Below are 56,957 nucleotides of genomic sequence, written 5' to 3'. Positions count from 1 at the left end.
ACGCGCGAGCACTCCTGGCTGCCCAAAGCCTCGTGCGATGCCAGTTGCGTACCTGCCGGCGGGGCGGACGCCGGACGCCGGCTGGTGGTCTGGGTCCGTACCACGGTGCGGGTGGTCATGGCGGTACTCCTGGCGCCCGGAGTGCCGCTGCTGGCGGTGCCGATACCGGGCCGCTCACACGTACAGCGGTTCTACTGCCGGTTGATGCTCCGTTGCTTCGGAGTGCGGATCGCCTTGTCGGGCGGACCGATTCGCAATTTGCAAGGCGTTCTCGTGGTCAGCGGCCATGTGTCCTGGCTGGATATCTTCACGGTCGGCGCGGTCCTGCCCGGATCGTTCGTGGCCCGTGCCGACCTGGTCGAGTGGCCCGCGGTGGGGCGGTTGGCCCGGGTGATGAAGGTCATCCCGATCGACCGGGGCAGCCTGCGCCGGCTGCCCGCGGTGGTGCACACCGTGGCCGAGCGCCTGCGCACCGGACACACGGTGGTGGCCTTCCCGGAGGGCACCACGTGGTGCGGGCTGGCCTACGGAGAATTCCGGCCGGCGATGTTCCAGGCTGCGATCGACGCGGCCAGGCCGGTTCAGCCGTTACGGCTGGTCTACCGCCACCGCGACGGACGGCCGTCGACGATTCCGGCGTTCGTCGCCGACGACACCCTGCTGCGGTCGGTGCGGAGGGTCATCACCGCACGTCGCACGGTATGCCACGTCCATGTGGGATCTCTGCAGCTGCCCGGCGACGATCGACGGGCACTGGCCCGGCGCTGTGAAGCGGTGGTTCGTTCAGATGGGGCCGCGTACCACGAGCTCCCCGGCGCTCCCGCGCACGTCCTGGTGGCCTGAGGCGGCTGGAAAGCGGGTAGTCGGCCAGCGGCTATCCTAGGAGGGTTATGGCCTCCATCCTGACCTCCTCCTCAGGCGGGCCGGTCTATCTCGATCACGCCGCCACCACCCCGATGCACGCCGCTGCCGTCGAGGCGATGACCGCTGCGCTGGCCACCGTCGGCAATGCGTCGTCGCTGCATGGTTCCGGCCGCATGGCGCGTCGCCGGATGGAAGAGGCCCGCGAGACGCTGGCTCAGCTGCTGGGTTGCCGTCCTTCGGAGGTGATCTTCACCGCGGGGGGCACCGAGAGCGACAACCTCGCCGTCAAGGGCATCTACTGGGCCCGCCGCGACGCCGAGCCGAAGCGGCGTCGGATCATCACCACCGCTGTCGAGCACCACGCCGTTCTCGACGCCGTGCAGTGGCTGGTCGAGCATGAGGATGCCGAGGTGACCTGGCTGCCGGTCGACGCCGAGGGCGCCGTGGCACCCGAGTCGCTGCGCTCGGCCCTGAGGGGTGACGGCGGACCCAACGGTGCCGCTGATGTGGCGCTCATATCGATCATGTGGGCCAACAACGAGGTCGGCACGATCATGCCGATCGCCGAACTGGCCGCCGTCGCGGCCGAGTTCGACGTCCCCATGCACAGCGACGCCATCCAGGCCGTGGGCCAGATCCCTGTCGATTTCGCGGCCACCGGGCTGGCGGCGATGAGCGTCGCCGCGCACAAGTTCGGCGGTCCGATGGGCGTCGGCGCTCTGGTACTGCGCCGTGACACCGCCTGCGTGCCCCTGCTGCACGGCGGAGGACAGGAGCGCGACGTCCGTTCCGGAACCCCCGATGTGGCCGGCGCGGTGGCCATGGCCGCGGCCGCGGAGGTGGCCATCGGCGGGCTCGCCGAGCACAGTGCCCGGGTGCAGGCACTGCGGGACCGGCTGATCGACGGTGTGCTCACCACGATCGAGGACACCTACCTCAACGGGCCGCAGGGCGCCGGCCGGCTTCCGGCCAACACCCACTTCACTTTCCGTGGCTGCGAAGGTGACTCACTTCTGATGCTGCTCGACGCCAAGGGTGTCGAATGCTCCACCGGCTCGGCGTGTACCGCCGGCGTGGCGCAGCCGTCGCACGTTCTGATCGCCATGGGGGCCGATCCGGCCACGGCACGGGGATCCTTGCGCTTCTCGTTGGGGCACACCAGCACGGACGCCGACGTCGACGCGGTGCTGGAGGTGTTGCCCGCGGCTGTCGAGCGGGCCCGGCAGGCAGCGCTGGCCAGTGCGGGGAGGACTTTCTCATGAGAGTCCTTGTCGCGATGAGCGGTGGGGTGGATTCCTCGGTGGCCGCCGCACGGATGGTCGACGCGGGCCACGACGTCGTCGGCGTGCACATGGCGCTGTCATCGGCGCCGGGCACGTTGCGCACCGGTTCGCGGGGGTGCTGCTCCAAGGAGGACGCGGGCGATGCCCGCCGGGTGGCCGACATTCTCGACATCCCGTTCTATGTGTGGGATTTCGCCGATCGGTTCAAGGACGACGTGATCGACGACTTCGTCGAGTCGTACGCCCGCGGCGAGACTCCGAACCCCTGTGTGCGGTGCAACGAGCGCATCAAGTTCTCCGCTCTGGCGGCGCGGGCTCTTGCGCTCGGGTTCGACGCGGTCGCCACCGGTCACTATGCGCGGCTGGCCGACGGGCGGCTGCGCCGCGCCGTCGACGCCGACAAGGACCAGTCGTATGTGCTGGGTGTGCTGACCGCCGAACAGCTGGCGCACGCGCTCTTCCCGATCGGCGACACACCCAAATCGCAGATCCGCGCCGAGGCCGCCGAGCGCGGCCTGGCCGTGGCGAAAAAGCCTGACAGCCATGACATCTGCTTCATCCCCTCCGGGGACACCCAGGCGTTCCTGGGCGCCCGTATCGGGGTTCGGCGCGGTGCGGTGATCGACAACGAAGGCACGGTGCTCGCCGAACACGAAGGCGTGCATGCCTTCACGATCGGTCAGCGCAAGGGTCTGGGTATCGCCGGACCGGGTGCAGACGGCCGGCCGCGGTATGTGACCGCGATCGATGCCGAGACGGGCACGGTGCGGGTCGGATCGGTCGAGGACCTCGAGATCGGGGAGCTGGTCGGCGACAAGCCTGTGTTCACCAGCAGCGTTGCCCTGCAGGGTCCGGTGGAGTGCCAGATTCAGGTGCGTGCCCACGGCGGGATCACCGACGCGGTGGCCGAGCTCCGCGACGGCAGGCTCGTGGTGTCCTTGCGGGCACCGTTGCGCGGCGTGGCACCCGGCCAGACCATGGTGCTGTACCGGCCCGACGCCGAGGGCGACGAGGTCATCGCCAGCGCGACCATCGCACGCGCGTGAGTGTTTTCGCGTGAGTGTTTTCGCGACGGCGACCGGGATCGGATCCTGGCCCGGCACAGAGCCACGCGCGGCAACAGAGGTCGTCGTCGGTGAATTGCACAACCTGTCGCACCTCGTGGAGCTGCCGGCGCGGGGGATCGGCGCCGATCTGATCGGGCGGGCCGGGGCGTTGCTGGTCGACATCGGCATCGACACCGTGCCGCGCGGCTACCGGATCGCCGGCGGTCGCAGCACTGCTCTGCGGCGGGCGGTGAGTCTGCTCGGCGAGGACATCGACGCGCTGGAAGAGGCCTGGGAGCGCGCCGGGCTGCGGGGCAGTGGCCGTGCGGTCAAGGTGCAGGCGCCCGGCCCGATCACCCTGGCCGCCCAGCTCGAACTGCCCAACGGACACCGGGCCATCACCGATCGCGGAGCGCTGCGCGATCTTTCGGCCTCGCTCGCCGAGGGGCTGGCGATCCATCGTGCCGAGGTGGCCCGGCGGCTGGAGACCCCGGTGGTGATCCAGCTCGACGAACCGTCGCTGCCCGCCGCGCTCGCCGGCCGGCTTTCCGGGATCACGAGCTTCACTCCGGTGCATCCGGTGGACGAGCCGTTGGCGATGAATCTGCTGGACGCGTGCGTGAAAGCGGCCGGCACAGATGTCGCGCTACACAGCTGCGCGCCTGAACTGCCATGGAAGGCGTTGTTGCGCAGTGCTGTTCACGCGGTTTCGGTCGATGTATCGACGCTGACACCGGCCGACTTGGACGGTATCGGCGAGTTCGTCGACTCGGGGCGTACCGTGCTGCTCGGTGTCGTTCCCTCGACAGAGCCCCAGGAGAGGCCTTCGTTCGAAGAGGTCGCCAAGTCAGCAGTGACCCTCACCGACCGGCTCGGGTTCAATCGGGCAGTCCTGCTGGACCGCATCGGCATCACACCGTCGTGCGGGCTGGCCGGCGCTACGGCGCAATGGGCGCGCACCGCGGTGGAACTGGTGCAGAAGGCCGCCGACGCCTTCGCCGAAGATCCGGACGCCATCAAGTAATAGCAACCAAAAGGTTGCGCTTGAGCCCTGGCGAGTTCTAGGCTGATGGGCAACTGAAAGGTTGCGTATGAGTACAGATCGAATCGAAAAGGAAGTCCTGCTCAAGGCGTCGCTGGAGCGGGTGTGGCGGGCCATCAGTGATTCCGAGGAATTCGGCCGCTGGTTCGGGGCCCGGTTCGACGGGCCGTTCGTCGCCGGGAAAACGGTCAACGGAATGATCACGCCGACCGAGGTCGATGAAGAGGTCGCGGCCATGCAGGAGCCCTACGCCGGTGAAGCCGACGCCTGGCACGTCGTGGCGGTCGACCCGCCGCACCGGTTGGCCTTCCGCTGGCACCCGTACGCCGTCGAACCCGGCGACCGCGAACCGGAGGCACCCACCACGTTGGTGGAGTTCACCCTGGCCGAGACCGACGGCGGGGTGCTGCTCCGGATCGTCGAATCCGGATTCGACGCGATTCCCGCGGAGCGGCGGAAGTCGGCCTTCGACGCCAACAGCGAGGGCTGGGCACACCAGGCCGAGATGGTCCGCAAGTACCTCGCGCTCGGCGAGCCGGTGTGACGGCCGCCGTCGCCCAGCGCGCCTCGCTGTTCGACGCGCTCGGCGATCCCAACCGGTTGCGCATCGTCACCCGCCTCTGTGAGGGCGGTCCGTGTTCGACAGTGCAACTGACGCAGGTGATTCCGGTGACGCGTCAAGCCGCGACCAAGCACCTGCTGCTACTGGAGGCCGTGGGGTTGGTGACCAGTGATCGCAAGGGCCGGGAACGCATCTGGCGGATCGAGCCCGAGCCGCTGGTACAGGCAGGCGACTACCTGACGGCACTGTCGCGCCGCTGGGACGGTGCGATTGACCGCTTGCGGGCCTACGTCGAAGACTGAACGGGCGGCTATCTGCCGCGCAGTTCGCGGCGCAGGATCTTGCCGGCCGATGATTTGGGAATCGCGTCGATGAACTCGACCTGGCGCACCTTTTTGTAGGGCGCCACCTGGCCTGCGACGAACGCCATCACCTCGTCGGCGCTCAACTCCGACGAAGGTTGTTTGACCACAAAGGCTTTCGGCACTTCCTCGCCGGATTCGCCGTCCTGCACCCCGATCACCGCGGCATCGGCGACGCCTGGGTGGCCCAGCAGCACGGCCTCCAGTTCGGCGGGCGGCACCTGGTAGCCCTTGTACTTGATGAGTTCCTTGAGCCGGTCGACGACGTAGACGCAGCCGTGGGAATCGACCTGGGCCAGATCTCCGGTGTGCAGGAACCCGTCGGCATCGATGGTCTCCCGGGTTGCCGCCTCGTTGCCGAGGTAGCCGGCCATCACGTTGGGGCCCTTGAACCACAGTTCACCGGTCTCACTCAAACCTTCTGCCGGGATCCCGATTTCGTTCCCGGTGTCAGGATCGACCAGCTTGCTGGCACTGTTGGGCACGGTCCAGCCGCAGGAGTTCAGCGGCGCCACCGTGCCGACCGAAGCCAGTCCGCGGTCGTGCGGCGTGATGTGGCTGACCGGGCTCAGCTCGCTCATGCCGTAACCCTGAGAAACCGTGCAACCCAACCGATCTGCCACGGCGCGGCCCAGGTCGGCATCGAGCGCCGCCGCGCCGGACAGGACGGATCGCAATGAGGACAGGTCATAGGAATCGACCAGTGGGTGCTTGGCCAGGGCGACGGCCACCGGCGGGGCGATGTAGACGAAGGTGCACCGGTGGTCGGCGATGTTGCCCAGGAATTCACCGAGATCGAACGACGGCATGATGACCAGCTGGGCGCGGGCGTGCAGGGCGGCATTCAGCAGCACCGTCATGCCGTAGATGTGGAAGAAGGGCAGCACGGCCAACAAACGGTCATCGGCGGTCAGGCCCTGCAGCGGCCGGATCTGTGCGACATTGGCCGTCAGGTTGGCGTGGGTGAGCATGACGCCCTTGGGATTCGCCGTGGTTCCCGAGCTGTAGGGGAGTGCGGCCAGATGAGTGGCCGGATCGAAGCTCACCTCCGGTGCGGGGCCCTCGGCGCCGAGGCCGTCACCGTCGAGCACCACCACCTGATCCTCGGCGAGGCCTGCGGCTGCCGCCCCCTCGCGCGCCTGGGGCAGCAGCACGCTGACCGTGACCAGCAGTCGGGCCTTCGAATCCTTGAGCTGCTTGGCGATGTCGCGGGCGGTGAACAACGCATTGACGGTGGTGGCGGTGGCTCCCGCGCGCAGGATGCCGTGAAATGCGATCGCGAAACCCGAACTGTTGGGCGACAGCAGCGCCACCACATCACCCACACCGATTCCGCGGGCGGCCAGGCCGCCGGCGAACGCGTCGATCCGGCGCACCAGGTCGCCATAGCTGGTCTCGGTACCGGATTTGGCGTCCACCATGGCGATCCGGCCTGCATCGTTGGCAGACATGTCTGCGAACAGGTAGTCGTAGACGCTGACGGTGGGCAGCTCGACGTCGGGGAATGGGCTGGCGAAACTCATGGCTGCTTCCGTTCAGTTCTCGTCGAGTTGTTTGATGAGCCGGCGCGACGCAACCAGACGGAACGAGGCGTCGATGAGTTCGCGGACCTCGGGCCAATCTACCTTCGCCGCAGTGAAGTCCAGACCCAGCCAGCCGAACGGGCCCATGTAGGCCGGGAAGAAGAAGCGGCTGTCCTGTTCGAGCGCCCGGCGGTCGCTCTCGTCGACCTTGATCAGCAGCGAATGCGGATAGGGCACCATCTCGCCGCGGCCCTCGGGTTTGACGTTGCCGCCGTACATCGCGAACATCTTCGGCGCGCAGAACACAGGCCGGCCCCACGAGATCTTTTCGAAAGCCCCGGGAAATCCCAGGGCCACCGTGCGGAGTTCGGCCAGTCCCAGGTCGTCGTCGCTGAACATGATCGGGTGCGGCATGCCGTCAGATTAGTGGAGCGGTCGGTGCCCGACGGCCGATACAGCCGGCCGGTGGATTGCCCATCGCCACAACGACTACGACTCCCGACGGCGGCATCGCGATGTTCTCGGGCCGCGTCGGCCGAGCCCGGTGGCTGAGCCCCTTGTCATGGCCCTGGACTAACCTGCGGGGGTGACCTCGAACGACACTAACGACGCTGACCTGCGACGACGTTGGCAGGAACTCGCAGAAGAGGTGCGGGGCCATCAGTTCCGGTACTACGTCAAAGATGCGCCGATCATCTCCGACGCCGATTTCGACGTGCTGCTGCGGCAGTTGCAGGCACTCGAGGAGGAGCATCCGGAGCTACGGACGCCGGATTCCCCGACCCAGCTCGTCGGCGGAGCCGGGTTCTCGACCGAATTCGCCCCGGCCGAGCACCTGGAACGGATGTTGTCCCTGGACAACGTGTTCGATTCCGATGAGCTGTCGGCCTGGGCGGCCCGGATCAGCGGGGAGACGGGCAATGCCGCGCACTTTCTGTGCGAGCTGAAGATCGACGGCGTGGCGTTGGCGCTCGTCTACCGCAAAGGCCGGCTGGTGCGGGCGGCGACCCGCGGCGATGGCCGCAGCGGCGAGGACGTGACGCTCAACGCCCGCACCATCTCCGACATCCCCGAGCGGCTCACGCCCTCCGACGAGTTTCCGGTGCCCGACGTGCTGGAGGTGCGCGGCGAGGTGTTCTTCCGGGTCGCGGACTTCGAGGAACTCAACGCCGGATTGGTCGCCGAGGGCAAACCTCCGTTCGCCAACCCCCGCAACAGTGCGGCCGGTTCGCTGCGGCAGAAGAATCCGGCGATCACCGCGCGCCGTCGGTTGCGGATGATCTGCCACGGTCTCGGACACATAGAAACCCCGACGGGGCTCCCGTTCACGTCGTTGCACGACGCCTACCGGGCACTGGGCCAGTGGGGCCTGCCGGTGTCCTCGCACACCGCGAAGGTGTCCGACGTCGCGGCGGTCGCCGAGCGGATCGCCTACTGGGGTGAACACCGCCACGACGTCGACCATGAGATCGACGGCCTGGTGGTCAAGGTGGACGAGGTGGCGCTGCAGCGCCGGCTCGGCGCGACCTCGCGCGCACCGCGCTGGGCCGTGGCCTACAAGTACCCGCCGGAAGAGGCCACCACGAAACTGCTCGACATCCGGGTGAGTGTGGGGCGGACGGGCCGGGTGACCCCGTTCGCCTACATGGAGCCGGTCAAGGTGGCCGGGTCGACCGTGGGCCTGGCGACGCTGCACAACGCGACGGAAGTCCAGCGCAAGGGGGTGCTGATCGGCGACACCGTGGTGATCCGCAAGGCCGGCGATGTCATCCCCGAAGTGCTCGGCCCTGTGGTCGATCTGCGCGACGGGGCCGAGCGTCCGTTCGTGATGCCGACCAACTGCCCCGAATGCGGCACCGTGCTGGCGCCCGCCAAGGAAGGTGACGCCGACATCCGCTGCCCCAACACCCGCAGTTGCCCAGCGCAGTTGCGGGAGAGGGTGTTTCACGTCGCGGGCCGGGGCGCGTTCGACATCGAGGGGCTGGGCTATGAGGCGGCCACCGCGCTGCTGCAGGCCGGGGTGATCGCCGACGAGGGAGACCTGTTCACCCTGACCGCCGAGCAGTTGTTGCGCACCGAACTGTTCACCACCAAGGCCGGCGAGCTGTCGGCCAACGGCAAGCGGTTGCTGGCCAATCTGGACAAGGCCAAGGCCCAGCCGCTGTGGCGGGTGCTGGTGGCGTTGTCGATCCGCCACGTCGGCCCCACCGCCGCGCGTGCGCTGGCCACCGAGTTCGCCAGCCTGGACGCCATCATCGCGGCCGGCGAGGAGCAGCTTGCCGCGGTCGAAGGGGTGGGCCCGACCATCGCCGCGGCGGTCGTCGACTGGTTCAGTGTCGACTGGCACCGCGCCATCGTCGACAAATGGCGCGCCGCCGGAGTCAGGATGGCCGACGAGCGCGACGCCAGCATCGAACGCACCCTGGAGGGCCTGTCGATCGTGGTGACCGGGTCCCTGCCCGGCTTCTCCCGCGACGAGGCCAAGGAGGCCATCATCAGCCGCGGCGGCAAGGCGGCCAGCTCCGTCTCCAAGAAAACCGCGTACGTGGTCGCGGGGGATGCGCCGGGGTCCAAGTACGACAAGGCCGTGGAACTCGGGGTCCCGATCCTCGACGAGGACGGCTTCCGGACCTTGCTGGCAGAGGGACCGCAGACCGCACCGGAAGAGGCCACCACCGACGAGGGGTGACCGCGGTGTCTCAGCGCAGGATGGTGGCGACGATCCCGGCCAGGTAGCCGAGCCGGGCCACTTCCGAAGGCCGGAATCCCGGACCGCCGGGACGGCCGAGCATGACCGCGGTGTGGTGATCGCCCAGTGGCGCGGCGGCCAGGGTGGTGTCCATGTCGCGCCACACCTGCGGCACCCAGTCCTCGGTGGCGTCGAGCGCGGCCGCCCGTTCCAGCGGCAACCACGGCGCCGACGTGGCCTGCGTCTCGGGCGCGCCATGGCTCCCGGCGATGCGTTCCACGCCGGTTTCGGTGGCGCGGACCACGACGCACCAGCTGACACGCAGAACCCGGGGCGCCTCTTCTGCGAGCACGCGCAGCCGATCGGCCTTGGCGCGTGCGGCCGCAACATGGTCGATCAACTCGAGTTCGCGATGCGCTTCCAGCAGGCCGATGTGGGGACGGATGCTGTCGACGTAGACGCCGGAGAGGTTCTCGGCGGCGGTGATCAAGGTGTCCGGCATGGAGCCCTGCGGCAGGTCGACGACCAGATCGTCGATCGCGTAGCCGGTTCCGCGCTCGACCACGTCGAGCGACAGGATGTCGGCACCGACCGAGCCGAGCGCAACGGCGAGTGAGCCGAGGCTGCCTGGTCGGTCCTCTAGCTGGACCCGCAGCAGATACGAAGACACGCGCATCACCTTCGCACAGCGGGCAGGCTGGGGCATGCCGGTGACCCGCCCGCAGTACTGCCGAGGGGAGCCCGGTTTGGTGGCTTGACTAGGCTGCTTTGTCGTGTCGAAGATCTCCCGAGACGAGGTAGCCCATCTGGCGCGTCTGGCGCGCCTGGCGCTGACCGACGACGAACTGGACAGTTACGCCGGCCAGCTGGATGCCATCCTCGGCCACGTCAGCCAGATCCAGTCCGTCGACGTCACCGGTGTGGAGCCCACAGACAACCCCCTGAAGGATGTCAACGTCAGCCGGCCCGACGTCGTCCAGCCGTGCCTGACGCAGGAGGAAGCGCTGGCCGCCGCGCCGCGCGCCGAAGACGGGCGCTTCGCCGTGCCGCGGATTCTCGGAGAGGGTGAATGACGGGCATGAGTGAGCTGACCCGCCGCGACGCGGCGACACTGGGTGCACAGATCGCGGCCAAAGAGGTCTCCTCGACCGAGGTGACCCAGGCCCACCTGGACCAGATCGCGGAGACCGACGACCGTTTCCATGCCTTCCTGCACGTGGCGGCGGATTCGGCGCTCGCCGCGGCGGCCCGTATCGACGCCGCCGTGGCCGCCGGTGAGACGCTGCCCTCGCCGTTGGCGGGGGTGCCGCTCGCGCTCAAGGACGTGTTCACCGCCACCGACATGCCGACGACCGCGGGATCCAAGATCCTCGAGGGTTGGCGTGCGCCGTACGACGCGACGGTGACCACCCGGCTGCGCGCCGCGGGCATCCCGATTCTCGGCAAGACCAACATGGACGAATTCGCCATGGGGTCGTCGACCGAGAATTCGGCCTACGGCCCGACCCATAACCCGTGGAACACCGAGCGGGTCCCCGGAGGTTCGGGCGGCGGTAGCGCTGCGGCGCTCGCCGCCTATCAGGCGCCGCTGGCCATCGGCACGGACACCGGCGGGTCGATCCGTCAGCCCGCCGCGCTCACCGCGACCGTCGGGGTGAAGCCGACATACGGCACGGTGTCGCGCTACGGCCTGATCGCCTGCGCGTCCTCCCTTGATCAGGGTGGTCCGTGCGCCCGCACGGTGCTGGACACCGCGCTGCTGCACCAGGTGATCGCCGGTCATGACTCGCGTGACTCCACCTCCGTCGACGCCCCGGTGCCCGATGTGGTCGGTGCGGCGCGGGCCGGTGCGGCGGGCGATCTCAAGGGCGTCCGGGTCGGTGTCGTCAAGCAGCTGCGCGGAGAGGGATACCAGCCCGGCGTGCTGGAGTCGTTCAATGCCGCCGTCGCTCAGCTCACCGCGCTCGGGGCGGAGGTCACCGAGGTCGACTGTCCGCACTTCGACCATGCGATGGACGCGTACTACCTGATCCTGCCGTCCGAGGTGTCGAGCAACCTGGCGCGCTTCGACGCGATGCGGTTCGGCCTGCGCGTCGGCGACGACGGCACGCACAGCGCCGAGGAAGTCATGGCGTTGACCCGCGCCGCCGGGTTCGGGCCCGAGGTCAAGCGCCGGATCATGATCGGCACCTACGCCCTGTCCGCCGGCTACTACGACGCCTACTACAACCAGGCGCAGAAGGTCCGGACGCTGATCGCCCGCGACCTCGAGCAGGCCTACCAGAATGTGGACGTCCTGGTATCTCCGGCCACACCGACCACGGCGTTCCGGTTGGGCGAGAAGGTCGATGACCCGCTGGCCATGTATCTGTTCGACCTGTGCACCCTGCCGCTGAACCTGGCCGGGCACTGCGGCATGTCGGTGCCCTCGGGCCTCTCGCCCGACGACGGTCTGCCCGTCGGTCTGCAGATCATGGCGCCTGCACTGGCAGACGATCGGCTGTACCGCGTGGGCGCTGCCTACGAGGCTGCCCGCGGCCCACTGCCCAGCGCGTTGTAACCCGGCACGCCCTCAACCACGGCACGGTTGTGTCCGGCGGGGCAAGATGGTGCGCATGCGCATCGGAGTTCTCACCGGCGGCGGTGATTGTCCTGGCCTGAACGCGGTGATCCGGGCGGTGGTGCGTACCTGCGACCAGCGCTACGGATCCTCCGTCGTCGGATTTCTCGACGGCTGGCGTGGCCTGCTGGAGGACCGTCGTATCCAGCTGGCCAACGACGATCGCAATGACCGGCTGCTGGCCAAGGGCGGCACCATGTTGGGCACCGCGCGGGTCAACCCGGACAAGCTGCGGGCCGGGCTCGACCAGATCAAGCAGACACTCGAAGACAACGGGATCGACGTGTTGATCCCGATCGGCGGCGAGGGCACCTTGACCGCCGCGCACTGGTTGTCCGAGGAGAACGTTCCGGTGGTCGGGGTGCCGAAGACCATCGACAACGACATCGACTGCACTGACGTGACGTTCGGCCACGACACGGCCCTGCAGGTGGCGACGGAAGCCATCGACCGGCTGCACAGCACCGCCGAATCGCACCAGCGCGTCATGCTGGTCGAGGTGATGGGCCGCCATGCCGGCTGGATCGCGCTGAACGCCGGGCTGGCCTCGGGTGCGCATATGACGCTGATCCCCGAGCAGCCCTTCGATGTCGAGGATGTCTGCCGGCTGGTCAAGAAGCGGTTCCAGCACGGATCGTCACACTTCATCTGCGTGGTGGCCGAGGGCGCGAAACCGGCCGAGGGCACCATGCAACTGCGCCAGGGCGGTATGGACGAGTTCGGTCACGAGAGGTTCACCGGTGTGGCGCAACAATTGGCGCTCGAGGTGGAGAAACGGATCAAGAAGGACGTCCGGGTCACCGTGCTCGGCCATGTCCAGCGCGGCGGAACCCCGACGGCGTACGACCGGGTGCTGGCCACCCGCTTCGGCGTGAATGCCGCCGATGCCGCGCACGCCGGCGAGTTCGGGATGATGGTGTCGTTGCAGGGGCAGGACATCGGCCGGGTATCGCTGGCCGATGCGACCCGCCACCTCAAACTGGTACCGCAGTCCCGTTACGACGACGCCGCCGAGTTCTTCGGCTGAGGGAATTCATGCACTCTTGAGTGCTTCGCGGCGCAGCAACTGCCACATGGACGGAGTGTCCGCTGTGGTCGAAACGGTCACGGTCGCACCGCTTTCGGGTGTTTCGGCCAGCTTCAGCAGGTAGTCGGCGAGATCGGTGCGCGAGGTGAATGCGCCCACCGGGTCGCACCGGCCGGCGATGTAGTCGGTGACGTAGGGCAGGTCGAACAGGCCCGAGGGCCGCACGATCGTCCAGTTCAATCCGCTGCCGCCCACGATGTCCTCCATGCGGCGCATGTCGGCGTAGAGGGTCCGGCCGAAGATGCGGCTGATCACGGGCTGGATCACGCGCAACGCGAACGGGGTATCGGTGCGGCCGGGGTAGTCGGCGATGGCGGTGGAGCTCACGACGGCCAGTCGGTCGACTCCGGTCTCGCGCATCGCGGTGACGATGTTCCCCACGCCGACCGAGTACGTGTCGACGGGATCCATGGTGAAGGTGACCCCCAGCGTGGACAGCACAGCGTCGGCCCCGTCGACCACGGCGCTGACCGCTGCTGCGTCGTGCACGTCGGCTTCGGCGACCGTGAGCGCGGCATCGCTGATCGGAAACTGCCCGGGGTGGCGGGTGACCGCCACGGCGGTGTGGCCGGTGTCGAGGGCGCGGCGGGTGAGCAGGCGTCCGGTTGCCCCGTTGGCGCCGAAGATGACGATTCGCATGTGGTCTCCCAAATAGTCACTAATAGTGACAATCACTCTAAATGACAATCATCGACGGTGCTAGTGTCCGCAATGTGGCTGACGAACCGATCGGTGTGTCCGCGCTCGATCAGCGCATACCGTTTCTGCTGTCCCAACTCGGCGCATATGTCGCCGAGGCGTTCAAGGCCCGGCTCGAACCGCTGGGCCTGCATCCCCGGGCCACCGCGGTCCTGCTGGCGCTGGCCGCCGCCGACGGGCAGTCGCAGCGTGAGCTCTATGAACGCCTGGGGCTGCACCGCAATGTCATGGTCACCCTGATCGACACGCTGGAAACCGAAGGTCTGGTCGAACGCCGGCCACACCCCGACGACCGGCGGGCATTCGCCGTGTCGCTGACCGGGCGGGCCCGCGAACTGCTGCCGGCGCTGGACTCGGCAGGTCGGGCGCTCGAGGACGAGGTGACCGCCCCGCTGTCCGACGAGGAACGCGAGGCGCTGCGACAGGCGTTGCGACGGCTGTCCGCCGCGGCCGGCCTGATCCCCGGCGTCCACCCCGGGCTGGCCTGAACGGGCGCCCATTAGGATCGACGCCATGTCTGTCGCTACCGCTGAACTCGTTGACTACGACGACGTCATCGCCGCCTACGAGCCCGTCATGGGCATGGAGGTGCACGTCGAGCTGTCCACGGCCACCAAGATGTTCTGCGGCTGCGCCAATCGGTTCGGTGCCGAGCCCAACACGCTGGTCTGCCCGGTGTGCCTCGGGCTGCCCGGCTCCCTGCCGGTGCTCAACGAGGCGGCCGTCGAGGCGGCGATCCGCATCGGCCTGGCGCTCAACTGCGATATCGCGCCGTGGGGCCGGTTCGCCCGGAAGAACTACTTCTACCCCGATCAGCCGAAGAACTATCAGATCTCGCAATACGACGAGCCGATCGCGATCAACGGATATCTCGACGTGCCGCTCGATGACGGCACCACCTTCCGCGTCGAGATCGAGCGTGCGCACATGGAAGAGGACACCGGCAAGCTGACGCACCTGGGCAGCGATACCGGACGCATCGCGGGGGCGACGACCTCGCTGGCCGACTTCAACCGGGCCGGCGTTCCACTGATCGAGATCGTCACCAGGCCGATCGAGGGAACCGGTGCCCGGGCACCCGAAATCGCCCGCGCCTATGTCACGGCACTGCGAGACCTGTTGCGCGGCTTGGGAGTATCGGACGTGCGCATGGATCAGGGTTCGATGCGCTGCGACTCGAACCTGTCCCTCAAGCCGGTGGGCGCCACCGAGTTCGGCACCCGCACCGAGACCAAGAACGTCAACTCGCTCAAGAGCGTCGAAGTTGCCGTCCGGTACGAGATGCGCCGTCAGGCAGCGGTTCTCAACTCCGGCGGCACCGTCACCCAGGAAACGCGGCATTTCCACGAGGATGGTTACACCTCGCCGGGGCGGAGCAAGGAAACCGCGCAGGACTACCGGTACTTTCCCGAGCCCGACCTTGAGCCGGTCGCTCCCAGCGCTGAGTTGGTCGAGCGGTTGCGCGAGACCATCCCTGAGCTTCCGTGGTTGTCGCGCAAGCGGATTCAGGAGGAGTGGGGCGTCTCCGACGAGGTGATGCGCGATCTGGTCAACGCCGGCGCGGTCGAGCTGGTGGCGGCCACCGTCTCCCATGGCGCCTCCAGTGAGGCAGCCCGTGCATGGTGGGGCAACTTCCTGGTGCAGAAGGCCAACGAAACCGAAGTGTCGGTGTCCGATCTTCTGATCACCCCGGCCCAGGTGGCTGCCGTCGTCAAACTCGTCGACGAGGGCAAGCTCTCCAACAAGCTGGCCCGCCAGGTGATCGAGGGCGTGCTCGCCGGCGAGGGCGAACCCGAGCAGGTGATGACCGACCGCGGATTGGCGCTCGAGCGCGACGATGCGGTGATCCAGACCGCTGTGGACGAGGCGCTGGCCGCCAACCCCGATGTCGTGGAGAAGATCCGGGGCGGCAAGGTTCAGGCCGCCGGCGCGATCGTCGGCGCGGTGATGAAGGCGACCAAGGGGTCCGCCGACGCCGCCCGGGTTCGTGAGCTGGTCCTGGCCGCGTGCGGCCAGAGCGGGTGACCGCTCGTCAACTCTCCGGGCCGGCGAACATCGTCATCGCCGCGGCGGCATATTGCTCGAGCCGCTCGCGCGGGTAGTTGTCCGGATCGTGCACGGCCAGGCGGCCCAACATCTCTGCGAACGAGAGCAGCGTGTGGCCGAGCAGTTCCGCGTCCAGCGCGGAAAGCCGGGGGTCGACGGCGATGCCGGCTTTCGCCATCTGCTCGACCTGCGTGAGGATCTGGTTGCGCGCATTGCGGACCGCCGCGCGATAGTCCCGCGGAGCGCTGTCAGGCACCGTCAGGATCAGTCGCCAGCGGGTCGGATTCTCCAGGACGCAGCGCAGGAAACCGGTCACCGTCGCGGTGTAGGCGTCCGTCGGGCTCGCCGCGGACAGATTGTCGGGCAGGGCGGTCAGCACCTGGCTCAGTCCATGCTGATGTTCGCGGATGAGCAAGGCGGTCACCAGCTCGGTGCGTGTCCGGAATGCGGTGTAGAGGACTGGTTTGCCGACGCCGCCGGCCTCGGCGACGGCTTCCATCCTCAGCTCGTGCAAGGGGCAGTCGTGGAGCACGGTCAGCGCTGCATCCAGGAGTTGCTCGCGCCGTTCTTCACGCGGTAGCCGCGGAGCATATCTGCGGCGCTGGCGGTCAGGCACCCGGCCAATGGTACGTGATAGACGAACCATTTCTAAGGGCAGATTATGCGCGTTGTATTCATATCGACCCTTCGGCGCAGCCGGTTCCGGTCAGGCCCGGACAGCCGACCTATTCCGAAATGGCTTGTGGCTCAGGTGTTGTCGGCATTGCTGCGCGGGAAGCCGCCGCCCTGCGGGAAGAGTGGGAACACGACGTCGTCGAAGCTCTCGGCATCTCCGGCCGTCCGGTTCACCGTCGCGCCCCACACGTTGCCGTCGGGGGAGAGCTGCAACGCCCACGCGTGACCGCGCACGTTCTCCCGAACCACCTCAGGGTCACCGGTGACCGCGCCGGTGTCGGGTGCCAGCCGTACCGCGACGGTCTTCTTGGAGTCGACCAGATTGACCAGCACGGTGCCCTCCAGGGCGGCACACCCGGCGACGCCGGGCCGGTCCGGCCAGGTCCACACCGTGGACACCTTGGAATCCTTGGTGATCCGTTGCAGTCGATCGGCGCTCGGAGTGCGGTCGGTGACGTACAGCGAGCCGTCCGACGCATCGACGCACATGGCCCCGGCGGCACCAAGGCCGCTCAGCGCCGTGGTGATCGGGGCCTGGTTGACCGTGGTGGGCTGCTCGATGCGCAGCACCTTGCCCGCCAGCGACGCGGGATCGGCGGCCAATGCGGGATCACCCGCATCGCCCGTCTGCACCAGAAGGGTGGTCTTGCTGGTGAAGGTCAGTGACCCCATGTTGCCGGTGGCGCCCTTGGGGATACCGGTGAGGATCGGTTTCGGCACGTCGCCGTCGGCGATGCGGATCACCCGGTTGTCGGTCGGTGTACTCACGTAGGCGTACATCAACCGGTCCTGGCCGTAGGTCGGTGACAAGACGATGTCCATCAGCCCACCGTCCCCGGAGGGATCGACCGGAAGCGTCACCTTCACCTTCGGTTCGGCCTTCACCGACACCTGCTTGACCGCGCCGGTGAGCCGTTCGCCGACCAAGGCGGACTGGCTGTCGGGAAGCATGATCAAACCGCTGGTGCTGTCCAGGCAGCCCTGCATCACGCCCGTCGCCTTGCATTCCTTGGGGAACGGCTTGGCCGGCAGTGGTGGCGGAGGCGGAGGTGTCGTGGTCGGACCCGGCTCCATCTTCGGTTGTGTGGTGAAAGGCTCGGACTGGGCCGCGTCGAATCGGGCGCAGCCCGAACCGACCAGCATCGCGGCGCACAGAACGGCGGCCACCCCCGTCATCCGCCGGCGCGATTTCATGCCGCCAGATTACGGATGCCTCGGCAGTACGCGCCACGTCGGGACCGCGCGCCTGGTCCATAGCAGCCCGATACCAGGCAGAAGCGCCGGGGTAAATACCCGGATCGGACCGACCTTGCACTTACCCTGGCAGCTGTGACCAGTCACCCGCAGGACCCACAAGCCTGGCAACGACCGGGTTACTCGGACGATTCCGCCAGGCCGGCCGGGGCCAGCCTGGTCGACCCAGAAGACGACCTGCCGTCGGCGACCTACGGCGGGGACTTCGAGACCACCGCGATTCCGCGGTATGACTCCAAATCGGACGACCAGTCGGCGTTCAGCATGGTCTCCGACCCTGAGCCGCTGCCGTATGCGCAACCGGGCGGACCGGCCCCGATCGGGTCCTTCTCGGCCGAACCGGCCGAGATTGAGCGCGACGAGTTGGTCGACGACCGCGTCAGGGCTGCCGGGCGGCGAGGAACCCAGGACCTCGGTCTACTGATCCTGCGCGTGGCGCTCGGTGGGCTGATGATCATCCACGGCCTGCAAAAGGCGTTCGGTTGGTGGGGCGGCCCTGGACTCGACGGGTTCAACACAACGCTGGGCGAGATGGGCTTCAAGAACGCCGACATCCTCACCTATGCCGCTACCGGGGGCCAGATCGCCGCCGGTGTCCTGCTGGTCCTGGGGCTGTTCACGCCGATCGCGGCGGCCGGCGCACTGGCCTACCTGATCAATGGAGTGCTCGCCACGGCGATGGCAGCCCATGAGCAGGCCCGGCTCTCGGAAGTCATCACCGACGGCACCGAGTACCGGTTGATCGTCGTCGTGGCCGCGGCCGCGATCATCCTGACGGGCCCGGGCCGCTACGGATTCGACGCCGGTCGAGGCTGGGCCCGGCGGCCCTTCGTCGGATCCTTCGTGGCGCTGTTGCTCGGCGTTGCCGGTGGCATCGCCATCTGGGTGCTGCTCAACGGCGGCAACCCGCTCGGCTGAAACTGAACCGTCAGGCGTACGGATTCGGTACGCGGCCGCCGCTCACCTCGGTCAGCAACGGCAAAGTCGCGAACGTCACGGCCGGCAGGCGCAGGTCGGTTCCGTCGTTCAGGTCGGCGATCGCCCACGACGACCGGTCGAATCGGAGTCCCTTGATATCGCCCCACGACACCGTGCGCCTGCGCGTGAGAGAACGTGCTGTGACGGTGTCGGTATCGGCGGTCGTGCGGTACCGAATGATGGCCGCCGACAAGGCAACCGGGATCACCAGCAGCACCGAGAACAAGGCTGGATTGCTCAGCACCAGGGTCAGTAGGCCGAGCGTCAGGAAGCCGACTGCCAGGTGCGCCATGGGCGATATCCGGATGACGACAGGGGCGGTTGCCGATCGTGCGCTCACAGGTTCATCCTTGCACCAGCCGAACACCGGCCCGCCCCATGGCCGCCCGCCGCGCGGGCCCGTCGGGGACGAATTTGACCTTTAACCTGTACGGCAGCTACCGTCAGGTGCTATGCACACCCCCGGATCGCTCGTAGTAATTGGTTGGCGCGTTGATGCCGCGCTGGCCCCCTGCCGGGCATAGCCAACCGCATCGACGCGCCACCCTCGTACAGCTACCGGCTGACGGGGGTTTTTTATTTGCCAAAAGGCGCCGCCACCAGTGAAAAAAGAGATTTCCTGAAAAGGAACGTGAATAGGACCGTGAAGAGGACATCGTGAGCGCACCGACAACGCGACCGCCAGCCCGGTCGGGAACCGCGCCTGCCAACGGCGCAACCAAGGCCAAGTCAGATTCGGCACAGCCCAATCGGGTTGCCCCCCAGCAGCTCACCGGCGCCCAAGCGGTCGTCCGGTCGCTGGAAGAGCTCGGTGTCGACGTCGTGTTCGGTATCCCCGGCGGCGCGGTCTTGCCGGTCTACGATCCGCTGTTCGACTCGCAGAAGCTACGGCACGTGCTGGTTCGCCATGAGCAGGGCGCAGGCCACGCCGCCAGCGGTTATGCCCACGCCACCGGCAAGGTCGGCGTGATGATGGCGACCTCGGGTCCGGGCGCGACCAACCTGATCACGCCCCTGGCCGACGCCCAGATGGACTCCATCCCGGTGGTGGCCATCACCGGGCAGGTGGGGCGCAGCCTGATCGGCACCGACGCCTTCCAGGAAGCCGACATCACCGGCATGACCATGCCGATCACCAAGCACAACTTCCTGGTGCGCAACGGTGACGACATCGCCCAGGTGATGGCCGAGGCCTTCCACATCGCCAGGAGCGGACGTCCCGGAGCTGTGCTCGTCGACGTTCCCAAGGACATCCTGCAGGGCCAGTGCACCTTCTCCTGGCCTCCGCAGATGGACCTGCCCGGCTACAAGCCGAACACCAAGCCGCACAGCCGTCAGGTGCGTGAGGCCGCCAAGCTGATCGCCGCGGCCGCCAAGCCGGTGCTCTATGTCGGCGGTGGTGTCATCCGCGGTGAGGCCAGTGCCGAACTGCTCGAACTGGCCGAGCTCACCGGCATCCCGGTCGTCACCACGTTGATGGCCCGCGGTGCGTTCCCCGACAGCCACCCGCAGCACCTGGGTATGCCGGGCATGCACGGCACCGTGGCCGCCGTGGGTGCGCTGCAGCGCAGCGATCTGCTGATCGCGCTGGGTACCCGGTTCGACGACCGGGTCACCGGTCAGCTGTCCACGTTCGCCCCGGACGCCAAGGTGATCCACGCCGACATCGACCCCGCCGAGATCGGCAAGAACCGGCACGCCGATGTGCCGATCGTGGGGGACGTGAAGGCCGTCATCACCGATCTGACCGAGGTGCTGCGCCGCGACGGAACCACAAGCGCCGCACTGAAACTCGACAGCTGGTGGGAGTACCTGTCCGGCCTCAAGGAGACCTACCCGCTGAGCTACGGCCCGCAGAGTGACGGCAGCCTGAGCCCTGAGTACGTCATCGAGAAGCTCGGCCAGATCGCCGGACCCGAGGCGGTGTACGTGGCCGGTGTGGGCCAGCACCAGATGTGGGCGGCGCAGTTCGTCAAATACGAGAATCCCAAAACCTGGCTGAACTCGGGCGGCCTGGGCACCATGGGCTACGCCGTCCCGGCGGCGATGGGCGCCAAATTCGCCCGCCCCGAAGCCGAGGTGTGGGCCATCGACGGTGACGGCTGCTTCCAGATGACCAACCAGGAGCTGGCCACCTGCGCCATCGAAGGTGCGCCGATCAAGGTGGCGTTGATCAACAACGGCAATCTGGGCATGGTCCGGCAGTGGCAGACGCTGTTCTACGAAAAGCGCTACAGCCAGACCGATCTGGCGACGCACTCGCGCCGGATCCCGGACTTCGTCAAGCTGGCCGAGGCGCTCGGCTGTGTCGGTCTGCGCTGCGAGCGGGCCGAGGATGTCGAGGACGTCATCAACCAGGCCCGCGCCATCAACGACCGCCCGGTCGTGATCGACTTCATCGTCGGTGCCGACGCGCAGGTGTGGCCGATGGTCGCCGCCGGCACCAGCAACGACGAGATCATGGCGGCCCACGATATCCGTCCGCTGTTCGACGAAAACGACGCCGAGGGGCATGCCTGATGAGCAACACCACCCCCACTCACACCCTTTCGGTGCTGGTCGAGGACAAGCCCGGCGTTCTCGCCAGGGTGGCCTCGCTGTTCTCGCGCCGCGGCTACAACATCCAGTCCCTGGCTGTGGGCGCCACCGAGCAGAAGCACATGTCCCGGATGACGATCGTGGTCAGTGTCGAGGAATCGCCGCTGGAGCAGATCACCAAGCAGCTCAACAAGCTGATCAACGTGATCAAGATCGTCGAGCAGGAGGATGACAACTCCGTCTCCCGCGAGCTCGCCCTGATCAAGGTGCGCGCCGACGCGAGCAACCGTGGTCAGGTCATCGAAGCGGTGAACCTGTTCCGCGCCAAGGTCGTCGATGTCTCGACAGAGTCTCTGACGGTCGAGGCGACCGGTACCCCGGAGAAGCTGGAGGCCCTGCTGCGGGTCCTGGAGCCCTACGGTATCCGCGAGATCGCACAGTCCGGCATGGTGTCGGTCTCCCGCGGACCCCGTGGTATCAGCGCAGTGAAGTAAACACGTCAAGTAGCGTTAATCGGCTGTAGAGCTAGAAAGAGAAGGATAATTTCGCATGGCAGTTGAGATGTTTTATGACGCCGACGCGGACCTGTCGATCATCCAGGGTCGCAAGGTCGCCGTCATCGGCTACGGCAGCCAGGGGCACGCGCATTCGCTGTCGCTGCGCGACTCGGGCGTCCAGGTCAAGGTCGGTCTGAAAGAGGGCTCGAAGTCCCGCGTCAAGGTCGAGGAGCAGGGCCTCGAGGTCGACACCCCGGCCGAGGTGGCCAAGTGGGCCGACGTGATCATGGTGCTCGCGCCCGACACCGCGCAGGCGGAGATCTTCAAGAACGACATCGAGCCCAACCTTGAGGACGGCAACGCGCTGTTCTTCGGCCACGGCCTCAACATCCACTTCGACCTGATCACCCCGCCGGCCAACGTCACCGTCGGCATGGTTGCCCCGAAGGGCCCCGGCCACCTGGTGCGCCGCCAGTTCGTCGACGGCAAGGGTGTGCCCTGTCTGATCGCGGTCGACCAGGATCCCAAGGGTGAGGGCCAGGCCCTGGCGCTGTCGTATGCCGCCGCCATCGGCGGTGCCCGCGCCGGTGTCATCAAGACCACCTTCAAGGAAGAGACCGAGACCGACCTGTTCGGTGAGCAGGCCGTGTTGTGCGGTGGCACCGAGGAACTGGTGAAGACCGGTTTCGAGGTCATGGTCGAGGCGGGCTACGCCCCCGAGATGGCCTACTTCGAGGTGCTGCACGAGCTCAAGCTGATCGTCGACCTGATGTACGAGGGCGGCATCGCCCGCATGAACTACTCGGTGTCCGACACCGCGGAGTTCGGCGGCTATCTGTCCGGACCGCGGGTCATCGACGCCGGTACCAAAGAGCGGATGAAGGACATTCTCAAGGACATCCAGGACGGCACCTTCGTCAAGCGCCTGGTCGCCAACGTCGAGGGCGGCAACAAGGAGCTCGAGGGCCTGCGCAAGGCCAACGCCGAGCACCCCATCGAGGTCACCGGCAAGAAGCTGCGCGACCTGATGAGCTGGGTCGACCGGCCGATCACCGAAACGGCCTAAATTTCCGACGCCGACTGGCCAGTTGTTGCACGCGAACCACGAAAAAGCGTGCGATAACTGGCCTTTCGGCTTTCTAAATGATCGTGTAACCCATGGCGGCCAGCGTGCGGACCACACTTCGGCCGTCGGCGCTGCCCGGAAGCTTCTCGGTGCTGTCGATCTGCAGGCCTTCGCCGACCACGCCGTAGAGCTCGGTCGATACCGGGTCGTCGGGCTCGGGCGGTTCGATCCGGCCGTCGGGGTAGATGCACTGCGCGCGCATGGCCCACAGCTGCTGGGAAGCGGCGACGACGTTGTAGCCGTGCAGCGGCGGGCTCACGTGATAGAGATCCATGTCGCCCACCGCGAACAATTTCATGATCGGATCGGTGTGGGGGACCGAACCCACCAGCCGCGCGATGCCACTGTTCACCGCTCAAATCTAAGCGATCCGGGTAAGGCCGCAGCGCAGCAGTTTTCGTCAGATCGGGCGGCGCTGCCTATGCGCGCAGCCGTGCTGCCACACTGACCACTCGACGGGCCAGGTGATCCAGTGCGTCGTAGGTGGCGTCATCGAACTCGCCGATGTTGTCGTGGTTGGCGATCAGACTCGCGCCGTACGGGTTGCCGTCGACGAACTTGAGCGGGTCGGTGTAGCCCGGCGGCACGATGATCCCACCCCAGTGCATCAGCGTCACGTACAGCGTCAACAGCGTGGTCTCCTGCCCGCCGTGTGCGGTGTTGGTCGAGGTGAACCCCGCATAGACCTTGTCGGCGAGCTTGCCCTGCGACCACAGGCCGCCGAGTGAGTCCAGAAACGCACGCAATTGCGAAGCGACAGAACCGAACCGGGTGGGGGAGCCGAAGATCACCGCATCCGCCCACACGATGTCGTCACCGGTGGCGCTCGGTTGATCCTTGGTGGCTTGGTAATTGGCGGTCCAGGCCGGGTTGTGGGCGAAGGACTCCGGATCGGCGGTCTCGGCGACGGGCCGCAACCGCACCTCGGCGCCGGCCGCCTCGGCAGCGGCGGTGACCCGCTGAGCCATCGTGGTGCCGTGGCCGGTCGCGGAGTAGTAGATGACGGCGACCTTGGGTCCGGAGTTGCTCATGGCGCCAGCTTAGGCAGGTCCGTGATGCCGAACTCGCGTTTCAGTACGGTGCGAGCCGCGTAGAAGCCGGCCATACCGTGCACGCCGCCGCCGGGCGGGGTGGCCGACGAGCACAGGTAGGCCTTCGGCATCGGTGTGGTCCAGGGATCGAACCGGGGCGTGGGGCCCAGCAGCGCACTGGCCATGTTGTTGGCGCCGACGCCGATGTCGCCGCCCACCAGATTGGCGTTGTGCTCGTCCATCCGCGACGCGGGCACACTGCGTACGGCGACAACCAGATCGCGAAAGCCCGGCGCGAACCGTTCGAAGATCCCGGTCACGGTCTCGGCCAGGTCCAGCGTGGAGTTGTTGGGTACGTGGACGTAGGTCCACAGCGGGCGGCGACCGGCGTCGTCGATGCGCGACGGGTCGGCGATATGGGGGAGTGCGGCCAGCACCATGGGCCATTCGGCGTGGCGCCCCGCGGCGATCTCGGACTCGGCCGATGCCATCTGCGCCCGGCTGCCGCCCAGGTGCAATGTCGGCGCCTGCGCCAGACGCGGGTCACGCCATGGGATGTCGCCGCTCAACACGAAATCGACCTTCGCCACCCCCGGCCCGTACGTATAGCGGCTCAGCGCCCGGGCATAGCGCGCCGGCAGGGCCTTGCCGTAGATCGCCAGGAGGGCGGTGGGTGCGGTGTCGTAGATGACGACGCCGCCCGGTGGTTCGACGACCTCCTGTCCGACGATCAGTTCACCGCCGTGTGCGGTGAGGTCGGCGAGCAACGTGTCGGGGATGGCTTGGGAACCGCCGATGGGAATCGGCCATCCCACCGCATGTCCCAGAGTGGCCAGCATCAACCCCGCGCCTCCCGAAACCAGGGACGGCATGGTTGAAATCGTGTGCGCGGCAACACCACTGAACAGGGCTCGGGCGTCCTCGCCCGCCAGTGACCGCCACAGCGGCGTGCCCTGGGCCAGAAGCCGGGGGCCCAACTTCAAGGCGGCCGGGACCGACGGAGGCAGGGACCGTTTGTCGCCGAGAATGAGGCCCACCACGCCATCACAGTCGGCGGCCAGCGGTCCGAGCAGGCGTCGCCAGGAATCTCCGTGGTCCAATTCATCGCAGGTGCGCTCGATGTCGCGGTAGCCGACCGCGGCGGGCCGGTCGGTCAGCGGGCTCGCGTACGAGATTTCGGGGACGGCCAGCCGCACCCCGCGGGCCCGCAGGTCGTAGGCGGCGAAGAACGGCGAGGCCAGCGCCAGCGGATGCACGGCCGAACAGAGGTCGTGGCTGACCCCGGGAAACTCGGGGTCGGGCAGGGTGCGGGCGCCGCCACCCGGCGTCGGCTGGGCCTCGATCACGCGCACCGAAAGTCCGGCCCGGGCGCAGATGACAGCGGCGGACAGCCCGTTGGGGCCGCTGCCGACGATGGTGACGTCCACGCCCATCAGTACACCGCACGCGGTTCGGCTGTGGTAGAGCGCACACACTAGGCTGTCCGCGTGAGTCTTCCCGTTGTTTTGATTGCCGACAAGCTCGCGGAATCGACCGTCGCCGCGCTCGGTGACCAGGTAGAGGTCAGGTGGGTCGACGGTCCGGACCGCGAGAAGCTGCTCGCTGCCGTGCCGGAAGCCGATGCGCTTCTGGTGCGTTCCGCCACCACGGTCGACGCCGAGGTCATCGCCGCCGCCCCCAAACTCAAGATCGTCGCCCGCGCGGGCGTCGGCCTGGACAACGTCGATGTCGACGCCGCGACCGCGCGCGGGGTGCTGGTGGTCAACGCGCCCACGTCGAACATCCACAGCGCCGCAGAACATGCCATCGCCCTGCTGCTGTCCACGGCCCGCCAGATTCCCTCCGCCGACGCGACCCTGCGTGAGCACACCTGGAAGCGGTCGTCGTTCTCGGGCGTCGAGATCTTCGACAAGACCGTCGGCGTCGTCGGCCTGGGCCGCATCGGCCAGCTGGTCGCTCAGCGTCTTGCTGCCTTCGGCGCGCACATCGTCGCGTACGACCCCTATGTCTCGCAGGCCCGCGCCGCCCAGCTGGGTATCGAGCTGCTGCCGCTGGACGAGCTGCTCGGCCGCGCGGACTTCATCTCGGTGCACCTGCCCAAGACCAAGGAGACCGCGGGTCTGCTCGGCAAGGAGAACCTGGCCAAGACCAAGCCGGGCGTCATCATCGTCAACGCCGCCCGCGGCGGCCTGATCGACGAGCAGGCCCTGGCCGATGCGATCAACAGCGGCCACGTGCGCGCTGCCGGTCTCGACGTCTTCTCGACCGAACCGTGCACCGACAGCCCGCTGTTCGAGCTGCCTCAGGTCGTCGTGACACCGCACCTGGGTGCCTCGACCGCCGAGGCGCAGGACCGGGCCGGCACCGATGTGGCCGCCAGCGTGAAGCTCGCCCTGGCCGGCGAATTCGTGCCGGACGCCGTCAACGTCGGCGGCGGAGCCGTCGGCGAAGAGGTCGCGCCCTGGCTGGACCTGGTGCGCAAACTCGGTCTGCTCGTCGGCGCGCTGTCCGATGCGGCTCCGGTGTCGCTGTCCGTGCAGGTGCGCGGCGAGCTGGCTTCCGAGGACGTCGAGATCCTGAAGCTGTCAGCGCTGCGCGGATTGTTCTCCGCCGTGGTCGACGAACAGGTGACGTTCGTCAACGCCCCGACGCTGGCCACCGACCGGGGAGTGGCGTCTGAGATCAGCACCGCCACCGAGAGCCCCAACCACCGCAGCGTGGTCGACGTCCGCGCCGTGCACGCCGACGGCAGCTCACTGAATGTGGCCGGCACCCTGTCGGGCCCCCAGCTGGTCGAGAAGATCGTCCAGATCAACGGACGCAACTTCGACCTTCGGGCCGAGGGTTACAACCTCATCGTCAACTACAACGATCAGCCGGGAGCGCTCGGCAAGATCGGCACCCTGCTCGGCGGCGCGAACGTCAACATCCTGGCCGCACAGTTGAGCCAGGATGTCGACGGTGACAGCGCCATCGTGATGCTGCGCCTCGACACCGATGTGCCCGAAGACGTGCGCGCCGCGATCTCTGCCGCGGTCGACGCCACGACGCTGGAAGTGGTCGACCTGTCATGAAACTCGCTGTTATCGCCGGTGACGGCATCGGTCCGGAGGTCATCGCCGAGGCACTGAAAGTGCTCGACGCGGTCCTGCCCGGTGTGGACCGGACCGAATACGACCTGGGCGCGCGGCGCTACCACGCGACCGGCGAGACTCTGCCGGAAGGCTTCGTCGACGAGCTCAAGGGCTACGACGCAATCCTGTTGGGCGCCATCGGTGATCCCTCGGTGCCCAGCGGTGTGCTCGAGCGCGGACTGCTGCTGAACATGCGGTTCGCATTGGACCACCACGTGAACCTGCGGCCGTCGAAGTTGTTCGCCGGCGTTTCCAGCCCGCTGGCCGGCAACCCGGAGATCGACTTCGTGGTGGTGCGCGAAGGCACCGAAGGTCCCTACACCGGAACCGGTGGCGCGATCCGGGTGGACACTCCGCACGAGGTCGCCACCGAGGTGTCCACCAACACCCGCTTCGGTGTGGAACGAGTGGTGCGCTACGCCTTCGAGTTGGCGCAGCGCAGGCCTCGCCATCACCTCACCCTGGTGCACAAGAACAACGTGCTGGCGTTTGCCGGCTCGCTGTGGAAGCGCACCGTCGACGAGATCGGTGCGGATTACCCGGACGTCGAGACTGCCTACCAGCACATCGATGCCGCGACCATCCACATGGTCACCGACCCCGGCCGGTTCGACGTGATCGTCACCGACAATCTGTTCGGCGACATCATCACCGATTTGGCGGCCGCGGTGTCCGGCGGTATCGGCCTGGCCGCCTCGGGCAATATCGATGCGACGGGCACCAACCCGTCCATGTTCGAGCCCGTGCACGGCAGCGCACCCGACATTGCCGGGCAGGGGATCGCCGATCCGACCGCCGCCGTGATGAGCGTGGCGCTGCTGCTCAACCACATCGGCGAAACCGACGCCGCCGCGCGGGTCGACAAGGCCGTCAGCGAGCACCTGGCTACCCGCGGCGATGTCACGCTCTCGACCAGCGAGGTCGGCGAGCGGATCGTTTCGCTGCTGTAGGTTTTTCGCGTCGAGCGTGCGGTGAGAGCGGGATTTCTGGCATTCCGGTGCGCTCAGCGCACCCTCGACGGTTGTGGTGGGCGCGGCATCACATGGGGAACGAGGACTGTCCGACGAATCCGAAATCCGCTACGAGTGCGTGCCCGCTGATGGTCGCCGCGGCAGGTGAGGCGAGGAAAGTCAGGTAGCGGGCGATGTCCTCGGGCTCGTGGATCGGGTAACGGTCGCCGAGATCGGCGTCGTCGGGCAAGCCGATGTCGTTCTTGGGCATTCGAGTGTTCACCACACTGGGGCACACGCAATTCACCCGGATGCCGTCGGCCCGGAGGTCGACGGCCATGGCATTGACCATCATGATCAGCGCACCTTTGGAGGCGCAGTACGGTACGTGCAGCGGTGAGGCGACCAGTGCGGAATCCGAGGCGACGATGGTGACCGAAGCTTTCGAGCTGAGCCGCAGGAACGGGAGCGCGTGCTTGACCGGCAGCCATTGGCCCTTCACGTTGATATCGAACATCCGGTCCCAATCGCCGGTGCTGATCTCGTCGATCGATCTGCCGTAGAGCCCGGAGATGCCGGCACACAGCACCAGTGAGTCGAGGCTGCCGAGTTCGTGGGCGGTTGTCGCGATGGCATCGGCCACCGACTCCTCATCGCTCACATCTGCCTGTACGGCAACGGCTTCGGCGCCGTGTGCGGTCAGTTCGGCGACGGTGGCCCGGGCGGACTCGATGTGGATGTCGGCGACGGCGACGGCCGCGCCTTCGGCTGCGAGCGCCAGTGCCGTACAGCGTCCGATCCCGGTGCCTCCGCCGGTGACGAAGGCAACGGAGTCGCGCAGGCCGGTATCCATGTGAATTCCCTTCAGTTGTTGATCAGTTGTGGAGCCGGGCGCGCCAGTACTGCACGCTTTCGCGCAACTCGTCCAGAACGGTCTGGTCGGGATATTCATTCGAATGGATGATCTCGAAAAACAGGTGGACATCACCGTTCCAGCCGGACAACTTGGCCAGCACGGCATCTCGGTCGACGGTGCCTGCGGCATTGGCCGCCGCGGTGAACGGGCCGTGGTGGTCCGCACCGACGGGTGACTGCTGCAACTGCACCACCGGGGTGTTCACCCACTTCTCGTCCAGCCACGCGAGGGGGTCGGCACTGGGTGTGCCGGGCGTCAGCGACGACGGATGCCCCAGGTCCAGGCACAGCCGCCACGGCACAGCGGTACCGGCGAGTTCGGTCTCGATGGCGTGTGCCTCGTCGATGCTGTGGCCGTACTCCCTTGCGACAGCGAGATTTTCGAACTGCAGATGGTCGAGCCCGGCGTCGGCGGCGGACTCGGCGAGTTCCCGCATCAGGTCCAGCTCGGTGGCGATGAGAGTTTTCGACAGCGTGGGATCGGCGGCCGCCGATACCGACAGTGCACCGATGTGCCCGCCGAGTCCGGTTGCCCCGACCGCCGCGGTGAAGGCGATCATCTCCCGATACCAGTCGAAGGCCGCGGCGCGGTCGTACGGGTCCTCGGAGAGCAACAGAGGGGAGGAGTAGGCGGCCAGCCCGGTGAACACGCTGTGGATGGTGATACCGAATTCGTCGGCGGTGGTGCGGACCCGTTCGGCGTATCGGCGGATCGCGTCCTTGCTCAGGCCGAACGGCACCAGATCCAAGCTGAGCTGCACGGTGTCGAGGCCCAGCTCCTCGGTGACGATGCGGGCCCACGCCGCCGGTTGCGGCCAGCGTTTGACCGCGAAGCACGTGTTGATTCCGAGGATCAGGTCGGGTCCGCCGGCGGATGTGGTTGTCATCTCAGTTGATTCGCTTTCCGGTCGAATGATCGAAGAAGTGTCCGCTGTCGGGCCGGATCTGGAGGCTCACCGGTGCACCAGGGGTCACGCCACCGAGTCGGCTGACCTCGGTGACCGCCGTCAGCTCGACATCGCCTGCAGCGACGGTGACGATGGCGCGCGGCCCAAGCAGTTCCACCAGAGTCACGGTGGCGGTGGCGTCAGGCTCCGGGGTGAGCAGTAGATCGTCGGGACGCACGCCGAGGATGACCGGACCGGTACACGGTGCGGTGAGGTCGAGCTGCAGACCGGATTCGCTTCGGAATGAGCCGGTTTCATTGGCACCCGGGATCAGGTTCATTTTCGGTGAACCGACGAACGTGGCGACGAATGTGTCCGCCGGCTTCGAGTACACCTCCAACGGAGTGCCTGCCTGTGCCACGCCGCCCTCCCGCATCACCACCATGCGGTCCGACAGCGTCATCGCCTCTTCCTGGTCATGGGTGACATAGAACGAGGTGATGCCCAGCCGGCGCTGGATGTGTAGCAGTTCGGTGCGGGTCTCCACCCGCAGCTTGGCGTCCAGGTTGCTCAGTGGTTCGTCGAACAGGAACACCGAGGGTTCGCGGACGATGGCACGGGCGATGGCGACCCGCTGCTGCTGACCACCGCTGAGGTCCTTGGGTCGCCGGTTGAGCAGATTGCCGAGGCCGATCGATTCGGCGACCTCGGTGGCGCGGCGGTGCGCTTCGGCCTTCTTGACCTTCTTGGCCCGCAACGGGAAGGCGATGTTGTTCAGTACGTTCAGGTGTGGGTACAGCGCGTAGTTCTGGAACACCATCGCGATATCCCGGTCCCTGGTGTCCACGTGTGTGACATTGCGCTCGCCGATGAAGATGTCACCGGAACTGATCTGTTCCAGGCCCGCCAGCATGCGCAGGGATGTCGACTTCCCGCATCCCGACGGACCCACCAGGACCGTCATCGAGCCATCCGGCAGGTCGAGGTTGAGTTTGTCGACGATGCGTAGGTGACCGTAGTCCTTGCACACATCGCGAAAGGTGATAGTTGCCATGGGATCTCCAAATTGCCGAGGCGGCTAGAACTTGACGGCTCCGCCGCCCATGCCCTGGATCAGGCGTCGTTGCACGAAGAACGCCGCGATGATGACCGGAACGATCGAGATGATGATGGCGGCGCTCATCGAGCCGAGGTCGACTCCGCGGAACGTGTTGAACGACGAGATGGCCACCGGAAGAAGCTGATTGTTGTTGGGCGCCAGGATGAGCCCGTAGAACATGTCGTTCCAGGACAGGATGAAACCGAAGATCGCCGAGGCGCCGAGGCCCGGGTAGACCTGCGGGATCATCACCTTGCGGAACGCGGCGAACCGGGTGAGACCGTCGACGAGGGCTTGCTCTTCCAGAGACCGGGGAACCGCTTCCCACAGCCCGATCAGAAACCACGTGACGAAAGGCAGCACGAAACTGATGTGCGCGAAGATGACCGGGATCAGCGTCCCGCTCAGGTTCATCGCGTAGCCCGCGGTGAGGAACGGGAACACCAGGACCGCAGGCGGCAGGACCTGAGCGGCGAGCATGCCGAATCTGGTTGCCGACCCTCCGGTCTTGTAGCGGCTGATGGAGTAGGCGGCCATGCTGCCGACGGTGATGCTGATGCCCACGGTTGCGAATGCGACGATCGCGCTGCGGACGACGGCGCTGACGATCGTACTGTCGAGCACGTGTTTCCAGTTGTCCATCGACGGTGAGAATGCGACGAGCCATGGATCGTTGAGTTGTCCCGGGGTCTTGAAGCTGGCGAGCGTGATCCAGGCCAGCGGCAGGACCACAATGGCGACACCGGCGAGGAGAAACCCGATGCGCAGCGCGCTGAAAGATGTGCGCCGTAGGTCACTCATGCTGCGGACTTCTCCATTCGGCGATACACGACGACGATGACTGCGAGCACGAAAGCCAGCACGAGGCAAGCCATTGCGCTCGCCTCACCGAGCCGGAAGAACTGGATCCCGGTCTGGTACATCAGGTACTGGATCGTCTCCGTCTCGGTGCCCGGCCCGCCTCGCGTGGTGGCGTAGACGTACTCGAAGACTTTCAGCGCATCGAGGGCGCGGAGCATGACCGCGACGGTCAGCACCGGCGACAACAGCGGGAGGGTGACCCGGAACAGGGTGTACAGACCACTGGCCCCGTCGACTCTGGCAGCTTCGAGAGGTTGTTTGGGCATGGACTCCAGACCTGCCACCAACAGCAAGACCAGAAACGGTGTCCACTGCCAGACGTCGATGGCGACCAGGGTGAACAGCGCCGAACCGGAGCCGAAGAAGTCGTGATCGACGCCGACCTTGTGCAGTGCGTTGGGTATCACGCCCAGCTGGCTGTTGAGCAGGAACCGGAATACGAGTGCCACGGCGATCGGAGTGATGAACATCGGGATCAGCAGGACCGAACGGGTGAGGTCCTTCATCCAGCGTTGCCGCTGCAGTGCCAGTGCGATCAGGAGTGCGAGTACCAGTTCGGCAACCACCGCGATAACCACATATGTCGCGGTGACTCCGAGCGAGCCGACGAACTTCCCCTGAAACGCCTTGGTGTAGTTGTCGATTCCGACGAACTGTGCCGGCCGCTGTGAGGTCAGCTTCTTGTCGACGAAGCTGAGATACACGGCGTACACCAACGGGAAGCCGATGGCGACGGCGAACACCGCGGCGAACGGTGCCATCATGCCGTAGCGAAACTTTCTCATTGTGCTCTTCTCTAGGCGGTTTCCGCGGAGCGCGGAGGGGGAGCGCTCCGCGGAAACCGGGTCAGCGTCCCGTGATCTGGTCGGCCGCAGCCTGCGCGTCGGCCAGCGCCTGATCGATGGACTTCGCGCCGATCACTGCCTCATTGAGCTGAGTGCCGACCTCCTGCACCATCTGCTCGGCGTTGAGCCCCTGCGCGAACGGGACGTTGTTCTTCAGGATTTCGTCCACGGCGGCGAAGTAACTCTCACCGTTGCCCGTCTTGCGGACCTCGGGGTCGGCGACCGTGGAGATCCGAGTGGGTGCGCCGCCGTGCATGACCCGTTGCTTGTCGGTGTCCTTGTCGGTGACCCAGGAGATGAACGCCCAGGCGGCGTCGGAGTCCTTGGAGTTGGCCGGGATCGCCCACGACCAGACGCCGAGCGCACCGCGGCCACCGGGCATCGGTGCCAATTTGAACTTGCCGGACAGCTCACCGGATTCGGGCGAGTTGAGGCTGGAGGTCAGCCAGTTGTAGCCGACGATGGACGCCGACCCGCCGGAGGACAGTGACCGGATGGTCTCGTCCTGTGCCCAGTTCACACTGTTGGGCGGTGACGCCGACTTCAGGGTGTCGATGTAGATCTGCAGGGCCTTGTGGGCTTCCGGGGTGTCGATCGTCGGCTTGCCGTCCTTGTCGAACATCGAACCGCCGGCCGCGGCGTACCAGCTCGACCATTCCTCGAGAATCTTGTAGCCGCGTTGCGGGCTGTGTGCGATACCGGCGTGCTGGGGTGTGGTCAGCTTGTTGACCGTCGTCACCAGCTCGTCGAGGGTGCCCGGTACCGGTAGGCCCGCCTGCTGCAGCAGGTCATCGCGATAGATGTAGCCCTGGGCGTAGTTGTACATCGGGATGCCGTAGGTGGAGCCGTCGATCTCGTTGACCCCGCGCAGCGAAGGGTAGAAATCGTCGTAGTCCAGCTTGCTCGCCGACTCGATCCGGCTGTCCAACGGTGCCAGGAATCCGGCGTTGACGAAGTCGTCGGTCCAGGGATTGTCGATCATGATCAAGTCATACGTGCCCTGTGGGGCCTGAAACGACGCGACCAGCTTGTCGCGCATCGAGTCGTAGGCGAGCTTCTCGATGTCGACGTTGATGTTCGGGTACGCCGTCTTGAACCCGTCGAGCAGGGACTCGACGGCCTCGGTGTCGTGTTCGTCCTCCATGAGGATTTTCACCGTGCCGGTGTGGTCGGCGGGGATATCACCTGCGCCGCTTCCATTCTCGCTCGCCGGGCCGGAACTCGAACACCCGGCCAGCGCCAGGGTGCCCGCGCCCAACAATGCGGTGGCGGCGGACAACCACTTTTTTTGTGATGCCATATCCCTTCCAATCCTGTTGATTCGGTGGGTGATCAATCCATGAAGGCGCCGCCGTTGACGGCAAGTGCCTCGCCGGTGATGAACCGGGCGTCCTCGGAGAGCAGGAAAGTCAACGCTTTCGCGATGTCCTCCGGCCGTTCGACACGTCCGAGCGGAGTGTCGTCGATCCACATCTGTTTCACCGCTTCGGCAGTGGTGCCGCGCAGCGACGCTTCCCAGGCGAGTTCGCGCTCCTGCATCGGGGTAGCGACATAGCCGGGACAGATGCTGTTGACGGTGATGCCGTGCTCGGCCAGTTCGTAGGCCATCGACTGGGTCAGCCCGATCACCCCGAATTTCGATGCGATGTAGTCGCTGAGGAACGGAACCCGGCCCTGCTTGCCGCCCATCGAGGCGGTGTTGACGATCGTGCCCTTCGTGCGTGTGCGAACCATCGCGCGAGCTGCCGCCTGGCCGCAGATGAACACACCTTTGAGGTTGATGTCGAAGGTCTTCTCGACGCGGTCCAGCGGCATGTCCAGGAAGCGCTCCATGAAGGAGATGCCGGCGTTGCTCACCCACGCGTCGAGCCCGAGCCGGTCGGCGACGTCGTCGGCCACCCGGGCGGCCGCGGCCGGGTCGGTCACGTCAAGCCGCAGATGCTCGTGGTGCTGACCGGCCGCGGTATCGAGCTGCTCGGCACAGGCTTTGGCGGCCTGCTCGTCGACGTCGGTCACGACGATCTGCCAGCCTCGGCGGGCCAGTTCGGTCACCATGGCCTTGCCGATGCCGGATCCCGCACCCGTCACTACGACTGTCTTCGTCAATGTTCTTCCTTCTCTGCTGTTTTCATTGGGTGCGACGGCTGCGATCACTCGTGGGCGACCCGCACGTCGATGCCCTGCTGTCGGGCCGCCTCCAGTACCGGGTCGTCGTGAGAACCGTCGGTCACGATGGTGTTCACCGCGTTCAGTGGCGCGATGTTGACCAGTTGCACCCGGCCGAGCTTGCTCGAGTCGACAGCGAGGATCACGCGGTCGGCGGACTCCATGGCCGCGCGCTTCACGTCACTTTCCTCGCTGTGATAGTCGGTGAGTCCACGCTTGGCGTCGACTCCGGCGACGCCCATGATGTAGGTGTCGCAGTTGTACCGCCGGTAGGTCGCCTGGGCATCGGAGCCGATGAGGCTCAGCTCTCCGGGTCGCATTCGTCCGCCGGTGAGAAAGACCGTGGTGTTGGGTTCGTCGACCAGTTCAAGTGCGGCAAGCACACTCGGAGTGATCACGGTCAAACCCAGTCCACGGCCGCGGATCTGATGCGCCACGGCCAGCGCGGTGCTGCCGCTGTCGATGATGACGGTCTCGTGCTGTTCCAGCAACTCGACGGCAGCCGTTGCGATGTGGGCCTTCTCGGCGGTTGCCGACTCGACCCTGGTGCCGAACGCGGGCTCCTCGGCCTTGTGCGAGTAGGCGATCGCGCCGCCGCGCACCCGGCGTACCGCCCCTTGGGCTTCCAGGACATCGATGTCGCGCCGAATCGTCATCTCCGAGACCTCGAACATCGCGGCCAACGACGCGAAATCCACTTCGCCGTCAGACCGCAGCCGCTCTTCGATGAGGGCTCTTCGCTCTTCGACTGTCATCGGCACCCCTGTGACTATCTGTGAATGATTGACAGTTTTTACTGTGATCTTTCAACTCACGGACGAATGTCGTTAATGTTTAACATAACCGGGTGTGAGATGGGAAGAGGTAACAGAAATGGATTCTGAGCAGCTCGGCAGCCCATCAGCGCTGGCCGCTGAACTCGCTGACGTGGCGCTGGAGGCGGCGCGTGCGGGTGCGGCGGTATTGCGTTCCCGGCCGCGGGCGAGTGCCACTGTGACGGTCAAGGGGGATCGCGGCGACCTGGTCACCGATGTCGATGTCGCCGCCGAGCGCGCGGTGCGGGCCGTGTTGAGCAGTCGCAGGCCCGATGACCATGTCACCGGCGAGGAACTCCCGGGCACGGTCCCCGACGGTGCCAGGGTGCGCTGGTCGATCGATCCGCTGGACGGTACGACCAACTTCACCAGGGGGATTCCGTATTACGCCACCTCGGTGGGCGCGGTCTGTATCCGTACCGGGCTGTGGCTCGCCGGCGCGGTCGACGCTCCGGTGTTGGGCAAGACGTATTACGCCTACCGGGGTGGCGGAGCATGGCTGGCCGACGGCACGGGGGTATACCGGTTGACCGGGCCGGCCCTGGGCGACGACGGTGCCGCACGCCTGCTGGGGATGGGCTATGCCTATTCGGCTGATGTGCGCCGCGCGCAGTGCGGGATGACTGCCGAAATGATGGCCGGGTACACCGACGCTCGAGCCCTCGGGTCGGCGGCGCTGGCGATCTGTGCTGTCGCAGAAGGTGCGTTGGACGCCTACGTCGAGAGTCATCTCGGTGAGTACGACTGGGCGGCCGCGGCGCTGGTGGCCGAAGAGGCGGGGTTGACGGTGCGGCGACCGGCAACGGTGCCCGATGAGCTTCGGGTCACCGCTTCAGGATCCGATTTAACGTGAATTGTTAACAGGAGATTGATACTTCTTCACATTCTCGGCTAGTGTCAGCGACACGTTGCGCTGGCATCGTGAACTCTGGACAGGAGACAGTTCCTTGCGGGGCACCTATCTGATCGGTGTCGATATCGGCACCACCGGAACCAAAACGGTTCTGCTGCACGAAACGGCCGGCATCGTCGCGCAGGCGACGTTGAGCTCGCCGATCTTCTCGGACGGGCCGGCCTATGCCGAGGCGGATGCCTCGGCCTGGGTCACCAACGCGATAGAGGGAATCCGGCAGGTACTGGCCGAATCTCAGATCGACCCGGGGATGGTGGCGGCGGTCTCGGCGACCGGGATGGTCCCCGCTGTGGTATGCCTGGATGCCGGCCTGCGACCGGTGCGCCGGCCGATCCTGCAGAACGATGCCAGGGCCACCCGTGAAATCGACGAGCTAGCGACGGTGATCGACGGTGCGGATATGTTGTCCCGCACCGGCTCCGCGCTCACCCAGCAGTCGGTGGCACCCACAGTGCGCTGGCTGCAGCGCAACGAGCCCGAATGCTGGTCGGCCACGCGCTATCTGGTCGGGTCCTATGACTATGTCCTGATCGCGTTGGGGGCGGATCCACACGTCGAGCAGAACTGGGCGCTGGAGTCCGGCCTGTACACCCTCGACGGGAAGCACTTCGATCCGGCGCTCGAGGCAGTCGGTCTGCCGGGTTCGGCGCTGTGCGAGGTATTCCGGCCCGGCACCAGGGTGGGCACGATCAGCGCGTCGATGGCCGAAACCACCGGCCTGCCGGCCGATGTCGCATTGGTGGTGGGCGGCGCCGACCATGTGTTGTCCGCCTACGCCGCCGGGGTCGATACCGCCGGCGACTGGTTGATCAAGCTGGGCGGTGCCGGTGACATCCTCACTGCCTGCGCCGATCCCATTGTCGATGCACGCCTCTATCTCGACGCGCATCCGCGGCAGGGCACCTGGCTGCCCAACGGGTGTATGGCCACCAGTGGCAGTCTCATCCGCTGGTTCCAGACTCTCATCGGCGGAACGCCATTGGCCGATCTCGACGTCGAGGCCGCCGAGCGCCGTCCGGCGGCGGTGTTGTGCCTGCCGTACTTCCTCGGTGAGAAATCTCCGGTCCACGATCCGCAGTTGCGTGGCGCTTTCATCGGCCTCGAGCTGGCCCACACCGGCGCCGACATGTACCGCGCGGTGCTTGAGGCGATCGCGTTCGGTTTCCGGCACAACGCCGAAGTCATGAGATCGGCGGGAATCTCGTTGTCCCGGGCCAGGGTGACCAACGGTGGTAGCAAGTCCACCCTGTGGAAACAGATCCATGCCGACGTGCTCGGCACAGAGTTGGCGCCGGTGCGTGACCATCCCGGAGCCTCCCTGGGAGCCGCCATCCTGGCGGGTGTGGGAGCCGGTGCGCTCGGTCTCGACGATGCCGCGCGATTCCTCCAATTCGACGCACCGGTGGTACCCGACCGCGAGCGGACGGCGATCTATGAAGAGGCCTATCAGCTGTGGCGGCAGGCGGGCGATGCGCTGGTGCCCATTTCGCACGGACTGACGAGGAGGGCGCGATGAGGATCCGGCACGACCACAAGGTGGCGGTGGCCGACGGCGGCTGGCGGATGGTCGATCTCGGCCTCACCACGGGCCTGGATTCCGGCGACATCACGTTGTTCGACCGGGAGAACGACGTCGTGTACGCACTGCCGGCGCCGTCGGACCGGTTGCCGATCCGCAGCTGGAAGGATGTCCGTCCCGAAGACGTCGCGGTTGTCGACCCCGACGGCAACACCCTGCCGGAGTCGCTCACCGAGCCGACCGTGGAGCTGCCCATGCATCTAGCGATCTATGCGGCCCGGCCCGATGTCAACGCCATCGTGCACACCCATGCCGAGGATTCGCAGGTGTTCGCGGCCGCCGAGAAGGACATACCCACCGCGACCATCGACTCGTACACCCGTGTCGGCTTCGGCCCGATCCGGTGTGGGAAGTTCGGTGTCGTCGCGTCAAAAGAACTGGGCGACAACATGGTCGCGGTGCTTGCCGACGGCAGCAAGGCAGCTTTGATGGCACGGCACGGCGCGGTGGCGCTTGGCCCGGACCTGGCTGACGCGCTGTTCACCGCCACCGTCATCGAGAAAGCCGCGCGGCAGGCGATGAAGGTGGCGTCGCTGGGGGTCACTCCCGAACAGCTCAGCCTCTACCACATTTTCGAACACGATCTTGCGCGCGACATCGAGGAAGGACGCGTCCACCTCGACACCCAGACAGTCACGATCCAGAGCTTGGCCTGAGGGACAAGAAGAACAAGAGGAGATTAGGTAAACCATGCAATGGCTTGACGATGTCTTTGGGGTGCACAAACCGGTGATTGCGATGCTGCACCTGGATGCGCTGCCGGGCGATCCGTCCTTTGACACGGTGGCCGGGATGCGAGCGGTGGTGGACAACGCGCGTCGCGACCTCGATGCGCTTCAGTCCGGTGGGGTCGACGCGGTGATGTTCTCCAACGAGTTCAGCCTGCCGTACCTGACGAAGACCGAGCCGATCACCGCGATCGCCATGGCCCGCGTGGTCGGTGAACTCCTCGACGAGGTCCGCGTGCCGTTCGGCGTGAACGTGCTGTGGGACGGCGTGGCGTCGATCGACCTCGCCGCGGCGACCGGTGCGAAGTTCGTGCGGGAGATCTTCACCGGTGTCTACGGCAGTGATTTCGGGTTGTGGAACACCAATGTGGGCCAGGCGGCCCGGCACCGCCGCCGCGTCGATGCCGGCGGTGTCCGGCTGTTGTTCAATGTGGTCCCGGAGGCCACGGCGTATCTGGGCGAGCGGGATCTCGCCGACGTCACCCGGTCCACGGTGTTCAACGCCAAGCCCGACGCGCTGGTCGTCTCGGGGCTCACCGCCGGTGCGCCGACCGACACCTCGGCACTGTCGACGGTCAAGAACAATGCCGGCGACGTCCCGGTTTTCGTCAACACCGGGATGCGGGTGGAGACCGCCGAGGCGCAGCTGAGCATCGCCGACGGCGCTGTCGTCGGTACCGCGTTCAAGAAGGACGGGGTGTTCGAGAACCACGCGGATCGTGAACGAGTGGAGAAGCTGATGGCTGTGGTCAAGAACTTCCGGCAGAACTAACCGGCTGTAGGTCGAGTCGGTCCGTCGGCGATGAGTCTGCCGGTGCCCACAGGTCTACCTCTCTACCGAGACAACAAACTCAACTGGGAGTAACGCCATGGGGCTCATCGAGATCGAAATGTTCGCAACGCTGGATCTCGTCGCGCAGGCGCCCGGCGGCCCGGACGAGGACCCGCTGGGGTTCGCGTTCGGCGGTTGGCAGGCGCCGCTCATCGACGACGTCTCCGGGGCGCAGGTCGGCGCCGCCTACGAGGGCACCGACGCACTCCTGCTCGGCCGGCGGACATACGACATCTTCGCTGCCCACTGGCCACGCCAACAGGACGAATTCGGCACGCTGTTCAACAGCATCCCGAAGTACGTGGCCTCTCGTGGCAAGCCGGATCTGTCATGGGCGGGCTCGACCCAGCTCGGTCCGGATCTTGCCGGCGCGGTCCGCGAGATCCGGGACAGGCACGCGCACGTGAAGGTGGTCGGGAGCTTGAACCTGGTCCAGACACTCCTGCGCGAGAAGCTCTTCGACCGACTCGACCTGTGGGTGCATCCGATCATGCTGGGCAGCGGAAAGAAGGTGTTCGACGGTGGCGCGGTGCCCACCAATGTCACACTGCTGCAGCCGCCTGTGGCCAGTCCGAACGGCATCGTGTATCTGCGTTACGGCCTCGCCGACGGCAGCCCGGGAACGGGTGACATGGGCGAGCGCTCATGAATCGAGCGCCCACCGCCTACAGCTCTTCGCGTACCGGATCGGCCGGCACCAGGGGCACAGCCACCAGCGGCAGCAACGCACACACCGCGAACGCTACCGGGTAGCCGGCCACCCCGATCAGAGCGCCGAACAACGGTGCCCCGCTGGCAGTCGCCAGATGCTGTGCGGTGTTCTGTGTGCCCAGTGCGCGTCCGCTCCAGAAGGGGCCGGCGATCTCCGCGATGGCTGTGAACGCCAAACCGTTGTCGGACACCGTGATCACCGAGGCGACGACGATCAACGCCACGCTGATCGGGGAGTCCAGCCAATCGGTGAGCGCCAGCAGACCCATCGTCGCTGCCGCCGCCAGCGCGATCGTCCGAATGGGACGCAACCGCTGACCGACGACATCCGACCAGCGGCCGGCGGCGATCCGCCCTGCCGCGCCCAGCAATTGGGCCACCGTCACCAGCGTGCCCGCCGAGGCGGCCGACCAGCCTCTGTCGCTCATCAACCACACCAGTGTGAAGGTCCACACCATGCCCTGGGGCACGACCAGCAGCACCGACACCGCGTGGATGCGCCACAACACGTTCGAGCCACGATAGGGATTGGCCAGGTGCTCGGCAGGCGCCTCGTGACGTGGTGGCCGCGGCGGGTCGAGCACGCCCACTGCGCAGATCACCGCCGACAGCACGCAGACCACGGCGGGAAAGAGCAACGCGGTTGTGGCCCCATGTGATTCGGCCAATCGCGGAATGACCAACGCGCCCAAGCCGACACCCAAAGGTGTTGCCGTCTGCCGGATTCCCATCGCCAGCCCGCGCTGTTCGGGCGGGAACCAGCCGACCACAACCCGGCCGCTCGCCGAATTGCTGCTGGCCGCAGCCATTCCGCCCAGCAGCAGGAACATGCCGACAGTGATGAGTGAGTGAGACGAAGCCGCGCCGAAGGCTGCTGCCGCGGTCAGTGCCGAGCCCACGGTCAGCACGATCCGCTCCCCGACGCGGTCGACGATGTAGCCCCAGGCGATCAAGGTGATCACGAGCCCGAAGCTCGGCATCGACGACAGGAGACCGGCCTTGGCCAGATCCAGGCCGAGTTCGGCGTGCAGGGTGGGGATGAGGAACGCTGCGCCATTGATGAACACGTTGGCGCAGGTGGTCGCGGTCAGTGCGATCGCCAACATCGACCAGCGGCGGAACGTGCTGATCGATGAATTCGGCATATTCGCATGGTGCCACAGCCATCTCATCATCCTGAATTTCAATCTCAGGATATGGGACGATGATTACGTGTGTTGCGTCATACCGCCCGGGCTCAGTAGCCCCTGCGGATCCAGCGCGGATTTGACGGCGCGGTGTACGTCCAGCGCCGTCGGGTCCAATTCGCGGGTCAGCCAGTGGCTTTTGAGCCGGCCGATACCGTGCTCGCCGGCAATCGTGCCGCCCAGTTCGAGGGCGGTGGCGGTGATGGCGTTGAACGCATCCTGCGCTGCCTGGCGACTCGCCGGATCGGCGTCATCGAAGATGATGGTCGGATGCAGGTTGCCGTCGCCTGCGTGTCCGAACACGCCGATGGTGAGCTGATGCCGGCGGGCGATCTCCTCGATCGCCGCGATCAGAGCGGTGATCTCGGTCCGGGGTACACACACGTCGTCGAGCAGCCAGTCGCCGAGACTTTCGAGTGCCGGCAGCGCGAGTCGACGGGCCTCGAGCAGCATCAACCCTTCAGCAATGTCATCGGTGATCGCGACGTCTTCGGCGCCCGCGCCTGCACACAGATCGCCGATCGTGGCGATATCGGATGCATCGCTCTGGGCCAGCAGCAGAGCGGCCACGTCACCACCGAGATCCATCCGGGCCACGGCGTCGACTGCCCGCACCGTGGTCCGGTCGAGGATTTCGAGCATGCTCGGGGTGATTCCGGCTCGCACGATGTCGGAGACCGCGTGCCCGGCCGCACCGAGATCGGCGAACGCCGCCACCATGGTGTGAACCGGTGCCGGGGCGGGTAGCAGTTTCAGGGTGGCTTCGGTGACGATGCCGAGGGTGCCCTCCGATCCGACGAAGAGCCGGGTGAGGTCATAGCCGGCAACGCCTTTCACGGTGCGCCGGCCGGTCCTCATGACGCGCCCGTCGGCCAGCACCACTTCCAGGCCCAAGACGAAATCAGCCGTGACGCCGTAGCGCACACAGCACATTCCGCCCGCGTTGGTCGCGATGTTCCCACCGATCGTGCAGATCTCGACGCTGCCGGGGTCGGGCGGATAGAACAGCCCGGCCTCTCGTGCCGCGGCTGCCACACTGGCCGTGATCACTCCGGGTTGGACCACGGCCAGCCGATTTCCGGTGTCGATCTCCAGGATTCGGTCCATGCGGTGCATCGAGAGCACGATGGCGTCGGGCGTGGCGTTCGCCGCGCCGACCAACCCGCTTCCGGCGCCGCGGGCAATCACGGGCACACCGTGGCGCGACGCCGCCTGCAGGCACCGCGAGACGTGGTCGGTGGACCGTGGAAACACCACCGCAGCCGGGGAATGTGCAGTGGTGAAACGAGACTGGTCACGCGCATAGGCGGCGGTGATATCGGGGTCGGTGACCACCGCACCGGTCGGGAGCGCCTCGCCGAGCTCGGCGATCAGGGCTGCGACACTCACGACGCCACCGGCGGCCAGGAGCTCTCTTCGAGCGCGGACCGGATCGTTCGTTTGACGATCTTGCCGTACCCGGACTTGGGAATCTCGTCCCAGACGAAGATGTGCCGAGGCAATTTATAGCGTGCGACTCGCGTGCCGAGCCACCGAGTCAGCTCGGCGACGTCGATGTCGTTGCCCGCCGAGGGAACACACACCGCGACGCCCACTTCGCCCCACACCGCATCGGGCATGCCGAGTACCGCGCACTCCGAGACGGCCGGATGCTGCAGCAGTTTCTCCTCGATGTCACGCGGATAGACATTGGAACCACCGGAGATATACATGTCCGAGGCCCTGCCGGTGACGTAGAGGAATCCGTACTCGTCGAGCAGTCCGAGATCGCCTGTGCGGAACCAACCGTCGCGGAACGCGGAGCTGTTGGCCGCGTCGTTGTCGAGATATCCCGCACACACCGCAGGACCGGCAACGCAGATCTCACCCTGAGTGCCGGGCGGCAGTTCGGAACCGCCGTCATCCTGGATGCTCACCTGTATCCCGGTCCGGGGGACGCCGCAGGTGCCGATCTCGACGCCGGCGGGGCGCGGGTGGTTGTGCAGACGGGGCGGGAGGACCGTGATGTTTCCGGTGACCTCGCCGAGGCCGTAATACTGCACAAGCACATCGCCGAGAACCTCACGGGCGTGGCGCTGGTCTGCCTCGTACATCGGGGCGCCCGCGTAGATCACATATCGCAGCGACGAATGGTCGCGGGTGTGGACGTCCGGGTGTTCGGAAAGCAGCTTGAGGATGGTCGGCACCGTGAACATGTTCGTCACGCACTCTCGTTCGACGAGTTCCCAGATCTCGCCGCCGTCCAGCTTCGGCGATGTGGTCAGCACCGACGCGGCACCCGCCGCGACCTGAGGGAGCAGATGGATACCGGCGCCGTGCGACAACGGGGCCACCACGAGAGACACATCGCCTTCGGTGGTACCGGGCATGAGGTCGCACAGGTGGTTGGTGACCACGAAACCCATTTGATCGTGGGTCAGCACCGCCGCTTTCGGTGCTCCACTGGTACCTGAGGTGAAGAAGTACCAGGCGTGATCACCGTTGCGCACAGGCGCATTGGCGGTGTCGGTGACGACAGTCTGCGCGGCAACCGAATCCGGCTCTTCGGCAGGGGCGCCCAGCCACAGCACACCCGCAGGAAGGTCGATCTCGCTGCGTACAGCGTCGGCATATTCGCGATAGTCGTCGCCGCACAGCATCGCCACCGGCCGGCAGGTCCGGGCGATTCCGGCCACATCGGGCGCGGTCAGGCGGACGTTGGTCGGCGCGATCACCGCGCCGACGCGCCAGATGGCGAACAGCGACTGCACATATTCGAGGTGATTCACGCCGTGGATCAACACACAGTCACCCGAATCCACACCACGTTCGCGCAGGGCATGGGCCAATGCACTGACGCGTTCGTCGAGTTCGCGCCAGCTCCAACGGGTTGCGCCGTGGACCAAGGCGGTGCGCTCGGGCAGTCGCCGGGCCGTCTGGGTGAGGAACTGGGCCAGATTCATCGCGCGCTGCGTCACCGAACCGCCTCCAGAACCGTGGCGTAGTTGGCCACAGCCGCACCACCCATGTTGAACACCGCAGCCCGCGACGGGCCGGGCAGCTGCATGGCGCCCGCCTCACCGGTCAATTGCATTGCGGCCAGGACATGCTGGGAGACTCCCGTCGCACCGACCGGATGCCCCTTGGACTTCAGGCCGCCGGAAACGTTGACCGGCAGGCGGCCATCCCGCTCCGTGACGCCCTCCTCGATCACGAAACTGCCCTTGCCGGGCTCGGCCAGGCCGAACGCTTCGTACTCCATCAGCTCGGCCTGGGTGAAGCAGTCGTGGGTCTCGATGAGGTCCAGGTCGTCGAGGGTGATCCCGGCCTCGGCCAGGGCACCGCGAAACGCGTCGCGAGCGCCGTCGAAAAACAGCGGATCCCGGCGCCGGGCCAAGGGCAGGGGTTCGTTGGCCTGGGCGCGTCCGCCGACGCGGACAGACCGTCGCGCGGTGATGCCGGGCGCGGCGACAACCACCGCGGCGGCGCCGTCGGACACCATCGAGCAGTCGCTGCGCAGCAGTGGTCCGGCCACCACCGGGTTGCGCTCGGATTCGGTGGCGCAGAAGTCGAATCCGAGATCCTTGCGCAGATGGGCGAACGGATTGTGCACGCCGTTGCGGTGGTTCTTGGCGGCGATCCTGGCCAGCGCATCGTGCTGATTCCCGAACCGTTCGGCGTAGCCGGCGGCCAGCTCACCGAAGATGCCCGCGAAGCTCCCGGCGCCGGCCTCGGTCCGCCGGTGCGAAGCGCCCAGAAGGATGTCATTGACCTGATCGCCGGTCACCGCGGTCATCTTCTCCGCGCCGACCACCAGTGCTGTTCTACCGCGGCCGGATTCGACGAAGTCGAGTGCACCGAACAACGCCGCGCTGCCCGTGGCGCACGCGTTCTCCAAGCGCACCGCCGGAGTGCGGGCCAGTTCGGGACAACCCACGCCGACCAGCCCGGCCTCGAAGCTCTGCCGAGAGAAGCCGTTGTTGAACACACCCACGAAGATGCCGTCGATGTCGGATGGGGCCAGCTCGGCGTCGGCGACGGCCTGCATCGCCACCTCGGCGATGAGTGCTTCGACATCCGGCGTTTCGAGCTTGCCGAACCGACTGTGTGCCCAGCCGATGAGATTTGGGGTGGAAACCATGGTCCGAAGTTTCGCCGTCTGGGTGTGAGCCGTACCACCTACTACAGTCGGACGGATGCACGCCGCCTTGCTACAAAACGAGAAAGGCCCAGGAATTCCGCACAGATGATGGACCGGGGTAGGACTGAACTTGAGCGGTTGGTCGACGATCTGGCCGACCGTCTGCAGCGATCGGTGGTCGTCGACGACCCGACGATCAGACTGATCTACTCCAGTAGGCATTTCGGCGACGAGGACGACCAACGCGTGCGGGCCGTGCTCCAGCACGACGTGGGCGGCAGCGCGACGGCGCACATCCTCGGCTGCGGTGTCGAATCCTGGCAGGGCCCCGCCGAGATCCCGGCCCGCACGGACCTCGGGATGGCGCGGCGCTGGTGTGCTCCGCTGCGGTGGCACGGACATTTCCTCGGTGTGCTGATGGTGATCGACGCCGCAACCACGTTGACCGCGGCCGAGGCCGCCGATATCGAACTGTGTAGTGCCGATGTCGCCGCACTGCTGTACCGCGAGCGCGGTCGCCGGGTCGACGGTCGACTCGACCGGGAAGTGGCGGTCGCAGAATCGTTGTCGACCGACCCCACGCGCCGGGAACGGGGATTGGCGGCACTACGAACAGAGGAGACGTTCCGCTGCGACGGAGCCTCCAGCGTTTCGTCGGTCCGCGTCAGCGGTGGCGTCGACACCATGCGGGTCGAAGCCATGCTGCGGTCGGTGCTCGAGATCGTCACCCGTGACCGCGGCGCCCGGGTGGCCTTCACCGTCCGTGGCTCCGACGCGGCCATCGTGCAGACCTGGGCCACCGACGCCGACCCGGCCGTCGAACGACGGCTGGCCGAGGCCGTCATCGAGCGAATGTCGATCGTCGGCGGAGGAAACGTGCGAGCGGTGTGCGGCATAGGGACTCAACGGCCCGACATCGCGTCGGCTTGGGAATCATTGCGCCACAGCGAGGTGGCTGTCGAAGCGAGTATGCGGGTGCCCGCCGTGGGCGAGATCTCCCGCTACGACGAACTCGGCGCATACGCGGTGTTCATGCGCCTGCCCGAGGCGGCGCTGACCCCGGATATCCTGCCCGGCCCATTGCGCTCCCTTCTGGATGCCGACACCCACGGCACTCTCGTCGAGACCCTCGCGGCGTATCTCGATCACGCCGGAAACAGCCCGCGTACAGCCGAGGCCCTGCACATCCACCGAACATCCCTGTACTACCGGTTGGGCCGGGTGCGCGAGATCACCGGGGCTGACCTTGACGATGGTGCCACCCGCTTGGCGCTGCAGGTGGGGCTGGCGATCCTGCCGTTGCTCACCCTGGATGACAACCAGTTTTCGACAAAGTGAGAAATCGGTACCCGGCAATCCCTCTCGCTGTTGGTGGTGTGCGCCGTCACAACGGCTCGATACTCGCTGTGCTCGCCGTCACACTCGGACCGGCGGCCCACCACAGCCCACTGGGGCGCTGAGATGAATCGAAGGCATGCATGACCACACCGGCCACAGGCTCCGGGCAGGCGCGCAAGGTTGTCGCGGCGAGCTTGCTCGGTAACACCATCGAGTACTACGAATTCTTCATCTACGGGCTGTGCGCCTCGCTGATCTTCAACAAGCTGTTCTTTCCGTCGTTCGATCCCGTTGTCGGGACGCTTCTTTCACTGACGACGTTCGCAATCGCGTTCGTCGCCCGGCCGATCGGCGGCTGGGTGGCCGGCCATTTCGGCGACCGGCTGGGACGTCGCGCCATGCTGGTGCTCACCCTGTCGGGAATGGGATTGGCAACGACGCTGATCGGCCTGCTGCCGACCTACGACACGATCGGTGTCGCGGCGCCGATCATGTTGACCGTTCTGCGTTTCCTGCAAGGCTTCTCCCTCGGCGGTGAGGCCAGCGGGGGATTCCTGATGGCACTCGAACATGCCAGTGGAAGCAAGCGCGGACTGGTGACCGGCGTCGTCGGCACCGGCAACGTGTGTGGCCTGCTCCTGGCGAACGGCGTATTCCTGGCTGTCAGCCAGCTTCCGGAAGACCAGTTGATGTCGTGGGGCTGGCGGATCCCGTTCCTGTTGAGCGCTGTGCTGGTGGCAATCGGTCTCTACATCCGCCTGCACCTGGAGGAGAGCCCGGTGTTCCAGGCGGCCCAGGCCAGCGGCGTGGTCAGTGAGAGTCCGTCGAAGGAGTTGTTCCGTGGTCACTGGAAGCAGGTGATCGGAGTCGCGTTGGCGAACATGCCCACCAACGTCATCTTCTATCTCGGCTCGGTGTTCGCGCTGAGCTATGCGTCATCGGTCGGCGCCAACCGTTCGACCGTGCTGGCGGTGGTGATGGCCACTGCCGCGATTCTCATCGTGGCCATGCCGTATTTCGGCTCACTCGGTGACCGCATCGACCGCAAGAAGATCCTGCTGGCCGGCATCGCGCTGATGGCGGTGGCACCGTTCCTGTTCTTCCCACTCATCGCCACCGGAAACCCATGGTTGATGCTCATCGGCTTCCTCGTGCTGTTCTCCGGTTTCGCCGCCAACTACGGTGCGCTCAACGCTTTCCTCCCGCACCAGTTCCCGGCCAGGCTCCGTTACTCCGGCGTGGCCATCGGCACCAATGTCGGCGGCGTCTTCGGTGGCGCGCTGGCGCCGATCATCGCGACCGCACTGCTCGGCCGGTTCCACAGCTGGGTCCCGATCGCGCTCTACCTGTTGGTGATCATGGTCGCCGCGGCCGTCGCCACCGCGGCGTTGAGTGAGCGGCCCGACGCGTTGGACGATGCCGCCGACAGCGGCACGGTCGCCGAAGAACCCCGTATCGCGGCCCCGGCACAGGTGGCCGGCGCATGACGGGCACGGGCAGGAACGTCGTATTCGTCGGGGTCGGCGCGATCGGGCTGCCGATGGCACGCCAGGTGGCAGCCGCCGGACATGCGGTCCGGGCGGTCGAACCCTCGCCGGCTCGACGAGAAGCGGCCGCGCGCGCCGGGATCGCGATCGTCGACATGGCGGCGGTAGCCGATGCCGATCTGATCATCGCGATGGTGGCAACCGCCGACCAGCTCGACGCCGCGCTCGTAGGTGAGGGCGGTGCTCTGAAGCGGATGAAGCCCGAGTCGATCTGCGTGATCATGTCGACCGTGGGGCCGGTCGCGGTCCAGAAGGTGGCCGACACGGCGTCCGAATACGGTGTCGGGGTACTCGACGTACCGGTCACGGGCGGAGTGCGCGGTGCCGAGCAGGGGACATTGACGCTGCTGGCATCCGGTGCTCCCGAGACGCTGGTCGAAGTCGAGGCAGTACTGGAGTCCATGGGATCGATCCACCGGTGCGGCAACCGGATCGGCGATGGGCAGTCCTACAAGCTGGTCAACCAGCTGCTGTGCAGTGTGCATCTGGCCGCCGCGGCTGAAGCACTCACCCTGGCCGAGGGTTTGGGCCTCGATCCGGAGCGCGTGCTCGAAGCGGTGAGCTCAGGAGCGGGCGCGTCGTGGATGCTGTCGGACCGGGGACCCCGCATGCTCGCTGACGACGTCGAGATCACCACGACGGTGGACATCTTCGTCAAGGATTCCGGGCTGGTCGCCGACGCCGCGGGCGACATCGGTTTCCCGGCACCGTTGTTGACCGCTGCGCGCAACGCATTCCGGTTGGCCGCCGCACTGGGCCATGGTGGCGAGGATGACTCGCGGGTTCACCGGGCCTATCAGCTCAGCATTGGTGAACCGGAGATCCTGGTGCAATAGCCTGTGCCCGTGAACAAGTGGTTGGCGGCAACTGTTGTGTTGCTCTGTGGACTGGTAACGGCGCCCCAGGCGACGGCGGCCGCGCCGAACTGGTCGGGCCTGGATGCCCGTCACTACGACGCACCGATTCCGGTGGCCGGCACCCTGATCGAGACGGTGCCGCTGGATCCCGCGTTGTCGGTACCGGGCGCGGCCGGTGCCTATCGAATCCTGTATTCGACAGTCGATCAACACGATTCACCCGCACTCAGCACCACGGCGGTATTCATCCCACATGGTCGCGCGCCCGAAGGTGGCTGGCCGACCATCGCATGGGCACACGGAACCGTCGGACTCGGTGATGATTGCGCGCCGTCGGCGCAGCCGCGCAGCGCAAGGGATGTGGAGTACCTCACGCATTGGCTCGACGAGGGCTACGCCGTCGTCGGCTCCGATTACGCCGGGCTCGGCACGCCGGGGCTGATGAGCTACCTCAACAGCGTGGCCACCGCCCACAGCGTCGTCGACTCGGTCATCGCGATGCACCAGATGGAGCTGCCGTTGTCGCCGAAATGGGCCATCGTCGGCCAGTCGCAAGGCGGCGGAGCCGCGGTCAACAGTGCGCGCTGGGCCACCGAATTCAGTCGCGGGACCGGTCTGGACTATCGCGCCGTGGTGGCCACCGGCACGCCGTTCAACGTCGAGAGCATCGTCAAACAGTCAGGGCCCGACATGGCGCTGCCGCCGAATCTGGGGCCCGCGGCCAACAGCTACACGGGCTACATCCTGGCCGGTTTCCGGGAGGCCCGCCCCGACATCGACGTCAACAGCGTGCTGACGCCGGCCGGGCTGGCCGCGGTCGACAAGGCCGAGACGCTGTGCAAACCGGAACTGGACCAACAGCTCAGCGGCATCACGCCGGCCCGATTCTTCAGCGCCCCGCTGGCCGCCGTGCCCGGCGCAGCCGACGCTCTCGATGCCTACCTCGGCACGCCGACCAGCGGCTATGACCGGCCGATCTTCCTGGGGGTCGGGCTCCGGGACCGAGATGTCCCGCCGAGCATGTCGCAGCAGCTCGACGATCAGCTTCGGGCCAATGGGCAGAACGTCATCCTCAAGGTGTATCCCGACGAGGATCATTCCGGCACCGTGCTGGCCTCGATTCCGGATTCCACGCCGTTCCTGGCAGCGGCGTTCGCGGGCTGACGGAACCCGGACGGGAGGCGTCAGCGCTGGTGGTAGGACGCTGCGCACTACCCTGGTCAAAATGCGCTTAGGTCGAATCGCCAGTCCCGACGGCGTCGCTTTCGTCAGTGTCGAAGGCGACGGTGCCGATGCCGTCTGCAAAGAGATCGCCGAACATCCGTTCGGTAATCCCAACTTCACCGGGCGGAGCTGGCCGCTGGCCGACGTCCGCCTGCTCGCGCCCATCCTGGCCAGCAAGGTGATCTGCATGGGCAAGAACTACGAGGCCCACGCCGCGGAGATGGGCGCGGTAGCTCCCGAGGATCCGGTGATCTTCCTCAAGCCGAACACCGCGATCATCGGGCCCAACGTGCCGATCCAGTTGCCGGCCGACGCCAATCCCGTCCACCACGAGGGCGAATTGGCGATCGTCATCGGGCGGCCCTGCAAGGACGTGCCCGCCGCACGCGCAGCCGAGAACATCCTGGGCTACACCATCGCCAACGACGTCTCGGCGCGGGACCAACAGGCAAAGGACGGCCAGTGGATGCGGGCGAAGGGCCACGACACCTTCTGCCCCGTGGGTCCGTGGATCGTCACGGATCTCGACCCGTCGGACCTTGAGATCCGCACCGAGGTGACCAGTGGAATTGCCGGCGCCGCCGGCGGCGAAGTGCGCCAGCGCAGCCGGACCTCGTTGATGATCCACGACATCGGCGCCATCGTCGAGTGGGTCTCGGCGGTGATGACGCTGCTGCCGGGCGATCTGATCCTCACCGGAACACCCGAAGGCGTCGGCCCGATCGAAGACGGTGACACCGTGAGCGTCACTGTCGAAGGCATCGGCACCCTTACCAATCCCGTTGTGCGAAAAGGAAAGTGATGACGCGGATGCGAGGAGCAAGGAAATGACGGCGTCAAATGTCCGGGTGAGGTTCTGCCCGTCGCCTACCGGCACCCCGCACGTCGGGTTGGTCCGCACCGCGCTGTTCAACTGGGCCTACGCCCGGCACACCGGCGGGACCTTCGTCTTCCGCATCGAGGACACCGATGCCGCGCGTGACAGCGACGAGAGCTACGCGGCGATCCTCGACGCGCTGCGATGGTTGGGGCTCGACTGGGACGAAGGACCCGAGATCGGCGGCCCGTACGAGCCGTACCGGCAGTCGCAGCGCAGCGAGATCTATCAGGACGTGATCGCGCGTCTGCTTGAGGCAGGCGAGGTCTACGAGGCGTTTTCGACACCGGGGGAGGTCGAAGCCCGGCACATCGCCGCAGGCCGAAATCCCAAGCTGGGCTACGACAACTTCGACCGCACCCTCACCGACGAGCAGCGGGCGCGGTTCGCCGCCGAGGGCCGTCAGCCGGTGTTGCGGCTGAGCATGCCGGACGAAGACCTCGGCTGGACCGATCTGGTGCGCGGGCCGGTGAGCTTTCCGGCGGGCTCGGTGCCGGATTTCGCGATCACCCGCGCCAACGGAGATCCGTTGTACACCTTGGTCAACCCGGTCGACGACGCCCTGATGAAGATCACCCACGTGCTGCGCGGCGAGGACATCATGCCCTCGACGCCGCGCCAGATCGCGCTGTACCAGGCCCTGATGCGGATCGGTGTGGCCGAGCAGGTGCCTCAATTCGCCCACTTGCCAAGTGTTCTCGGCGAGGGCAACAAGAAGCTGTCCAAACGCGATCCGCAGTCGAACCTGTTCCTGCACCGGGACCGCGGTTTCCTGCCGGAGGGGCTGCTGAACTACCTGGCGCTGCTGGGCTGGGGCATCGCCGACGATCACGACGTGTTCAGCCTGGACGAGATGGTGGCCGCGTTCGACGTGGCAGACGTGAACTCCAACCCGGCGCGGTTCGACCAGAAGAAGGCCGATGCCATCAATGCCGAGCACATTCGGCAGCTCACGCCCGAGGATTTCACCGCCCGGTTACGCGCCTATCTCGATGCCCACGGTCACGACACCGGTTTGGACGAGGCCCCGTTCGCCGAGGCGGCCGCGTTGGTCCAGACCCGCATCGTCGTCCTCGGCGATGCGTGGGGCCTGCTGAAGTTCTTCGACGACAAGTCCTACGAGATCGAGGAGAAGGCCGCGGCCAAGGAGCTGCGCGAGGAGGCCGCACCGGTCCTGGACGCCGCGCTGAGCGCCTTGGAGGAGGTCGGCGAGTGGAACACCGCCAACATCGAGGCAGCGCTCAAGGCGGCGCTTCTGGACGGTCTGGAACTCAAGCCACGTAAGGCGTTCGGACCTATCCGCGTCGCAGTCACGGGCTCGACGATCAGCCCGCCGCTGTTCGAGTCGATGGAACTGCTCGGCGTCGACCGCAGCCTTGAGCGGTTGCGGGCCGCCCGGGCCACGCTGTGAACCCCCGGGAGTGACGGGGCTTGGTAAAGAGCGCCGAAAATCTTTGGTAGTCTGCTCGTCGGCCCGAAAAGCAAAACGGGGAGGCCCCCGCAGAGCCGATCGGATCGAAATTGCCTGTGACCTGCGGTGATGGGCAATTATTGGGGTATGGTGTAATTGGCAACACAGCGGTTTCTGGTACCGCCATTCTAGGTTCGAGTCCTGGTACCCCAGCCATCCGGACGGCATCAGAGCGATTAGGTGAGCACGACCGCCTAGGCTATGCTGACCATCCGGAAGTTCTAGCCCCCGTCGTCTAGCGGCCTAGGACGCCGCCCTCTCACGGCGGTAGCGTGGGTTCGAATCCCATCGGGGGTACAGCAGTAGAAGCGCCCAGTTCTCACGAACTGGGCGCTTTTGCGTTGCCGGGTTTGCGTGCTCTGGACAAGGGGTCCCGGACCGCCACGCCGGGCGCTCAACCGCGTGCTGAGATTCGCCTCACAGTCGTCGGGTGAGCGCATCGGCCGCGGCAAGTAGATCGGCGGCCCAGCGGGCCCCCGGCCGGCGGCCCATGCGGTCGATCGGTCCGGACACCGACACCGCGGCGATCACGGCGCCACGCCCGTCACGCACCGGTGCCGAGACGCTGGCCACACCTGGCTCACGCTCGGCGGCGCTCTGCGCCCAGCCACGTTTGCGAACTTCGGCCAGCGTCCGATCGGTGAATTTGGCGGCCGGCAGCACGGCCTGCTGGGTGGCCGGGTCGGCATAGGCGAGTAGCACTTTGGCGCCGGAACCGGCCGTCATCGGCAAGTGGGTACCCACCGGCACGGTGTCGCGCAGGCCGGCCGGAGGCTCCAATGCCACGACACAGACCCGTGATTGCCCCTCGCGCCGGTACAGCTGCACGCTCTCGCCCGTGATTTCGCGCAGGCGGGGCAGGACCGCGGCCCCGGCCGCCAGGAGCGGATCGTTGACGTGGGAGGCCAATTCGGTCAGTGCGGGGCCCAGGCGCCAGCGTCCGTCGCCGTCACGGGCCAGCAGGCGGTGGGTTTCGAGCCCCGCGGCCAGCCGGTGGGCGGTCGCGCGGGGCAGTCCGGTCCGCTCGCAGAGTTCGGCCAGCCCGCAAGGTGACTCGGCCACGGTATGCAGCACACCCACGGCTTTGTCGAGAACGCCGATGCCGCTATCATTTCTCACAGAGAGATACTAACGTCTCGCATTGTGAGATGACAGGCGAGATGGCGACAGTAGCTCCCAGCCCTGGCGGACTCTTGATGCAAGCCCGCATTGCCCGTTAATGGAATCGAGAAGTAGCGATGGATCAATCGACACAGACATCCGTAAAGCCGCGCACCCTGGCCGAAAAGGTCTGGGAAGACCACGTCGTGGCGCGCGGCGAGGGAGAGGGCGCCGCCAGGGAGCCCGACCTGATCTACATCGACCTGCATCTCGTCCACGAGGTCACCAGCCCGCAGGCGTTCGACGGCCTGCGATTGGCGGGGCGGCCGGTGCGACGGCCCGACCTGACGATCGCCACCGAGGACCACAACGTCCCCACGGTCGATATCGACAAGCCGATCGCGGATCCGATTTCGCGCACCCAGGTCGAGACATTGCGGCGCAACTGCGAGGAATTCGGCATTCGGCTGCACCCGATGGGCGATGTCGAACAGGGCATCGTGCACATCATCGGACCGCAGCTGGGACTGACGCAGCCGGGCATGACGGTCGTGTGTGGGGACAGCCACACCTCGACCCACGGCGCGTTCGGCGCCATCGCGATGGGCATCGGCACCTCCGAGGTGGAACACGTGATGGCCACGCAGACACTGCCGCTCAAGCCGTTCAAGACCATGGCGGTCAACGTCGACGGTGTGCTGCCGCCCGGGGTCAGCGCCAAGGACATCATCCTGGCGGTGATCGCCAAGATCGGAACCGGCGGCGGGCAGGGCCATGTCATCGAATACCGGGGCAGTGCCATCGAGGCGCTGTCCATGGAAGGCCGGATGACGATCTGCAACATGAGCATCGAGGCCGGGGCGCGCGCCGGCATGGTCGCCCCTGACGAGACCACCTTCGAATTCCTCAAGGGCCGCCCGAACGCTCCCAAGGGGGCTGACTGGGACGCCGCGATCACCGCGTGGAGCCAGTTGCGCACCGACGAGGGCGCCGAATTCGACACCGAGGTCTACCTGGATGCCTCCACGCTGAGCCCGTTCGTCACGTGGGGAACCAACCCGGGGCAGGGTGTCCCGCTGTCCGCGTCGGTGCCCGATCCGGAGCTGATCGGCGACGACGGCGAGCGTCAGTCGGCGGAGAAGGCTTTGGCCTACATGGATCTTCGACCCGGGATGGCGATGCGTGACATCGCCGTGGACACGGTTTTCGTCGGGTCCTGCACCAACGGCCGGATCGAGGATCTGCGCGTGGTGGCCGACGTGCTGCGCGATCGCAAGGTCGCCGACGGGGTTCGGATGCTGGTCGTGCCGGGCTCGATGCGCGTCCGTGCCCAGGCCGAATCGGAAGGTCTCGACCGGGTATTCACCGCGGCAGGCGCCGAATGGCGTCAGGCCGGTTGTTCGATGTGTCTGGGCATGAACCCCGATCAACTGTCTCCGGGTCAGCGCTGCGCCTCGACGTCCAACAGGAATTTCGAAGGCCGACAGGGTAAGGGCGGCCGCACCCACCTGGTGTCGCCGGCCGTGGCGGCAGCCACCGCGGTGCGCGGAAAACTGGCGTCCCCAGCCGATCTGCCAGCCGCAACCCGTTAAGCAAATCAGAAGGAGAAGCGTGATGGAGGCTTTTAGCACTCACACCGGTATCGGTGTGCCGCTGCGACGATCCAATGTCGACACCGACCAGATCATCCCCGCCGTCTATTTGAAGCGGGTAACCCGAACGGGTTTCGAGGACGGATTGTTCGCCGCCTGGCGCAATGATCCGTCGTTCATTCTGAATCTCCCGCCATTCGACAAAGGCTCGGTGTTGGTCGCCGGACCCGATTTCGGCACCGGATCCTCACGCGAACATGCCGTATGGGCGCTCATGGACTATGGCTTCCGGGTGGTTATCTCATCTCGATTCGCCGACATTTTCCGCGGCAACGCCGGCAAGGCCGGGCTATTGGCGGCCGAAGTCGCCCAAGACGATGTCGAGCTCTTGTGGAAGCTGATCGAGCAGAATCCGGGGTTGGAAATCACTGTGAATCTTCAAGATCGAAATATCGTCGCCGGAACGGTTGTGGTGCCGTTCAGAATTGACGACTACACGGCCTGGCGGCTGCTCTCCGGACTCGACGATATAGGCCTTACGCTGCGGAAACTCTCGTCGATCGAGGATTACGAGAAGCGCCGGCCGGCCTGGAAGCCGCGCACTCTGCCGGCCTGATCGGGGGCCTCGTACGGGTGCATCGGCACCCGAATTCGCCGCCTGCCAAACCGGTTCTGGACCCAGCCCAGGGGAGTCCAAGTGGGGCAAGCGGATTGCCGGAATGTTCGCTAGCTACGCCTGAAATTGCGCGTGGCTCTTGGAAATCAGTGGTCACAGGGTTTACCGTGTCCTCTAGTCGGTCCAAGGAGGACCACTGGTTTCGGAGGTTTTGGATGAACAAAGCGGAGCTCATCGACGTACTCACAACAAAACTGGGCACCGATCGTCGGCAGGCTACCGCCGCGGTGGAGAACGTTGTGGACACCATCGTCCGCGCGGTGCACAAGGGCGACAGCGTCACGATCACCGGCTTCGGTGTTTTCGAGCAGCGCCGGCGCGCTGCCCGTGTGGCGCGTAACCCGCGTACCGGCGAGACGGTGAAGGTCAAGCCCACCTCGGTGCCGGCTTTCCGTCCGGGCGCACAGTTCAAGGCGGTTGTCTCTGGGGCGCAGCGCCTCCCGTCTGAAGGTCCGGCCGTCAAGCGCGGCGTGACCGCAGGCCCGGCCAAGCGTGCCGCCAAGAAGGCGCCCGCCAAGAAGGCACCCGCCAAGAAGGTGGCTGCCAAGAAGGCACCGGCCAAGAAGGCCGCGACCAAGGCTCCCGCCAAGAAGGCCGCGACCAAGGCACC

At 66.6% G+C, this 56,957-nt stretch carries 54 protein-coding genes, 2 tRNA genes and 1 pseudogene (1 of these 57 only partly in view); 34 read left to right on the top strand and 23 right to left on the bottom strand.

What is annotated here, in order from left to right; all coding sequences use genetic code 11:
* The 6 genes from H977_RS0130610 to H977_RS0130585 form a co-directional block, all read left to right on the top strand.
* Positions 1–843, top strand: the 3' portion of a protein-coding gene (locus H977_RS0130610; RefSeq protein WP_029111432.1) for a lysophospholipid acyltransferase family protein. Its footprint begins 12 nt before the window's first position; only the last 843 of its 855 coding nucleotides appear in the window; the start codon falls outside the window, past its left edge; it ends in the stop codon at positions 841–843.
* 47 nt (positions 844–890) lie between these two features.
* Positions 891–2,126, top strand: a complete 1,236-nt coding sequence (locus H977_RS0130605; protein ID WP_029111431.1) for a cysteine desulfurase family protein — start codon at positions 891–893, stop codon at positions 2,124–2,126.
* The gene (gene mnmA / locus H977_RS0130600) at positions 2,123–3,193 is read left to right on the top strand and encodes a tRNA 2-thiouridine(34) synthase MnmA (protein ID WP_029111430.1); all 1,071 of its coding nucleotides are present in this window, start codon (positions 2,123–2,125) and stop codon (positions 3,191–3,193) included. The genes H977_RS0130605 and mnmA overlap by 4 nt, the downstream gene beginning before the upstream one ends.
* Before the next feature lie 10 nt (positions 3,194–3,203).
* The gene (locus H977_RS0130595; protein WP_029111429.1) at positions 3,204–4,217 is read left to right on the top strand and encodes a uroporphyrinogen decarboxylase/cobalamine-independent methonine synthase family protein; all 1,014 of its coding nucleotides are present in this window, start codon (positions 3,204–3,206) and stop codon (positions 4,215–4,217) included.
* Between the two features lie 67 nt (positions 4,218–4,284).
* The gene (locus H977_RS0130590; protein ID WP_029111428.1) at positions 4,285–4,779 is read left to right on the top strand and encodes an SRPBCC family protein; all 495 of its coding nucleotides are present in this window, start codon (positions 4,285–4,287) and stop codon (positions 4,777–4,779) included.
* Positions 4,776–5,099 carry an ArsR/SmtB family transcription factor gene (locus tag H977_RS0130585; RefSeq protein ID WP_029111427.1) on the top strand — a complete coding sequence of 108 codons (324 nt, stop codon included), beginning with the start codon at positions 4,776–4,778 and terminating at the stop codon, positions 5,097–5,099. The genes H977_RS0130590 and H977_RS0130585 overlap by 4 nt, the downstream gene beginning before the upstream one ends.
* Positions 5,100–5,107: 8 nt before the next feature.
* On the opposite strand, the gene H977_RS0130580 is transcribed toward H977_RS0130585, so the two are convergent.
* Complete coding sequence (locus H977_RS0130580; protein ID WP_029111426.1) at positions 5,108–6,682, bottom strand: 4-coumarate--CoA ligase family protein; 1,575 nt, start codon at positions 6,680–6,682, stop codon at positions 5,108–5,110.
* Positions 6,683–6,694: 12 nt separating this feature from the next.
* The gene (locus H977_RS0130575; RefSeq protein ID WP_029111425.1) at positions 6,695–7,096 is read right to left on the bottom strand and encodes an MmcQ/YjbR family DNA-binding protein; all 402 of its coding nucleotides are present in this window, start codon (positions 7,094–7,096) and stop codon (positions 6,695–6,697) included.
* 172 nt (positions 7,097–7,268) lie between these two features.
* Here H977_RS0130575 and ligA point away from each other — a divergent pair, with 172 nt between their 5' ends.
* Positions 7,269–9,371: an NAD-dependent DNA ligase LigA gene (gene ligA / locus H977_RS0130570; protein ID WP_029111424.1), complete on the top strand. Its 2,103-nt coding sequence runs from the start codon at positions 7,269–7,271 to the stop codon at positions 9,369–9,371.
* 10 nt (positions 9,372–9,381) lie between these two features.
* Here ligA and H977_RS0130565 read toward each other — a convergent pair whose 3' ends face one another.
* Positions 9,382–10,041, bottom strand: a complete 660-nt coding sequence (locus H977_RS0130565; RefSeq protein WP_029111423.1) for an ACT domain-containing protein — start codon at positions 10,039–10,041, stop codon at positions 9,382–9,384.
* A 103-nt stretch (positions 10,042–10,144) separates the two neighbouring features.
* Between H977_RS0130565 and gatC the strand changes: the two genes are divergently transcribed.
* From gatC to H977_RS0130550, 3 genes are read left to right on the top strand one after another with little or no spacing between them, the layout of a single operon-like run.
* Positions 10,145–10,444, top strand: a complete 300-nt coding sequence (gatC, locus tag H977_RS0130560; protein ID WP_019343142.1) for an Asp-tRNA(Asn)/Glu-tRNA(Gln) amidotransferase subunit GatC — start codon at positions 10,145–10,147, stop codon at positions 10,442–10,444.
* Between the two features lie 5 nt (positions 10,445–10,449).
* A complete protein-coding gene (gene gatA, locus H977_RS0130555) occupies positions 10,450–11,931 on the top strand; it encodes an Asp-tRNA(Asn)/Glu-tRNA(Gln) amidotransferase subunit GatA (RefSeq protein ID WP_029111422.1) in 1,482 nt (493 codons plus the stop codon).
* 55 nt (positions 11,932–11,986) lie between these two features.
* Positions 11,987–13,018 (top strand): ATP-dependent 6-phosphofructokinase, encoded by a 1,032-nt coding sequence (locus H977_RS0130550; RefSeq protein WP_029111421.1) that lies wholly within the window; start codon positions 11,987–11,989, stop codon positions 13,016–13,018.
* A 6-nt stretch (positions 13,019–13,024) separates the two neighbouring features.
* On the opposite strand, the gene H977_RS0130545 is transcribed toward H977_RS0130550, so the two are convergent.
* Complete coding sequence (locus tag H977_RS0130545; protein WP_029111420.1) at positions 13,025–13,717, bottom strand: NAD(P)-dependent oxidoreductase; 693 nt, start codon at positions 13,715–13,717, stop codon at positions 13,025–13,027.
* Between the two features lie 74 nt (positions 13,718–13,791).
* Here H977_RS0130545 and H977_RS0130540 point away from each other — a divergent pair, with 74 nt between their 5' ends.
* Both H977_RS0130540 and gatB read left to right on the top strand, forming a co-directional pair.
* Positions 13,792–14,265 carry a MarR family winged helix-turn-helix transcriptional regulator gene (locus H977_RS0130540; protein WP_029111419.1) on the top strand — a complete coding sequence of 158 codons (474 nt, stop codon included), beginning with the start codon at positions 13,792–13,794 and terminating at the stop codon, positions 14,263–14,265.
* Positions 14,266–14,290: 25 nt separating this feature from the next.
* Entirely contained in the window at positions 14,291–15,802 is a 1,512-nt protein-coding gene (gatB, locus tag H977_RS0130535) for an Asp-tRNA(Asn)/Glu-tRNA(Gln) amidotransferase subunit GatB (RefSeq protein WP_029111418.1), read from the top strand.
* Between the two features lie 7 nt (positions 15,803–15,809).
* Here the strand turns inward: gatB and H977_RS0130530 are convergent, their stop codons facing one another.
* Together H977_RS0130530 and H977_RS0130525 are read right to left on the bottom strand one after the other, a co-directional pair.
* The gene (locus H977_RS0130530) at positions 15,810–16,469 is read right to left on the bottom strand and encodes a TetR/AcrR family transcriptional regulator (RefSeq protein WP_051289239.1); all 660 of its coding nucleotides are present in this window, start codon (positions 16,467–16,469) and stop codon (positions 15,810–15,812) included.
* 101 nt (positions 16,470–16,570) lie between these two features.
* Complete coding sequence (locus H977_RS0130525) at positions 16,571–17,692, bottom strand: PQQ-dependent sugar dehydrogenase (protein ID WP_029111416.1); 1,122 nt, start codon at positions 17,690–17,692, stop codon at positions 16,571–16,573.
* A 135-nt stretch (positions 17,693–17,827) separates the two neighbouring features.
* Here H977_RS0130525 and H977_RS0130520 point away from each other — a divergent pair, with 135 nt between their 5' ends.
* The gene (locus H977_RS0130520; RefSeq protein WP_029111415.1) at positions 17,828–18,670 is read left to right on the top strand and encodes a DoxX family protein; all 843 of its coding nucleotides are present in this window, start codon (positions 17,828–17,830) and stop codon (positions 18,668–18,670) included.
* A gap of 10 nt (positions 18,671–18,680) precedes the next feature.
* On the opposite strand, the gene H977_RS0130515 is transcribed toward H977_RS0130520, so the two are convergent.
* A complete protein-coding gene (locus H977_RS0130515) occupies positions 18,681–19,022 on the bottom strand; it encodes a PH domain-containing protein (RefSeq protein WP_051289237.1) in 342 nt (113 codons plus the stop codon).
* A gap of 365 nt (positions 19,023–19,387) precedes the next feature.
* Here H977_RS0130515 and H977_RS0130510 point away from each other — a divergent pair, with 365 nt between their 5' ends.
* From H977_RS0130510 to ilvC, 3 genes are all read left to right on the top strand, one after another.
* Entirely contained in the window at positions 19,388–21,250 is a 1,863-nt protein-coding gene (locus H977_RS0130510; protein ID WP_029111413.1) for an acetolactate synthase large subunit, read from the top strand.
* Complete coding sequence (gene ilvN / locus H977_RS0130505) at positions 21,250–21,762, top strand: acetolactate synthase small subunit (RefSeq protein WP_019343133.1); 513 nt, start codon at positions 21,250–21,252, stop codon at positions 21,760–21,762. The genes H977_RS0130510 and ilvN overlap by 1 nt, the downstream gene beginning before the upstream one ends.
* Positions 21,763–21,829: 67 nt before the next feature.
* Positions 21,830–22,831: a ketol-acid reductoisomerase gene (gene ilvC / locus H977_RS0130500; protein ID WP_196808366.1), complete on the top strand. Its 1,002-nt coding sequence runs from the start codon at positions 21,830–21,832 to the stop codon at positions 22,829–22,831.
* A 73-nt stretch (positions 22,832–22,904) separates the two neighbouring features.
* Here ilvC and H977_RS0130495 read toward each other — a convergent pair whose 3' ends face one another.
* From H977_RS0130495 to H977_RS0130485, 3 genes are all read right to left on the bottom strand, one after another.
* Positions 22,905–23,243, bottom strand: a complete 339-nt coding sequence (locus tag H977_RS0130495) for a hypothetical protein (protein WP_029111411.1) — start codon at positions 23,241–23,243, stop codon at positions 22,905–22,907.
* A gap of 67 nt (positions 23,244–23,310) precedes the next feature.
* Entirely contained in the window at positions 23,311–23,922 is a 612-nt protein-coding gene (gene wrbA, locus H977_RS0130490) for an NAD(P)H:quinone oxidoreductase (protein ID WP_029111410.1), read from the bottom strand.
* A complete protein-coding gene (locus H977_RS0130485; protein WP_029111409.1) occupies positions 23,919–25,349 on the bottom strand; it encodes a phytoene desaturase family protein in 1,431 nt (476 codons plus the stop codon). Before H977_RS0130485 ends, wrbA begins: the two co-directional genes overlap by 4 nt.
* 60 nt (positions 25,350–25,409) lie before the next feature.
* On the opposite strand from H977_RS0130485, the gene serA reads away from it, so the two are divergent.
* The gene (gene serA / locus H977_RS0130480) at positions 25,410–26,996 is read left to right on the top strand and encodes a phosphoglycerate dehydrogenase (RefSeq protein WP_029111408.1); all 1,587 of its coding nucleotides are present in this window, start codon (positions 25,410–25,412) and stop codon (positions 26,994–26,996) included.
* Complete coding sequence (locus H977_RS0130475; protein ID WP_029111407.1) at positions 26,993–28,006, top strand: 3-isopropylmalate dehydrogenase; 1,014 nt, start codon at positions 26,993–26,995, stop codon at positions 28,004–28,006. The genes serA and H977_RS0130475 overlap by 4 nt, the downstream gene beginning before the upstream one ends.
* 88 nt (positions 28,007–28,094) lie before the next feature.
* Here the strand turns inward: H977_RS0130475 and H977_RS0130470 are convergent, their stop codons facing one another.
* From H977_RS0130470 to H977_RS0130435, 8 genes are all read right to left on the bottom strand, one after another.
* Positions 28,095–28,859, bottom strand: coding sequence for an SDR family NAD(P)-dependent oxidoreductase (locus H977_RS0130470; RefSeq protein ID WP_029111406.1), 765 nt, complete (start codon positions 28,857–28,859; stop codon positions 28,095–28,097).
* A 22-nt stretch (positions 28,860–28,881) separates the two neighbouring features.
* Positions 28,882–29,808: a sugar phosphate isomerase/epimerase family protein gene (locus H977_RS34600; RefSeq protein ID WP_051289235.1), complete on the bottom strand. Its 927-nt coding sequence runs from the start codon at positions 29,806–29,808 to the stop codon at positions 28,882–28,884.
* Between the two features lies 1 nt (position 29,809).
* Entirely contained in the window at positions 29,810–30,862 is a 1,053-nt protein-coding gene (locus H977_RS0130460; RefSeq protein ID WP_029111405.1) for an ABC transporter ATP-binding protein, read from the bottom strand.
* A gap of 24 nt (positions 30,863–30,886) precedes the next feature.
* Positions 30,887–31,708, bottom strand: coding sequence for a carbohydrate ABC transporter permease (locus tag H977_RS0130455; RefSeq protein WP_036477752.1), 822 nt, complete (start codon positions 31,706–31,708; stop codon positions 30,887–30,889).
* A complete protein-coding gene (locus H977_RS0130450) occupies positions 31,705–32,553 on the bottom strand; it encodes a carbohydrate ABC transporter permease (RefSeq protein WP_036477749.1) in 849 nt (282 codons plus the stop codon). Before H977_RS0130450 ends, H977_RS0130455 begins: the two co-directional genes overlap by 4 nt.
* Positions 32,554–32,614: 61 nt before the next feature.
* Entirely contained in the window at positions 32,615–33,913 is a 1,299-nt protein-coding gene (locus H977_RS0130445; RefSeq protein ID WP_029111402.1) for an ABC transporter substrate-binding protein, read from the bottom strand.
* A 32-nt stretch (positions 33,914–33,945) separates the two neighbouring features.
* A complete protein-coding gene (locus H977_RS0130440) occupies positions 33,946–34,719 on the bottom strand; it encodes an SDR family NAD(P)-dependent oxidoreductase (RefSeq protein ID WP_029111401.1) in 774 nt (257 codons plus the stop codon).
* Between the two features lie 44 nt (positions 34,720–34,763).
* On the bottom strand, positions 34,764–35,534 hold the full coding sequence (locus H977_RS0130435; protein WP_036477746.1) for a DeoR/GlpR family DNA-binding transcription regulator: 771 nt from the start codon (positions 35,532–35,534) through the stop codon (positions 34,764–34,766).
* A 118-nt stretch (positions 35,535–35,652) separates the two neighbouring features.
* On the opposite strand from H977_RS0130435, the gene H977_RS0130430 reads away from it, so the two are divergent.
* From H977_RS0130430 to H977_RS0130410, 5 genes are all read left to right on the top strand, one after another.
* Positions 35,653–36,447 (top strand): inositol monophosphatase family protein, encoded by a 795-nt coding sequence (locus tag H977_RS0130430; RefSeq protein ID WP_081681912.1) that lies wholly within the window; start codon positions 35,653–35,655, stop codon positions 36,445–36,447.
* 94 nt (positions 36,448–36,541) lie between these two features.
* Positions 36,542–38,023, top strand: a complete 1,482-nt coding sequence (locus tag H977_RS0130425) for an FGGY-family carbohydrate kinase (protein WP_029111398.1) — start codon at positions 36,542–36,544, stop codon at positions 38,021–38,023.
* The gene (locus H977_RS34595) at positions 38,020–38,742 is read left to right on the top strand and encodes a class II aldolase/adducin family protein (RefSeq protein ID WP_051289233.1); all 723 of its coding nucleotides are present in this window, start codon (positions 38,020–38,022) and stop codon (positions 38,740–38,742) included. Before H977_RS0130425 ends, H977_RS34595 begins: the two co-directional genes overlap by 4 nt.
* Positions 38,743–38,776: 34 nt before the next feature.
* Entirely contained in the window at positions 38,777–39,586 is an 810-nt protein-coding gene (locus H977_RS0130415; RefSeq protein ID WP_029111397.1) for a BtpA/SgcQ family protein, read from the top strand.
* 97 nt (positions 39,587–39,683) lie between these two features.
* Positions 39,684–40,295 (top strand): dihydrofolate reductase family protein, encoded by a 612-nt coding sequence (locus H977_RS0130410; RefSeq protein WP_029111396.1) that lies wholly within the window; start codon positions 39,684–39,686, stop codon positions 40,293–40,295.
* Between the two features lie 16 nt (positions 40,296–40,311).
* Here H977_RS0130410 and H977_RS0130405 read toward each other — a convergent pair whose 3' ends face one another.
* The 4 genes from H977_RS0130405 to H977_RS0130390 form a co-directional block, all read right to left on the bottom strand.
* Positions 40,312–41,502, bottom strand: coding sequence for an MFS transporter (locus H977_RS0130405; RefSeq protein WP_029111395.1), 1,191 nt, complete (start codon positions 41,500–41,502; stop codon positions 40,312–40,314).
* A gap of 63 nt (positions 41,503–41,565) precedes the next feature.
* Entirely contained in the window at positions 41,566–42,933 is a 1,368-nt protein-coding gene (locus H977_RS0130400) for an FAD-binding oxidoreductase (RefSeq protein ID WP_231396097.1), read from the bottom strand.
* Positions 42,930–44,501, bottom strand: coding sequence for an acyl-CoA synthetase (locus tag H977_RS0130395; protein ID WP_029111393.1), 1,572 nt, complete (start codon positions 44,499–44,501; stop codon positions 42,930–42,932). Before H977_RS0130395 ends, H977_RS0130400 begins: the two co-directional genes overlap by 4 nt.
* Positions 44,498–45,664 carry a thiolase domain-containing protein gene (locus tag H977_RS0130390; RefSeq protein ID WP_029111392.1) on the bottom strand — a complete coding sequence of 389 codons (1,167 nt, stop codon included), beginning with the start codon at positions 45,662–45,664 and terminating at the stop codon, positions 44,498–44,500. The genes H977_RS0130395 and H977_RS0130390 overlap by 4 nt, the downstream gene beginning before the upstream one ends.
* A gap of 105 nt (positions 45,665–45,769) precedes the next feature.
* Here H977_RS0130390 and H977_RS0130385 point away from each other — a divergent pair, with 105 nt between their 5' ends.
* The 8 genes from H977_RS0130385 to H977_RS0130350 all read left to right on the top strand — a co-directional run bounded on the left by H977_RS0130385 (position 45,770) and on the right by H977_RS0130350 (position 53,275).
* Positions 45,770–47,002, top strand: coding sequence for a PucR family transcriptional regulator (locus H977_RS0130385; protein ID WP_029111391.1), 1,233 nt, complete (start codon positions 45,770–45,772; stop codon positions 47,000–47,002).
* Positions 47,003–47,142: 140 nt separating this feature from the next.
* Positions 47,143–48,489: an MFS transporter gene (locus H977_RS0130380; RefSeq protein ID WP_029111390.1), complete on the top strand. Its 1,347-nt coding sequence runs from the start codon at positions 47,143–47,145 to the stop codon at positions 48,487–48,489.
* Positions 48,486–49,385 (top strand): NAD(P)-dependent oxidoreductase, encoded by a 900-nt coding sequence (locus tag H977_RS0130375; RefSeq protein WP_029111389.1) that lies wholly within the window; start codon positions 48,486–48,488, stop codon positions 49,383–49,385. Before H977_RS0130380 ends, H977_RS0130375 begins: the two co-directional genes overlap by 4 nt.
* Positions 49,386–49,394: 9 nt before the next feature.
* Positions 49,395–50,570 carry an alpha/beta hydrolase family protein gene (locus H977_RS0130370; RefSeq protein WP_051289229.1) on the top strand — a complete coding sequence of 392 codons (1,176 nt, stop codon included), beginning with the start codon at positions 49,395–49,397 and terminating at the stop codon, positions 50,568–50,570.
* 61 nt (positions 50,571–50,631) lie between these two features.
* Positions 50,632–51,432: a fumarylacetoacetate hydrolase family protein gene (locus H977_RS0130365; protein WP_029111387.1), complete on the top strand. Its 801-nt coding sequence runs from the start codon at positions 50,632–50,634 to the stop codon at positions 51,430–51,432.
* A 25-nt stretch (positions 51,433–51,457) separates the two neighbouring features.
* Positions 51,458–52,918 (top strand): glutamate--tRNA ligase, encoded by a 1,461-nt coding sequence (gene gltX / locus H977_RS0130360; RefSeq protein ID WP_036477742.1) that lies wholly within the window; start codon positions 51,458–51,460, stop codon positions 52,916–52,918.
* A 141-nt stretch (positions 52,919–53,059) separates the two neighbouring features.
* Positions 53,060–53,134: transfer RNA gene (locus H977_RS0130355), tRNA-Gln, on the top strand.
* A 68-nt stretch (positions 53,135–53,202) separates the two neighbouring features.
* Positions 53,203–53,275 (top strand) — tRNA-Glu (locus tag H977_RS0130350).
* Positions 53,276–53,395: 120 nt separating this feature from the next.
* Here H977_RS0130350 and H977_RS0130345 read toward each other — a convergent pair.
* Positions 53,396–54,097, bottom strand: a complete 702-nt coding sequence (locus tag H977_RS0130345; RefSeq protein ID WP_029111385.1) for an IclR family transcriptional regulator — start codon at positions 54,095–54,097, stop codon at positions 53,396–53,398.
* A 119-nt stretch (positions 54,098–54,216) separates the two neighbouring features.
* Between H977_RS0130345 and leuC the strand changes: the two genes are divergently transcribed.
* The 3 genes and pseudogenes from leuC to H977_RS34240 all read left to right on the top strand — a co-directional run.
* Positions 54,217–55,671, top strand: a complete 1,455-nt coding sequence (leuC, locus tag H977_RS0130340; RefSeq protein WP_029111384.1) for a 3-isopropylmalate dehydratase large subunit — start codon at positions 54,217–54,219, stop codon at positions 55,669–55,671.
* Between the two features lie 22 nt (positions 55,672–55,693).
* Positions 55,694–56,287 carry a 3-isopropylmalate dehydratase small subunit gene (gene leuD, locus H977_RS0130335; protein ID WP_029111383.1) on the top strand — a complete coding sequence of 198 codons (594 nt, stop codon included), beginning with the start codon at positions 55,694–55,696 and terminating at the stop codon, positions 56,285–56,287.
* Between the two features lie 215 nt (positions 56,288–56,502).
* Positions 56,503–56,957 (top strand): annotated as a pseudogene (locus H977_RS34240) (HU family DNA-binding protein); the annotation flags it as partial.

Source organism: Mycobacterium sp. URHD0025 (assembly GCF_000426065.1).
GTDB lineage: Bacteria > Actinomycetota > Actinomycetes > Mycobacteriales > Mycobacteriaceae > Mycobacterium.
This window is presented reverse-complemented; position numbering and strand designations above follow the sequence as displayed.

Coding starts and splice junctions, on each gene's coding strand:
- H977_RS0130380 (WP_029111390.1), top strand. CDS start 47,143: ATGACCACACCGGCCACAGGCTCCGGGCAGGCGCGCAAGGTTGTCGCG.
- H977_RS0130410 (WP_029111396.1), top strand. CDS start 39,684: ATGGGGCTCATCGAGATCGAAATGTTCGCAACGCTGGATCTCGTCGCG.
- gltX (WP_036477742.1), top strand. CDS start 51,458: ATGACGGCGTCAAATGTCCGGGTGAGGTTCTGCCCGTCGCCTACCGGC.
- H977_RS0130430 (WP_081681912.1), top strand. CDS start 35,653: ATGGATTCTGAGCAGCTCGGCAGCCCATCAGCGCTGGCCGCTGAACTC.
- H977_RS34600 (WP_051289235.1), bottom strand. CDS start 29,808: ATGACAACCACATCCGCCGGCGGACCCGACCTGATCCTCGGAATCAAC.
- H977_RS0130545 (WP_029111420.1), bottom strand. CDS start 13,717: ATGCGAATCGTCATCTTCGGCGCCAACGGGGCAACCGGACGCCTGCTC.
- H977_RS0130525 (WP_029111416.1), bottom strand. CDS start 17,692: ATGAAATCGCGCCGGCGGATGACGGGGGTGGCCGCCGTTCTGTGCGCC.
- H977_RS0130375 (WP_029111389.1), top strand. CDS start 48,486: ATGACGGGCACGGGCAGGAACGTCGTATTCGTCGGGGTCGGCGCGATC.
- H977_RS0130530 (WP_051289239.1), bottom strand. CDS start 16,469: ATGGTTCGTCTATCACGTACCATTGGCCGGGTGCCTGACCGCCAGCGC.
- H977_RS0130590 (WP_029111428.1), top strand. CDS start 4,285: ATGAGTACAGATCGAATCGAAAAGGAAGTCCTGCTCAAGGCGTCGCTG.
- H977_RS0130460 (WP_029111405.1), bottom strand. CDS start 30,862: ATGGCAACTATCACCTTTCGCGATGTGTGCAAGGACTACGGTCACCTA.
- H977_RS0130405 (WP_029111395.1), bottom strand. CDS start 41,502: ATGCCGAATTCATCGATCAGCACGTTCCGCCGCTGGTCGATGTTGGCG.
- H977_RS0130470 (WP_029111406.1), bottom strand. CDS start 28,859: ATGGATACCGGCCTGCGCGACTCCGTTGCCTTCGTCACCGGCGGAGGC.
- H977_RS0130580 (WP_029111426.1), bottom strand. CDS start 6,682: ATGAGTTTCGCCAGCCCATTCCCCGACGTCGAGCTGCCCACCGTCAGC.
- H977_RS0130605 (WP_029111431.1), top strand. CDS start 891: ATGGCCTCCATCCTGACCTCCTCCTCAGGCGGGCCGGTCTATCTCGAT.
- ilvN (WP_019343133.1), top strand. CDS start 21,250: ATGAGCAACACCACCCCCACTCACACCCTTTCGGTGCTGGTCGAGGAC.
- H977_RS0130550 (WP_029111421.1), top strand. CDS start 11,987: ATGCGCATCGGAGTTCTCACCGGCGGCGGTGATTGTCCTGGCCTGAAC.
- H977_RS34595 (WP_051289233.1), top strand. CDS start 38,020: ATGAGGATCCGGCACGACCACAAGGTGGCGGTGGCCGACGGCGGCTGG.
- leuD (WP_029111383.1), top strand. CDS start 55,694: ATGGAGGCTTTTAGCACTCACACCGGTATCGGTGTGCCGCTGCGACGA.
- H977_RS0130515 (WP_051289237.1), bottom strand. CDS start 19,022: ATGGCGCACCTGGCAGTCGGCTTCCTGACGCTCGGCCTACTGACCCTG.
- H977_RS0130435 (WP_036477746.1), bottom strand. CDS start 35,534: ATGACAGTCGAAGAGCGAAGAGCCCTCATCGAAGAGCGGCTGCGGTCT.
- H977_RS0130365 (WP_029111387.1), top strand. CDS start 50,632: ATGCGCTTAGGTCGAATCGCCAGTCCCGACGGCGTCGCTTTCGTCAGT.
- mnmA (WP_029111430.1), top strand. CDS start 2,123: ATGAGAGTCCTTGTCGCGATGAGCGGTGGGGTGGATTCCTCGGTGGCC.
- gatA (WP_029111422.1), top strand. CDS start 10,450: ATGAGTGAGCTGACCCGCCGCGACGCGGCGACACTGGGTGCACAGATC.
- H977_RS0130450 (WP_036477749.1), bottom strand. CDS start 32,553: ATGAGAAAGTTTCGCTACGGCATGATGGCACCGTTCGCCGCGGTGTTC.
- H977_RS0130385 (WP_029111391.1), top strand. CDS start 45,770: ATGATGGACCGGGGTAGGACTGAACTTGAGCGGTTGGTCGACGATCTG.
- H977_RS0130445 (WP_029111402.1), bottom strand. CDS start 33,913: ATGGCATCACAAAAAAAGTGGTTGTCCGCCGCCACCGCATTGTTGGGC.
- H977_RS0130575 (WP_029111425.1), bottom strand. CDS start 7,096: ATGCCGCACCCGATCATGTTCAGCGACGACGACCTGGGACTGGCCGAA.
- gatB (WP_029111418.1), top strand. CDS start 14,291: ATGTCTGTCGCTACCGCTGAACTCGTTGACTACGACGACGTCATCGCC.
- leuC (WP_029111384.1), top strand. CDS start 54,217: ATGGATCAATCGACACAGACATCCGTAAAGCCGCGCACCCTGGCCGAA.
- wrbA (WP_029111410.1), bottom strand. CDS start 23,922: ATGAGCAACTCCGGACCCAAGGTCGCCGTCATCTACTACTCCGCGACC.
- H977_RS0130415 (WP_029111397.1), top strand. CDS start 38,777: ATGCAATGGCTTGACGATGTCTTTGGGGTGCACAAACCGGTGATTGCG.
- H977_RS0130455 (WP_036477752.1), bottom strand. CDS start 31,708: ATGAGTGACCTACGGCGCACATCTTTCAGCGCGCTGCGCATCGGGTTT.
- ilvC (WP_196808366.1), top strand. CDS start 21,830: ATGTTTTATGACGCCGACGCGGACCTGTCGATCATCCAGGGTCGCAAG.
- H977_RS0130390 (WP_029111392.1), bottom strand. CDS start 45,664: ATGGTTTCCACCCCAAATCTCATCGGCTGGGCACACAGTCGGTTCGGC.
- H977_RS0130475 (WP_029111407.1), top strand. CDS start 26,993: ATGAAACTCGCTGTTATCGCCGGTGACGGCATCGGTCCGGAGGTCATC.